Annotated in this window: 41 protein-coding genes and 4 pseudogenes (2 of these 45 cut by a window edge); 29 read left to right on the forward strand and 16 right to left on the reverse strand. The window is 60.3% G+C overall.

What is annotated here, in order from left to right; all coding sequences use genetic code 11:
* Together pks2 and ACPPVR_RS31825 are read right to left on the reverse strand one after the other, a co-directional pair.
* A protein-coding gene (gene pks2, locus ACPPVR_RS31820; protein ID WP_426610488.1) for a sulfolipid-1 biosynthesis phthioceranic/hydroxyphthioceranic acid synthase crosses the window boundary here: on the reverse strand, positions 1-5,483 show its 5' portion. Its footprint begins 793 nt before the window's first position; only the first 5,483 of its 6,276 coding nucleotides appear in the window; its start codon is at positions 5,481-5,483; the stop codon falls past the left edge of the window.
* Positions 5,484-6,965: 1,482 nt separating this feature from the next.
* Positions 6,966-9,017 carry an autotransporter outer membrane beta-barrel domain-containing protein gene (locus tag ACPPVR_RS31825; RefSeq protein ID WP_426610489.1) on the reverse strand — a complete coding sequence of 684 codons (2,052 nt, stop codon included), beginning with the start codon at positions 9,015-9,017 and terminating at the stop codon, positions 6,966-6,968.
* Here ACPPVR_RS31825 and ACPPVR_RS31830 point away from each other — a divergent pair.
* From ACPPVR_RS31830 to ACPPVR_RS31865, 8 genes are all read left to right on the forward strand, one after another.
* A complete protein-coding gene (locus ACPPVR_RS31830; RefSeq protein ID WP_426610490.1) occupies positions 8,980-9,255 on the forward strand; it encodes a hypothetical protein in 276 nt (91 codons plus the stop codon). The two genes, ACPPVR_RS31825 and ACPPVR_RS31830, sit on opposite strands and share 38 nt — an antisense overlap.
* Before the next feature lie 981 nt (positions 9,256-10,236).
* Positions 10,237-11,742: a hypothetical protein gene (locus tag ACPPVR_RS31835; RefSeq protein ID WP_426610491.1), complete on the forward strand. Its 1,506-nt coding sequence runs from the start codon at positions 10,237-10,239 to the stop codon at positions 11,740-11,742.
* A gap of 71 nt (positions 11,743-11,813) precedes the next feature.
* Entirely contained in the window at positions 11,814-12,980 is a 1,167-nt protein-coding gene (locus ACPPVR_RS31840) for a glycosyltransferase (protein ID WP_426610492.1), read from the forward strand.
* Between the two features lie 23 nt (positions 12,981-13,003).
* Entirely contained in the window at positions 13,004-13,285 is a 282-nt protein-coding gene (locus ACPPVR_RS31845) for a PqqD family protein (protein ID WP_426610493.1), read from the forward strand.
* A gap of 77 nt (positions 13,286-13,362) precedes the next feature.
* Positions 13,363-14,115, forward strand: a complete 753-nt coding sequence (locus ACPPVR_RS31850) for a hypothetical protein (RefSeq protein WP_426610494.1) — start codon at positions 13,363-13,365, stop codon at positions 14,113-14,115.
* 60 nt (positions 14,116-14,175) lie between these two features.
* Positions 14,176-14,358 (forward strand): hypothetical protein, encoded by a 183-nt coding sequence (locus ACPPVR_RS31855; RefSeq protein ID WP_426610495.1) that lies wholly within the window; start codon positions 14,176-14,178, stop codon positions 14,356-14,358.
* Positions 14,359-14,392: 34 nt separating this feature from the next.
* On the forward strand, positions 14,393-15,502 hold the full coding sequence (locus ACPPVR_RS31860) for a tetratricopeptide repeat-containing glycosyltransferase family 2 protein (protein WP_426610496.1): 1,110 nt from the start codon (positions 14,393-14,395) through the stop codon (positions 15,500-15,502).
* A 10-nt stretch (positions 15,503-15,512) separates the two neighbouring features.
* Positions 15,513-16,454: a hypothetical protein gene (locus ACPPVR_RS31865; RefSeq protein ID WP_426610497.1), complete on the forward strand. Its 942-nt coding sequence runs from the start codon at positions 15,513-15,515 to the stop codon at positions 16,452-16,454.
* A gap of 806 nt (positions 16,455-17,260) precedes the next feature.
* On the opposite strand, the pseudogene ACPPVR_RS31870 reads toward ACPPVR_RS31865, so the two are convergent.
* Both ACPPVR_RS31870 and ACPPVR_RS31875 read right to left on the reverse strand, forming a co-directional pair.
* Positions 17,261-18,237 (reverse strand): annotated as a pseudogene (locus ACPPVR_RS31870) (methyltransferase).
* 282 nt (positions 18,238-18,519) lie between these two features.
* Positions 18,520-18,720 (reverse strand): ABC transporter substrate binding protein, encoded by a 201-nt coding sequence (locus ACPPVR_RS31875; protein ID WP_426610498.1) that lies wholly within the window; start codon positions 18,718-18,720, stop codon positions 18,520-18,522.
* 954 nt (positions 18,721-19,674) lie between these two features.
* On the opposite strand from ACPPVR_RS31875, the gene ACPPVR_RS31880 reads away from it, so the two are divergent.
* Complete coding sequence (locus ACPPVR_RS31880; protein WP_426610499.1) at positions 19,675-20,205, forward strand: hypothetical protein; 531 nt, start codon at positions 19,675-19,677, stop codon at positions 20,203-20,205.
* 105 nt (positions 20,206-20,310) lie between these two features.
* Here the strand turns inward: ACPPVR_RS31880 and ACPPVR_RS31885 are convergent, their stop codons facing one another.
* The 3 genes and pseudogenes from ACPPVR_RS31885 to ACPPVR_RS31895 all read right to left on the reverse strand — a co-directional run bounded on the left by ACPPVR_RS31885 (position 20,311) and on the right by ACPPVR_RS31895 (position 23,324).
* A complete protein-coding gene (locus ACPPVR_RS31885; protein ID WP_426610500.1) occupies positions 20,311-22,260 on the reverse strand; it encodes a M48 family metallopeptidase in 1,950 nt (649 codons plus the stop codon).
* Between the two features lie 54 nt (positions 22,261-22,314).
* The gene (locus ACPPVR_RS31890; protein ID WP_426610501.1) at positions 22,315-22,911 is read right to left on the reverse strand and encodes a LemA family protein; all 597 of its coding nucleotides are present in this window, start codon (positions 22,909-22,911) and stop codon (positions 22,315-22,317) included.
* Between the two features lie 50 nt (positions 22,912-22,961).
* A pseudogene (locus ACPPVR_RS31895) lies at positions 22,962-23,324 on the reverse strand (DUF992 domain-containing protein).
* 625 nt (positions 23,325-23,949) lie between these two features.
* Between ACPPVR_RS31895 and ACPPVR_RS31900 the strand changes: the two are divergent.
* Positions 23,950-24,347: pseudogene (locus tag ACPPVR_RS31900) on the forward strand (transposase); the annotation flags it as partial.
* Positions 24,348-24,590: 243 nt separating this feature from the next.
* Here the strand turns inward: ACPPVR_RS31900 and ACPPVR_RS31905 are convergent.
* Positions 24,591-26,309 carry a hypothetical protein gene (locus tag ACPPVR_RS31905; RefSeq protein WP_426610502.1) on the reverse strand — a complete coding sequence of 573 codons (1,719 nt, stop codon included), beginning with the start codon at positions 26,307-26,309 and terminating at the stop codon, positions 24,591-24,593.
* 904 nt (positions 26,310-27,213) lie between these two features.
* On the opposite strand from ACPPVR_RS31905, the gene ACPPVR_RS31910 reads away from it, so the two are divergent.
* From ACPPVR_RS31910 to ACPPVR_RS31930, 5 genes are all read left to right on the forward strand, one after another.
* Complete coding sequence (locus tag ACPPVR_RS31910; RefSeq protein WP_426610503.1) at positions 27,214-28,779, forward strand: AbgT family transporter; 1,566 nt, start codon at positions 27,214-27,216, stop codon at positions 28,777-28,779.
* 357 nt (positions 28,780-29,136) lie between these two features.
* Positions 29,137-30,774: a DcaP family trimeric outer membrane transporter gene (locus ACPPVR_RS31915; protein WP_426610504.1), complete on the forward strand. Its 1,638-nt coding sequence runs from the start codon at positions 29,137-29,139 to the stop codon at positions 30,772-30,774.
* A gap of 55 nt (positions 30,775-30,829) precedes the next feature.
* Positions 30,830-32,632, forward strand: coding sequence for an SLC13 family permease (locus ACPPVR_RS31920; RefSeq protein ID WP_426610505.1), 1,803 nt, complete (start codon positions 30,830-30,832; stop codon positions 32,630-32,632).
* 564 nt (positions 32,633-33,196) lie between these two features.
* Positions 33,197-33,493, forward strand: a complete 297-nt coding sequence (locus ACPPVR_RS31925; RefSeq protein ID WP_426610506.1) for a hypothetical protein — start codon at positions 33,197-33,199, stop codon at positions 33,491-33,493.
* Positions 33,490-33,786 carry a hypothetical protein gene (locus ACPPVR_RS31930; protein ID WP_426610507.1) on the forward strand — a complete coding sequence of 99 codons (297 nt, stop codon included), beginning with the start codon at positions 33,490-33,492 and terminating at the stop codon, positions 33,784-33,786. The genes ACPPVR_RS31925 and ACPPVR_RS31930 overlap by 4 nt, the downstream gene beginning before the upstream one ends.
* Before the next feature lie 2,141 nt (positions 33,787-35,927).
* Here ACPPVR_RS31930 and ACPPVR_RS31935 read toward each other — a convergent pair.
* The 3 genes from ACPPVR_RS31935 to ACPPVR_RS31945 are packed head-to-tail and all read right to left on the reverse strand — an operon-like array spanning position 35,928 to position 37,011.
* Entirely contained in the window at positions 35,928-36,437 is a 510-nt protein-coding gene (locus ACPPVR_RS31935) for a hypothetical protein (protein WP_426610508.1), read from the reverse strand.
* 19 nt (positions 36,438-36,456) lie between these two features.
* Positions 36,457-36,627 carry a hypothetical protein gene (locus ACPPVR_RS31940; RefSeq protein ID WP_426610509.1) on the reverse strand — a complete coding sequence of 57 codons (171 nt, stop codon included), beginning with the start codon at positions 36,625-36,627 and terminating at the stop codon, positions 36,457-36,459.
* A gap of 6 nt (positions 36,628-36,633) precedes the next feature.
* Positions 36,634-37,011 (reverse strand): hypothetical protein, encoded by a 378-nt coding sequence (locus tag ACPPVR_RS31945; RefSeq protein WP_426610510.1) that lies wholly within the window; start codon positions 37,009-37,011, stop codon positions 36,634-36,636.
* A 748-nt stretch (positions 37,012-37,759) separates the two neighbouring features.
* Here ACPPVR_RS31945 and ACPPVR_RS31950 point away from each other — a divergent pair.
* Positions 37,760-38,194, forward strand: a complete 435-nt coding sequence (locus ACPPVR_RS31950; protein ID WP_426610511.1) for a hypothetical protein — start codon at positions 37,760-37,762, stop codon at positions 38,192-38,194.
* Between the two features lie 406 nt (positions 38,195-38,600).
* Here the strand turns inward: ACPPVR_RS31950 and ACPPVR_RS31955 are convergent.
* From ACPPVR_RS31955 to ACPPVR_RS31970, 4 genes and pseudogenes are all read right to left on the reverse strand, one after another.
* Positions 38,601-39,631, reverse strand: a pseudogene (locus ACPPVR_RS31955) (IS110 family transposase).
* A 163-nt stretch (positions 39,632-39,794) separates the two neighbouring features.
* Entirely contained in the window at positions 39,795-40,106 is a 312-nt protein-coding gene (locus tag ACPPVR_RS31960; protein WP_426610512.1) for a hypothetical protein, read from the reverse strand.
* A 107-nt stretch (positions 40,107-40,213) separates the two neighbouring features.
* Positions 40,214-41,326 carry a hypothetical protein gene (locus tag ACPPVR_RS31965; protein WP_426610513.1) on the reverse strand — a complete coding sequence of 371 codons (1,113 nt, stop codon included), beginning with the start codon at positions 41,324-41,326 and terminating at the stop codon, positions 40,214-40,216.
* A 343-nt stretch (positions 41,327-41,669) separates the two neighbouring features.
* A complete protein-coding gene (locus ACPPVR_RS31970) occupies positions 41,670-42,173 on the reverse strand; it encodes a hypothetical protein (RefSeq protein ID WP_426610514.1) in 504 nt (167 codons plus the stop codon).
* A gap of 673 nt (positions 42,174-42,846) precedes the next feature.
* Between ACPPVR_RS31970 and ACPPVR_RS31975 the strand changes: the two genes are divergently transcribed.
* From ACPPVR_RS31975 to ACPPVR_RS32005, 7 genes are all read left to right on the forward strand, one after another.
* Positions 42,847-43,212, forward strand: coding sequence for a hypothetical protein (locus ACPPVR_RS31975; RefSeq protein ID WP_426610515.1), 366 nt, complete (start codon positions 42,847-42,849; stop codon positions 43,210-43,212).
* A 137-nt stretch (positions 43,213-43,349) separates the two neighbouring features.
* Positions 43,350-44,594 (forward strand): DNA modification methylase, encoded by a 1,245-nt coding sequence (locus tag ACPPVR_RS31980; RefSeq protein WP_426610516.1) that lies wholly within the window; start codon positions 43,350-43,352, stop codon positions 44,592-44,594.
* On the forward strand, positions 44,584-45,024 hold the full coding sequence (locus ACPPVR_RS31985) for a DUF5681 domain-containing protein (protein WP_426610517.1): 441 nt from the start codon (positions 44,584-44,586) through the stop codon (positions 45,022-45,024). Before ACPPVR_RS31980 ends, ACPPVR_RS31985 begins: the two co-directional genes overlap by 11 nt.
* Positions 45,025-45,026: 2 nt before the next feature.
* On the forward strand, positions 45,027-46,457 hold the full coding sequence (locus ACPPVR_RS31990) for a hypothetical protein (RefSeq protein WP_426610518.1): 1,431 nt from the start codon (positions 45,027-45,029) through the stop codon (positions 46,455-46,457).
* A 401-nt stretch (positions 46,458-46,858) separates the two neighbouring features.
* Positions 46,859-47,209: a DUF3489 domain-containing protein gene (locus ACPPVR_RS31995; protein WP_426610519.1), complete on the forward strand. Its 351-nt coding sequence runs from the start codon at positions 46,859-46,861 to the stop codon at positions 47,207-47,209.
* Positions 47,206-47,691 carry a DUF2924 domain-containing protein gene (locus ACPPVR_RS32000; protein WP_426610520.1) on the forward strand — a complete coding sequence of 162 codons (486 nt, stop codon included), beginning with the start codon at positions 47,206-47,208 and terminating at the stop codon, positions 47,689-47,691. Before ACPPVR_RS31995 ends, ACPPVR_RS32000 begins: the two co-directional genes overlap by 4 nt.
* Positions 47,681-49,180: a recombinase family protein gene (locus tag ACPPVR_RS32005; RefSeq protein WP_426610521.1), complete on the forward strand. Its 1,500-nt coding sequence runs from the start codon at positions 47,681-47,683 to the stop codon at positions 49,178-49,180. Before ACPPVR_RS32000 ends, ACPPVR_RS32005 begins: the two co-directional genes overlap by 11 nt.
* A 735-nt stretch (positions 49,181-49,915) precedes the next feature.
* Here ACPPVR_RS32005 and ACPPVR_RS32010 read toward each other — a convergent pair.
* Positions 49,916-52,792, reverse strand: coding sequence for an eCIS core domain-containing protein (locus tag ACPPVR_RS32010; RefSeq protein ID WP_426610522.1), 2,877 nt, complete (start codon positions 52,790-52,792; stop codon positions 49,916-49,918).
* 286 nt (positions 52,793-53,078) lie between these two features.
* On the opposite strand from ACPPVR_RS32010, the gene ACPPVR_RS32015 reads away from it, so the two are divergent.
* The 6 genes from ACPPVR_RS32015 to ACPPVR_RS32040 all read left to right on the forward strand — a co-directional run.
* Positions 53,079-53,408 carry a hypothetical protein gene (locus tag ACPPVR_RS32015; RefSeq protein WP_426610523.1) on the forward strand — a complete coding sequence of 110 codons (330 nt, stop codon included), beginning with the start codon at positions 53,079-53,081 and terminating at the stop codon, positions 53,406-53,408.
* 137 nt (positions 53,409-53,545) lie between these two features.
* On the forward strand, positions 53,546-55,174 hold the full coding sequence (locus ACPPVR_RS32020; protein ID WP_426610524.1) for a phage tail sheath family protein: 1,629 nt from the start codon (positions 53,546-53,548) through the stop codon (positions 55,172-55,174).
* A gap of 75 nt (positions 55,175-55,249) precedes the next feature.
* Complete coding sequence (locus tag ACPPVR_RS32025) at positions 55,250-55,726, forward strand: phage tail protein (RefSeq protein ID WP_426610525.1); 477 nt, start codon at positions 55,250-55,252, stop codon at positions 55,724-55,726.
* A gap of 1 nt (position 55,727) precedes the next feature.
* Positions 55,728-56,555: a hypothetical protein gene (locus ACPPVR_RS32030; protein ID WP_426610526.1), complete on the forward strand. Its 828-nt coding sequence runs from the start codon at positions 55,728-55,730 to the stop codon at positions 56,553-56,555.
* A 726-nt stretch (positions 56,556-57,281) separates the two neighbouring features.
* Positions 57,282-57,524 carry a hypothetical protein gene (locus tag ACPPVR_RS32035; RefSeq protein ID WP_426610527.1) on the forward strand — a complete coding sequence of 81 codons (243 nt, stop codon included), beginning with the start codon at positions 57,282-57,284 and terminating at the stop codon, positions 57,522-57,524.
* Positions 57,525-57,533: 9 nt separating this feature from the next.
* On the forward strand, positions 57,534-57,671 hold the 5' end (the start) of the coding sequence (locus ACPPVR_RS32040) for a hypothetical protein (RefSeq protein ID WP_426610528.1). 600 nt of this gene lie beyond the right edge of the window; only the first 138 of its 738 coding nucleotides appear in the window; it begins with the start codon at positions 57,534-57,536; the stop codon falls past the right edge of the window.

The following is a 57,671-nucleotide window of genomic DNA, read 5'->3' on the forward strand; positions in this document are numbered from 1 at the left end:
ACACCACGCAACGGCAGGCCCGTCGCCGTGGCAACTTCGACAAGGCGCCGCGCGGTCGATGGCTCCGCGATATCCGCACTTATCACTTCGACCTCGGTGCCCCGCGCTCTCATCGCGACCAGCATGCTCGTGGCCGCATCGGTCGGCTTGGAGCGCGCGTTGAGGATCACGCGACCGGCCCCGGCGGCGGACATCGCATCGGCGACGAACAGGCCGAGCCCGCCAATGCCGCCGGTGATGATGTACGCGCCATCGCGCCTGAACGGCGTGAAGCGCCTCGGCTCCTCCAGCACGCGGTAGTGGCCGGTCCTTGGAACGGTGAGCACGAGCTTGCCGGTGTGACCGGCGCCGCTAACAACGCCAATGGCGCAAGCTGCGTCGGCGAGGGGATAGGTAGCGATGTCTGGCAGGGTCAGCCGCTTCTCATCGGCAAGACGCATGACGCGCGACAGCAGTGCCTGCACGCGCGCCGGAGCAGTAACACACATCTGCGCCAGGTCGACGGCGAAGAATGAAAGGTTACGCTTGAACGGAGACAGCCCCAGCCATGTGCCCCCATAGATGTCCTTCTTGCCGATCTCAACGAACCGCCCGCCCGTCGCGAGGAGCCCCAGGCCGGCGCGCTGCGACGCGCCCGTGAGCGAGTTGAGGACGATGTCCACGCCGTAACCCGCCGTGTCCCGCCGGATCTGCTCGGCAAATGCCACGGTCCGAGAGTCGTACACGTGGCTGATTCCGTCGGCGCGCAGCAGCTCTCGCCGCGCCTCGGAGCCCGCTGTTGCAAATATCTCTGCACCAGCCGCGCGCGCAATGGCCACAGCCGCCTGCCCGACGCCGCCGGTCGCCGAGTGAATGAGCACCTTGTCGCCGGGGCCGATCCGCGCCAGATCCCCGAGGCCGTACCACGCAGTGGCAGTTGTAGTGAGAATGGCGGCCGCTTCGGCATCCGTGAGCGTGCGCGGTATCGCGACAAGCAGGCGTGCATCGCAAGTGAGATACGTGCCCCAAGCGCCTCCGCAGCAGAGCCCGGCCACGCGGTCGCCGACGCGAAACGGCGAGAGGCCCGGCCCGACGGCGGTGACAATGCCGGCAATGTCCAGGCCAAGCCCCTGCGCACGACCATCAAATGAGGGATAGCGGCCAAGGGCAACGAGCACGTCGGCGAAATTGATACTTGTGGCATGGACGGCCACCTCCACCTCGCCCGCGTCCGGCGCGCGCCGCTCGAACGCCGCCATCTCCAGGCTCTGTAGGTCACCGGGCACGCGGATTTCTACGCGAAGACCATCGCGCGTCGCGTCGCGGTCCACCGTGCGGCGATCAGCGTGACCAAGGGGGCTTCGCTGCAGTCGTGCAACATACGCGCTCGCTCCGCGCAGCGCCGTTTCGTCTTCGTCCGAGCCGCTCAGCAACTGACGCTGAAGCAGCAACACGTCCGCCTGCAGGTTCACGTCTATCTGGGTGGGGTGGAGTGCGGGAAACTCGGCGCCGATGGCTCGGAGCCACCCACGCACACCGGCGTGCGCGAGCTGAACGGTGTCATCCGGCAGTACGCGTTGGGCCATGCAGGTGACGACGAAGAGGCGGGGCCGCCGCTCGCAGTCCGTCAGCGCGTTAGTGACGTGCAGCAGGCTGCTTATATTCGCCCGAGCTGCGTCCGGAGTCGCTGGCTCATTGCTGCGCGGCAATACCGCCACCACAGCTCCAGGGCGATGCTGATGCAGCGCGTCTTCGATCTGTTCGCGCCATACGCCCCCCTTCCCGGCCCCGGCGCTGCTGAGGATGCGAGTCTTGAACCCTTGCTCGCGCAGGCTTCCCTCCAACTCCATCATCAACTGGTGTCCCGCATCATCGGCGTCGAGCAGCAACCAAGCGCCATCGCCCGCCTTGACCGTGGCACGCGGGATGTCCCATGCCACCCAGACCACGTCGAGCAGGCGCGAGTTGCAGGCGACGGCGTCAGCATGCTGTCCGGCCGCACCGCTGCCCATTGCCAACCCATCGACGCTGAGCATCACGCGCCCGGATGCGTCGAGCAGATCAATGTCCACCTCAACGTGCAGTGCGTCCATCGCGACAAAGCGAGTAATGCAGTGCGCGGCGTCAGCGTCTGCGCGGTGGAGCCGGAGACTTCTCACCGAGAGTGGCAGTAGCAGGCGCCCGTTTGTCCCCAAAACGACCTGGGCGAAAGCACCAACGGACTGGAAGCACGCATCAAGCAGCACGGGATGCACTGTGTAGCCACGCGAGCCCGTTCGGAGCGACGTCGGGAGCCGAAGATCTGCAAAGAGCGAGGCGCCGTCAGCAGACAGGGCCAAGCTAGGGGCCAGTGCGCGAAATGACGGTCCGAACTGAATGCCCTGCGAGTCGAACCACCGCCACACCTCGTCCGCGGCAACAGGCGTAGCGTGAGCGGCGCGCAGTGCCGTTATGTCGTACGCGGCAGGCGGCTTTGCAGAGGCCGCCGCAGAGAGCTGAGCTCTTGCGTGGACCTGCGCTTCGCTTTTTGCCTGGCTCTCGAGCCTGAAGTTCAACTCACCCGGTCGGTCCAGCACTGCCGTACAGACGATCGGCATCGACGGTTCCAACCGGAGCGCGTGGTCGAACGTCATCGCCTGCACTTCGACGAGCGATGTACCAAGGACCGTTCGCGCGGCGGCAAGCGCCATTTCGCAGAAACCAGCGCCTGGGAAAAGCGGCATTCCGTTCACCCGGTGGTCCGCAAGCCACGGGTGCGCATTGAGGCCAACCTCAGACGCCCAGATGTGGCGTTCCGGTTCCTCGTGCAGTGCGCGATGGACGTTTAAAAGCGGGTGTGTTGACAGAACGTGATGCGCACCTGCGGCTGGCGTAGCCGGCGCAAGGAACAGGGGATAGTGTGTCCAGGCCGGCAACGGGAGGTCAAGCAGCGCGCCATCCGGATACAGGACACTGAAATCGATCGCCGCGCCGGCGACATAGATGGCGCCAACCAAGTCCAGAAGCCCGTTGCGCATGGGCTCGCCGCGCGTCATCGACGGAAGCGCGTGGACGGCGCAGTCCATCGCGGCAGCATTCTGCAACACCGCACGGGTCACGATCGGATGCGGCGAAAGCTCGACAAATACGCGGTGTCCGTCTTCGAGCGCCGCCTGCACGGCGGGACGGAAGCGAACTGGGTGCCGAAGGTTATCGATCCAGTAAGCGCCATCGCAAACGGGGGATTCGAGCGGATCAAGCAGGACGGTGGAGTACATCGGCGTGTGCGGCGTGTGCGCAGTTACTCCCGCGAGGCGCTCCGACAGCCGCGCGAGGATCGGCTCGACTTGGGACGTGTGTGAGGCGACATCGACAGCGACCTCGCGGGCGAACAGGCCTTCAGCCTGCCAAGCAGCGACGAGGCGTTGCACGGCCTCGACAGAGCCCCCGACAACCGTTGATGCCGGGGCCGCCAGTACGGCGATCTCCACGTCGTCAATCAGTCGGCGCGTCAGATCTTCGCGGAGCGCCGCTGGCGCCATCCCGACAACTGCCATTGCACCGGAGCCAGCGAGCGTGTGGCACAGCATTGCGCGATGACAGATCACCTGCACGCCATCTTCGAGCGAGAGTGCGCCGGCCACGACTGCCGCCGACACTTCGCCCATCGAATGGCCGATCACCGCCGACGGAACCACACCCTGGGCCTTCAGGGACGCCGCCAACGCGACCTGCACAGTGAAAATGGCGGGCTGGACACGTTCGATGCCGTTGAGTTGTTGGGGCCGACGCAGGGTATCGGTCACCGAGAAGCCGCTGAGAGTCTGAATCAGAGGCTCAATGGAGGCAACCACCTCGGCGAAGACCGCGTCGATGTCGAGCAGCGCCGCTCCCATCGACTCCCACTGCGAGCCGTGGCCAGAGAATACGAAGACGGGTCCGCGGCCATTGTGGTCGGCCCAATCTGCATCGATAGACGCATCGGCTGCGAGCCCACGCAATTGGGCAGTCAAATCGTCGAGCGTTTTCGCAATGAGCGCGTGCCGGACCGGCCGGTGCCCACGTCTGCAGGCGAGGGTCCGCGCTACGTCACTCGGGCGATGACTGCCGGCGGTCGCGTCTAGCCAAGACGCAAGGCGGCCGGCCGACGCGCGAAGCGCCTTTGGCGAGGTGGAAGAAATCGGAAACAGCCGCGGCGGTTCGTGTGTTCTGGTGCTCTCTAGCGGAAGAGGTGAGGCAAGTGCCTGAGGAGCCTGTTCGAGCACGACGTGCGCGTTCGTGCCGGACATGCCGTAAGACGATACGGCTGCACGGCGGAGTCCGTCCGCGCCAGTCGAGGGCCAGGGCACGGTATCCGTCGGGACGAAGAGCCGCGTCTCGATTGTCTGGAGATGCGCAGGCAGCCGACGGAAGTGAAGTGATCGCGGTACGACGCCGTGCGCGAGTGCGAGCGTCGTTTTGATCAAGCCAAGGACGCCCGCCGCTGATTCCGCATGGCCGAGGTTGCTTTTGAGCGAGCCGAGGGCGCAGGGCGACTGTCGTCCATAGTGCGTCGAGAGGCTGTGGAACTCCTCCGTGTCGCCCAAGGACGTACCGGTGCCGTGCGCCTCGATCATGCCGACGGACGAGGGGTCAACCTGCGCTTCGGAAAGGGCACGATCGATCACCGCGATCTGGGCCGCGCGGGAAGGTGCCAGTATGTTGTGCGTGCGTCCGTCTTGGTTGACGGCGCTACCGCGGATAACGGCGAGCACTCGGTCGTTGTCGCGTAGGGCGTCGCTCAGCAGCTTCAGCATCACGACGCCGCAGCCCTCGGCGCGCACGAAGCCATCGGCACGCTCGTCAAACGAATGACACCGCCCTGTAGGCGACAGCATGCCGAGCCCCGACGCCGAGACGAATGTCGTGGGCGAGAACATCAACATTGCCCCGCCGGCAAATGCAACGTGGCACTCGCCCTCAAGCAGGCTTCGCCGAGCCGCATGCACGGCGACGAGGCTGGACGAGCAGGCCGTGTCCATGGTGATAGCTGGACCCGTCAGGCCCATCGCATGGGCAACCCGCCCTGACGCCATGCTGAAGGGCGTTCCCGTGAAAGTGTAGGCTTGCCCCATCGCACCCGCGTCACGCGTGACCTGCATGTAGTCCTGATGCGAAAGACCGAAGAACACGCCGGCGTCGGCCCCAAGCAAGCTCCGCGGATCGCGACCAGAATGTTCGGCGGCTTCCCAAGTTACCTCAAGCAACAGCCGGTGCTGTGGGTCCATGGCAAGGGCCTCGGGTTCGCCGATGCCGAAAAAACGATGGTCGAAGCCCGATGGGTCGTCAAGGAACGCGCCCCAGCGTGAGACCGAGCCGCCCGGCGCGCCCGCCACGGGCACGTAGTAGTCGTCGGCATTCCAGCGCTGCTGCGGGATATCGGTAACGAAGTCGCTGCCTGCCAGCAGAGCGCCCCACAAGGCGTCCGGCGAGTCGATATGTCCCGGTAGTCTGCAGCCAATGCCGACAACAGCAATCGCAGTCACTTCGAGACCTTCTTCTTGGAGAATACTTTCGATCCAAATGCAATACTAAGTTATTGATCCTCTGATCAATGGTCCAGCACGCTGGTTGCTAGAGGTCAGAAAGCAAGACGATCAGCACGGCGTGCGGATGGTCGCGTGGCCGCCTCTTGCGATCTGGCTTCCCGCGGCCTCATGACTGCCCTGTGCACGCCGCGCGCGTTAGCATTGTCGAATATCTGCCCAAGGAAGGTCGGGTGTCGATTGAGCGTGTCGCCGCCGATGCCACGCTTGGTTTTGAAATGCTTTTGGCCTTGCGTTGCGCCTTGTCATCCCAGTGATTGTCAGCAGCATTCTGCTGGGTGGCGCGTCCGCAAACTGCGAGAAATCGACCACGGGGATGAACGGCGGGTAGTTGCGATCCTCGGTGGATCGTAGGAGCGATCCACCGAGGACTTGCCGGCGGGATGAACGGTTTTGGTGGATCGTTCTTCACAAGCAGCAGGCGATCCACCAGCCCCTCGTCTTCGTGACCCTCGCCCCGCCATAGCGGCGCTCGGACTGCGCCAGCGCAAATCTCATTCAGCGGAAGTACGTTCCTTGCGCCACGTCCATGTTCATGGCGGCCGAGGCGCACGGCGCCGCCAATGGTAGACGGCTTGACGGCGAAAGGTGTGGAAAGCCATGTTCGAGCGAAACCTGTGCAGCAGTGATGTGTCGTAGAGCTGCGCAGCAGCTCCCCAGCCAAGCCGGTTTCGTCAGCAATTTCAGGGTAAGCGGAGCGACCTGGCTGGCGACGCAGTGCTGATCGCACCGGTCTCCGGGCAAATTCCCTGCAAACAGGGAATTTTGCAGGGAATTTACGATTCTGAGGCATCGGACGGCATCCGTCCAGCCCGAAACCCCCGCGCCTGCAGGCACTTGCCGCGGAATTCCTTACGCAAAATAACAGGGAATATACATTGGGTATCAGGGAATCTCTTTGTGCTAGCAGGGAAACTAGATCCCTGAGACTCTCCGCCAGCTGCTGATTTTCCGCTTGCTTGAGGTCACGTCAGGTAAGCATCCGCGGGCTGGGATGCGACGGAACCCTCAAGATCAACCTGCATAGCTAATAAGCCGCTCACCGTTTTTCAGCATCCCGCTGAGCGCCCGCGTCAGCTGTGCCGGTGCTCTTCGCGGATACGACCGCTTTGCCTCCGAAAGCCGACATCCTTTGGTTCGGCGTCATGGTCCGCTATGGGCCGATTTTGTTGTAAAAGTCGAAAATCGAACAGCCTTAAAAATCTCGCGAAAGTTGATCTCCAGGCCTCTCGGTTGCTGCATCGGTCTTCACTGCCATTGCGGAGATCCGAGATCGATTTGGGATCAGTCGATATGGTCCCTCACGTCGCGGCGCGCAAAACGCATCAGCGGTTCTAAGAATTTCTGTTCGTCACCCAAAAAGACTTTTGCAACAATATCGGCCAATAACCGAAATCGCAGAGGATGGAACCATTTTTGCTTTCACCACGTGTAGCGCAGCGTGCCCGAGCCCGCGTAGGTCTGCGCGGTGGAGGCGAACTCGCCGTCGAACTTGACCAGCACCGACCAGTTCGGCGTGAAGAACAGCTGCGCGCTGGCGCTGGTGAGCGCCGAGTCGTGCGGAATCGGCGCCCCGAACACGGTGAAGCTCGCACCTGGCAGCGACTGGAACGACGCATTGAGCGCCGGATTGCTGACCCAGTCATGCGCCCACGCCACGCGCCCGCGCAAGATGAGCGGCATGGCGCGGATCGTTGTGAGATCGTCGAATCGGCCGCCCAGTTCACTGCGCGTATCGGTGCCGTTCATCGCCGCGTAAGTCAGTCCGAAGCCGCCACCGCTCAGATCGGTCTCGCTGTAGCTCGGCGTGCGGAAATTCTGCGCCTGGAGCGCCGCATAGGGCGTGATGCCGATGGCGTTGGAGGCGGCCGGGACCACAAAGCGATAGCCGCCCTCGAGCCGCGCCGCGTAGCTTTGGCCTTGGAATTTCGCGGTCAGCTGATCGCCCAAAGCGGTACGATCGGTGGAGAACCAGTTGTTGGCAAAGGCGAGCGAACCGGCGAGGTAGACCGGACCCTGATGGGTCACGCCGTAGATGCCGGCAAGAAACGCATCGCTGCGCCCACTGCCGAGCCCTTGCGCCAGGTTCCAGCTGGTGCCGCCGCCGGCGAGCGCGAAGCCCAAAACCGTGCCGGGCGAGAAGTGATAGTCCATGCCGGCCGCATAGCCGAATGTATTCGTCCTTACGTCGTTTGAGCCGATGATCGGATCGCCTTTGGCTGTCGAGCCGCCGCCGAAGGCCGAAGCCCACGCCGTCCAGCGTTGATCGAAGATTGGAACGGGCTTGGGCGGCGCCTTGAACACCGCACCATAGGCGAGCGCGATCTCCGGCGGCAGCCCGGCCTGCTGCTCGGGCGCAAAACCGATGGCGCTCAGCTCGCGGCACTGCATGGAATCGCAGGAGACGGGCACATGCGGGTCAAGCATCAGGTTCATGAACCCGTTCATCAGCTCGAAGGAGCTGCGCTCGGCCCCGGTTGCGTTCTCGCCGCTGAGTTGCGTCAGCGCGTTGGTGAGATTGGTCCCGGTGAGATTGAACAGATTGACGAACTCGGGCGGCAGCGCGCCGCCGGAATTGAAGAAGTTGTCGATCGCATGGCCGACGTTGAGCTGGTTGACGGTGAAGAACGGCGGCGGTTGCTCCGGGAGTGTTGGTCCCCCCGGTATTTCCGGTATTTCCCCCGGCGGTAGCGGGGGCTCGGGCTGTTCGGGCACCAGCTCGGCCATGATGTGGAGTAATGCGCTGTTGGCGGTATAGTGCAGGCTCGCAGCGAAGTCGGCCGGCAGTCCGAAAGTGGCGAGAGCGTTGAACGTGCCGGAGACGCCGCCGGCGGCCGTCAGAATAGTATAGCTGTGGTTGACGTAACTCCCCGAGGCGAAATCCGCCACTACGGTGCCGGCGAGCGCGGCGGTGCCGGTCACATTGGTGGTCGAGGCCGTCGAGGGATTGAGTTGCACGACGTAGAACGCGCCGGACTGGAACGCGAGACTGCCGGCGACGGTCAAGCTGCTGCCGGCCACGCCCACGGGACCGGGAACGAGAAAGCCGCCGGTGTTGATGACGGTGTTGCCCACGGTGCCGCTGCCGTGAAGCGCGCCGCCTGAGTTCACAGTGATCAAACTCGATGATGCGAGTGAGCCATCCACGACCAGCGCCGCGCCGTTTTCGACGGTCCAGGGCGATGTCTGCCCGAAGGTGTTGGACACCGTCCAGGTGCCGCCGATGACGTTGAAAGTCCCGAAGCCGCGATACTGCTGGGCGGCGCCAATCGTGCTCAGGTCAAAGCTGCCATTGCCGGTGCCGCCGAGTTGAAACGTATCTGCGCCGGTGCCGAGCACGTTGCCATGGATGATGCTGGTCGGCGCCAGCGTGAGCGTATTGCCAGTGCCGCCAAACTCGATGGCAGTCCCCCTAAAGCCGGTGATGGTTCCGGAATTGAATATACTGACGCCGCTCGAAGCGAAGATAGCCACGTCGCCCGAAATTGTACCGTTGTTATTGATTCCGCCGGAGAAAGCCCCGGAAATTGAAATGCCTTCGCGCAGGCCTCCTTCTTCACTCGAAATCAGGCCCGCATTGGTGATGCCGCCCGAAACGGTTCCGCCGAGACTAATGACCGGGCCGTTTTCGGACAATATCCCGGTGCTGGACAATATCCCGGTGCTGCTGTTGAAGATGCCACCCGACAGGGTCGACCCGACGCCTATTTGAATACCCCCAGCCGTGCCACTGTTCGTGAAACCAGCGGTAACGGTGCTCTTGTCCGTGACCTGAACAATCGAGTCCATGGTACCGGAATTGCCGATAAATCCCCCAAGTATCGTCGAACTCAGGAGGATAGAAGGACCGCGCGGTCCAGTATCGCGACTGAGCGTGCCTTCGTTGGTGATATTTCCGGTGATGGAAAGGCCAGTGGCGGCGATGCACTGAATCGTGGTTCCGGCTGGGTTGTCGAAACCGGTTGGCCCAGCGGCATTACATGGAAATTGGGCGTGGGCAGGATTTCCGCTGCCGCCGATCATGAGCGCTGCCACGGAAGTTGAGGACAATAGCGATAGAAATCGAGCCCAGGGCATCATCAACGGCGCCACATTTCCCGCACTGAGCGGGCGCGATATCGATGGATAGATGGCGACGGCGGCCGACTTTTTCATGGCCAACAACAGGTTTGAATGCCCAGTTCACTCGCTTCTCGAATATTTTTGGCTCCCGTGACAAAAATACTACTTATGGGTGAGTGATAACGGTCAGCCCTGCTTGAGGCCCAGGCGGAAGCGTCAGTGCCCGATCCTCGTCCCGCAGCGACCTGAACAACAGCTGATTGCGGGATCGAGAGCACGGATCGGCGGACACGCTGAAAAGCTGTCGTCCAACGGGGGGTACACCGGGCGGCAGGCGAAAATTGAAGTCCCTCTTGATGACACAGTGACGCGGCGGCACCTTGCCTCCAACCTTGGAAACAGACCCTCCAGAGCCGCCAACGTCGGCTGTCGCTTTCCACCAGCCCTATGGACAGGTATTGTCGCGGGTGTTCAACCGCCTCAGGGTTTCTCGAGGTAGCGGTGAAGGTCGTGCCGCGCATCCTTGAGCGGGGTCAAGGATGAGGACATTCGGCGTCGCGCCGAGCGACGGTGTTGCGGCCGATTCTGCTATCAAGATTCCTCCGTTAGCAGTTACTTAGGTCATGCTGAGATGATGACGGCAGCGCGCGAGGACTACAAGAGACTTCTTAGACAGCGCCTTGGCGGGCTTCAACCCTATCCTTCGGACCATTTCTCCGGGACCGGCATCTTGATTTGTGCCGGAGGACCAAGCTTTTTTACCAACGCTTACGTCCTGGTGCATCTGCTTCGCCTCACCCATGGCTGCACGCTGCCCATTGAAGTCTGGCACTTCGGCCGAGGCGAAATGTCAGGTCGCATGAAGCTTTTGCTTCATGACCTCGGCGCCGACACAGTCGATGCCGAAGCGGCTCTCGCCGTGCATCCGGCCCGCATAGAGAACGGCTGGCAGCTGAAGGCGTATGCGCTGATGTGGTGTCGCTTCGAGCACGTTCTGATGCTCGATGCCGACCAGGTTCCGCTTCGCGACCCGGCCGAACTCTTTGAATGGGATGATTATCGCCAAACCGGTGCGGTTCTATGGCCCGATAGCGGGGATGTCCTGGAAACAAATCCGATCTGGGACGCCTGCGAGCTGAAATCCCGCACTTGCCCTGCCATCGAATCCGGACAGATCTTGATTCACAAGGCCCGACATTGGCGTGGGTTGCAAATGGCCCTCCATCTCAATGAGCACTCGGCATATTACTATCAGCTGTTGTACGGTGACAAAGACACGTTCCTGCTGGGACTGCTAATAACGGATTCGGCCTACGCGCTCGTTCCCCACCGACCCTTCAGCGACGGGCCGTTCTGCCTGTTTCAGAGGAACATGGCCGGCGAGGTCCTGTTTCAGCATCGCAACGGTGCCAAATGGCGCTACGCGGATCCCCAGGTAAAGCTGCCGAAAGCTGAACTCGAAGAGGAGTGTTTGGCCGCGCTGACGACCTTGCGCGCGCAATGGAACGGTCTGGTCTTTACGCCGCCGCTGCGTAGCCTCCGCGCACGCGAAGCCGAAACTGGCCTTGCCGCAGTCCGCTTTTTTCATTTGCGAGGGCCCGGCGAAGAACCCGCGCGCCTTGAGTTGCTGCCGGAGTCCGAAATTGGCGAAGGGCGCGCCGCTGCGAGGATGAATTGGCACTGCGAGGAAACCGGCAGTGCAATCGAACTCGTGATCAGCGATGCCTTTTGTCCCGCCTGGCGGCTCCGTCGGGGAACGAACGGATGGGGTGGTCGGGCTGCGAAAGGGGGCGGGGAAGTCTATTTGACGGAAGAGAGCGCATCCTTGGCACCGGCGACTGAACATGTTCGATCGCTCACCGAGGAGATCTTGTCCGCCGCCGGTTTTCCTAACCCGGTCTGGATGAGGCGGCGTGCCGAAATTTCGGCCGCGCTCGGCCTGATCGCGGCGCTCGAGCCGGGCATCGCGGATGCGCTCGCCGTGATATCCGGGCGCTGCGGGCCTGCGGAGAAACAGGTGCTCGATGCAATGGCAAGCGAATTGCGGCGCGAACCTCGAAACGATGATTTCAGTGCGGACCGCGCCAACTGGCCGATGGCGGGCCGCTACACCGCAGCCGCCGATCTAGACAATTGATACGCATGGCCAGACCACGGGTGCTGTTTGTCGCTCCAACGCTTCCGGCTGTCACCGGCAACGGGCTCGCCATGCGCATGGGCGTCTTTGCCGAGGCGCTTGCCAGGTGGGCGGACGTCGATCTTGCGGTGGTGCCGGTGGCCGGAGGCTGCGTCGAAATTACGCCGTTCCTGCAATCTCTTGATTTGCGGCTGTCGCCCGTCTCCTGGGATCGGCGGCCGGACACCCGCTATGCGCTGCTGTCACGGATCGCGGATCCCGCTGCACGCCTGCAAGCCTTCAAGGCCTACGGCAAGCCGACCCTCGCCAACGCGTTGACGGCCCGCGTCGCTGAAAACATCGGCCAGCTTGCCGGCGACGGGCGCTACGATCTCGTCCATATCGGCCGCAGTTACATGTTGCCGCTTGCTCGCTTCCTGCCGGAAAAAACACCGATGACGCTCGACCTCGATGAAGATGATCGGGCGTCCTTTGCCAGCCGCGCGGTGTTGGCCCGACGCAGCGGAAATTGTTTTCTTGCGGACTGGCTCGACCAGGAAGGACACGCCTGCGACGGGATGATTACCGCAATGGCCAGCAGATTGCGGCGCGCGTTCACGGCGAGTATCCGGGAGTGCGAAAATCTGGCAAGGCGCCATCCGGGAGTAAGGTTCGAAACCGTTGCGAATGCGGTGCAGATTCCGCGCCATGCGCCCCGTATCGAAGCAGGCCGCAGCATTCTCTTTGTTGGTTCGTTGGGCTATGAGCCGAACGCCGACAGCATCCTGTGGTTTGCCAGAACGATCATGCCGCAGCTCAGGACAAGATTCGGCCGTTGTCGGTTGACGATCGCCGGGGCAAACCCACCGTCGGCTGTCCGCGCATTGGATCGGCATCCGGACATTCGCGTCCTTGGCTTTGTCGACGATCTCGCCGAAGTCTATCGAAGGGCCAGTCTGCTGGTTGCGCCGATGCAGGCGGGTGGCGGCACCCGCATCAAGGTTCTCGAGGCGGCAGCTTTTGGCGTAGCCACGGTTGCAAGCCCCCAGGCGGCGGACGGACTGTTTACGCCGCGGCAGCCCTGGGGATGGATCTGCCGGCGTCCTTCGGACTTCGTGGCGGCCTGCGCCGATGCGCTTTCGGATCCCCGCGAGCGTGACCGGCGGGGAAAGCTCGGTTACCGTTCCGTCACCCGGCAATATTCGCGCGATGCTGTCGTCTCGCGACTTGCAACCTTGTTGCAAGAATGCTGCGGGTGAAAAGTCTTGGAGGAGCGCATTGCATGGCTGGAGAGGACGATCGCTACCGCAAGATCGGGGGATTCGATCAGGACGAAGTCGTGGACGGCTATATCATCTATAGCCAGGCCAAGGACCGCGTCCATTTTCTCAACCCGACCGCCGCCATTGTGCTGGAACTGTGTACCGGCGTCCTGACCGCGCTCGAAATCGCGGAAGTCGTCCAACGGACGTTCAGCCTGCCGCAAACGCCTATCGGTCCGGTGCGAGATTGTCTTGCTACGCTTCTCTCTGAAGGTTTGATCGAAACGTGCGGGACATCGTAGTCCGAACCCTCAGGCGCGAATTTCGGATCGCTGCGCAACCCGAAGCATCGCTTTTGCGGTATGTTGAGGCTCGTCCCGTGATCGATGGCGCTGCCGCAGCGCCGCAGATCGTGAACATCGAACGCCATCAGGAATTTTTCAAAGCGCGATTGCCCTTTGGACGCAGCCTGGAAGGTACTCTTCGCTACGTCACCGAGCACCTCGATTACTTTGTCGAGTCCTGCGCCCGCGCTGATGAATCTGATGCGGTCAGCCTGCCTGCTGCGCTGCTGGTGTCGCCCGATGGCCAACGCGTCCTGTTCGCCGGCGGACGAAAATCCGGCAAAACGACGCTTGCCCTGGGGCTGCTGTCGGCGGGATGGACGTTCGAGGGGGACGCCCGGGTCTTTATCGGGTTCGACGGAGTTGCCGCTCATCCGCGGACCCTGCGGGTCCCGCAGTCGCTGGTGTGGCGCCACCCTTCTTTCGCGGATTTCCTCGACGGGGCGCCGTCGCTGGTCGTCGATGGTCAAGAAACGACTTTTGCAGTCGATCCGAGACGATGGGGACACGAATGGAGCATTGCCGCGGGTAAACTCGACGCGATCTTCTTTCTTGAAAATGCCGATTCGCAGCTTTCCGCGATACGCCGTACCAGTTCAGACGAAACCTTTGGTCGCGCCCTGCAACTTTTCTCTTCGGCCTTGCCCCTCACGGCGCGACACGTTTCGCTGCTCCGCTCCATTGTCGCCACTCCCCTTCTGCTTCATCTGGAGTTGGGAGCGCTTGACGGCGCCGTCCATCGGATCGTCGAGACCCTCCAGGCCATCAGGTTGAGTACCTCAGATTGACCCTTGTGAACGCAATGTTATGATGGACTTATCGCTCGGTTACGGTTTGCGGAGATGCCTATGTCCAAGACCGTCGTTTCCAGGCAGTTAGACGGCACGATAGCGGACGTTGATTCATCCGTCATGAAGACGGTCCAGCGTCTCGGCAAAATCTCGCGATATGAACCGCCAAAGGTCGTGTCTTTTCCAATCGACGGCATGCGGGTGGCCGAGCCGGTGTCTCATGCCGGCAATAGCTATTGATACGTTTCGTCGGTGGTTCGAATAGGTAGGTCGGATGATATCTGTCGCCGCGGCCATGATCGTCCGCGACGAGGAACGGTTTCTTCCGGGCAGTCTTTCTTCACTGCAGGGAAAAGTCGACGATGTCGTCATCGTTGACACCGGTTCAGTCGACGGCACGCTGTCCATCGCCAGGACGTTCGGCGCGCGCATTTTCCATTTCGAATGGAATGACAATTTCGCGGCTGCGCGTAATCGGGGGCTCGAGGAAGTTACCGCCGACTGGGTACTTTACATCGATGCCGACGAGCGCTTGCACACGCCCTGCGACCGGCCCGTCGCCGAATTTCTCGATCCCGACGCGATCGCGGCATTCGTGCGGTTCAGGCCGAAGCTCAACTACACCAGCTACCGGGAGCCGAGGCTTTTCCGCCGCGACACCCGCTTGAGATTTTCCGGCAGGATCCATGAGTCCATTCTGCCGGCGATTGATCTTATCTCTGAACACGACAGCCTTGCGATAACGCGGACGGCGGTCGGCCTCGACCATCTGGGTTACGAAGGCGATCAATCCCACAAGGCCGCACGCAACATTCCTCTTCTTCGGCAGGCTGTCGAGACCGATCCGAACCGGGTTTACTATTGGTATGATTTGGCCGAATCTCTGGCGGCCATCGGCCGGGTCGATGAAGCCATCGCGGTCGCGTTCCAGGGCTTGCAGGCCGCACGCCAATATCCTTCCGAAAAGCAGCGGACCAATGCCAGCATGATTTTCCAATTCCTCGCCCGCACTTATCTGGGGCGCGGGCAGGACCCATCGGCATTGATCAAAGAAGGGCTCGAGGCGGTTCCGGACGACCACGCGCTTTGGTTCATCGCGGCGCGCGACAGGCTCGATGCGGGTGAATTCGAAGCGGCGCGGCAAATTGCGGAAGATTTGCTCTCTGTTGATAGCGACGCGCTGTTCGACGGACTTTTGGCATTCGATCAGCGCATCTTCGAGGAGTTTGCCCATGATCTCGCCGGCGTTGCCGCCTTTCGGCTTGGTCTGTTCGCCGAGGCTTCGAAACATTTCTTGAGCGCTGCCGCTGCCGCGCCGGACAACGCCTCATATCGCATCAAGGCGCGCGCAGCGTTCGCGCAACAACGGCGACTGAAAGCCTGAGATTAGCGCCATGGCAGCCGTTCCGGAGAGAAATCTCGTTCTGGTTCACAGCAATCGATGGCAGTCTCGCGCCGACTTCGAAATGATCAAGAATCACGTCGAGGCCCTCGCGCCGGATATTGCCGTGTTCATTGCATCGAACGATATTCCTTCCTCGATAACGCGCAAGCGCGCGGCGTCGCGTCCGACCCTGATATTCTCGCCGATCCGGCTTTTGAGTTTCAAGCCAGCCCGCGGCAAACTGTATGCGGGCACACCGATGTCCAAGATCGACGAAATGCGGCGGCTGGCCGCGGCTGGACTGCCGATTCCGCCTTTCGACGTCATCACTCCAAACTCACGGTTGTCTCCCGACGAATACGGCCCCTTTGTCCTGGTGAAGCCATCATACGCATTCGCATCCTTCGGGCAGGGCATGGAATTGCGCCGAACCTCAACCCTGCGCTATCGAGCTTCGGCCGATTATCCGGAATGGCACCCGGGGCGGCAGGCGCCGATGTTTGCGCAGAAGTTCATTGATTGCGGGTACCCGATGTCCTGCCGTGTGCTAACGATCTTCGGCGAGCCGATATTCACCTATTGCCGCCAGTCGACTAAACCGCTCAACCTGGACCCGACGAAGGATCTCTTTGAGCAACACGAATACCTTCCGGCGCCGCCTAATCGCATTACCTTCACCACGCGCGAGCCGGACTTGCTTAAGCTCGCCGCGGATGCCTATCGTGCAATGCCTGAGGTCGCGCTGCAGGCCTGCGACATCTTGCGTGAAACGGACACCGGACGGCTCTATTTGCTCGAGGTAAACCCTGGCGGCGGCACATGGATGTTTTCGAGCGAAAGCTCCGCCAATTACAAGCAGTCACTGGGGATAAGCGATCTGACCGTGGAGTTCGATGCATTTCGAACGATCGCGCGCGTTCTCATCGATCGCGCACGCGCTGAGGCTCAGTAGATGAAAAGATGTTCTGACCATTGCAGCGACCAGTGAAATATTTACAAACGTTGTCATCCGCGCCCGCGACAGCCTTTAACCCAAAGCAGAATGCGGGCGTACAGCATACCGCAGAGCACAGGAAGTATGGCGATTCTATTGAATGCGGTCGCCGCTACGGGCGGGCCGCGGCCATTGCGGCGCTAGCCTGACGAACGTCCGCCCGCACCTGACGCGACGCGAATATGGGGCACTTGCAACATCAATCTTGTTCATCGGAATCCGCTCTCGCTATACGGTCAGCTGCCTCCAAACGGCAAGCGGCTGAATTGCCGCCCACCCTATCACGCCACCGTCACCGAGAGCAGCGTGGTACCCCACAGCAAATCTAGCCAGCCGACTTCCGCAACGGGCCGATATTGTTGCAAAAGTCTTTTTGGGGTGATGAAGGAAAAATATTGGAGCCGCTGATGCGTTTTACGCGTAGCGATGTGAGGGACCGTGCCGCTTCATCCGAAATCGATCACGGAGCTTCGTAGTGGCTTTGAAAGGCGATGCAGCAGCGGAGAAGCCCAAAAATCGACTTTCGCGAGATTTTTGGGGTCGTTCAATTTTCGACTTTTGCAACAATATCGGTCAAAATCGGAAGTCGCAGCTGGCTCAAGTCATTTCCGGTTCACCCCCGACAACGGACCCCCGTCACGGCGGCCGGCATGTCTGAAAAGCCAGCATAAGACATTCGCCCCTCCTCTCATCGCCCTCGCGCGACGACAGCTTTGGCCGGCAATAGCGGTCATTCGTATGGACGCGGTCTACGTGACGAGCGCCTATTCGGTCGACATTGGTTTCCCGACAATGATGCTCATGGAACACAGGGTTGGAATGACCTCTGCCAATTCGAACCCGCCGTCCTTCAGAAGGTCGAGGAACTCTTGACGCGTCCGTTCCAAAGCCGCGTATTGCAACATCATATTCAAGTCGGAGAATTTGCTGTCCGGGCTTTTATTTAGTGAATCAACGACCCGTTCGATTACGATGAGAAGCGCCTTGGATGACATAGCTCGACGCAGGTGCGCAAGATTTCAATTGCTTTGCCATCGTCACAATCATGCAGGATGGCTTTCATGAGATAAGCATCGCCGTTCTGGGGAATACCTTCAAAGAAACTTCCGGCAACGAGCTGGCAGCGCAGCGCCAATTCAGTGGGTATTTGTTCAGCAGACGCGATGACGTGCGGCTGGTCAAACAACACGCCATGAACGGAAGAGCAAGCACGCAAAATCTCTTTCAGTAAAAGGCCTTGGCCGCCGCCAATATCCACGACGCGGCCAGACCAGCTGAAATCATCGGCCTCAAGCACTGCCTGACTTTCAGTGCGCGAATTGCCTGTCATTGCGTCGTTGAAAACAGCATGTTCTTCGGGGTACTGCTTGCGATAGTTCCAGGCATCCTTGCCATGGGTGTACTCGGATGCACTCTCTCCTGATTTGATACAGTGGAGCAGATTAACCCAGGACTTCCACTGGCCGGGTGTTCCTATCCATCGTGCGTAGTTGCGCCGCGATCCCGGCGCATCGCTCGTCAGGCAGGCACCCAATGGAGTGAGCGAGAATTCTTTGCGGTTTGTTTCGTGAAATACACCGACCGCAGCCAGGGCCCGGAGCAATCGATAGAGTAACGCTGGATGGGCCCCACACATTCGCGCCACAACATCAAAGGGCTTCGACCCATCCTTCAGTTGATCCGCAACACCAAGTGTGGCCGCAACATGGAGCGCCTGAGACACCTGGTACCAATTGATCATTTTAGCTGAGCTGACGGGTCGGGTGCAGTCATTGGCGCCTCCAGCATCAATGTTCGAAATCACTGCGCGGCAACCCAGTGACGGTAGCGTACATAAGAAATGTCAGGAATGGGAAAGAGATGACCACTAGCATTTCCGTCCACGGCAGCAATGGGTCAGGAGCGCTGTTTGAGAGGCCGGTCGGTCACGTCCGGTCTGCCCCAACATGCGGACCATATCACAGTAGGCCTACACTTCGCTTTCGGTCATTTCCGCACTCATGCAACTCGGCGACGTCGGCGGCTATTCGATCACATCGTCGGCACGGGCGAGCACGGTCGGCGGAATCGTGACGCCAAGTGCCCTCGCGGTCTTCAAGTTGACAACCATTACGTATTTGGACGCTTGCTCCACTGGCAAGTCAGCCGGTTTGGTGCCTTTGAAAATTTTGTCGATATCGATCGTGGCGCGTCGATATAGATCATCTAAATCCGCGCAGACCACCCGCGTACACGTTTGCTCTATTTGCAAAGATCGGCGGCAGTCGGCGCCTCATTTGAAATTCAGCCAAGAGTGCGCCCTGCGCGCTGTATAGTGGCGACGATAGACGAGGATACCACTGGCCTGTTCTCGCGACATTGCCGCGAATGCTTTCTGGATTTCAGACCCGCTGCCACTTCGCCCTTTGTTGACGACGGGATCGACGCCATTCCGAAAGGCGTACCTGCGCTCGCTGATCGACGTCATCGAGGGTGGACGACAGCCAGATCCGGATTAAGGCAGCAAGGATGTGCTGGAAAAGGCGGTTCTGGCCAGCCGGTCGGGTGCCGAACCGATTCGCAGATGAGTACCAAGTGGCGCGCCGTTCAGAACAAAACTACGAACTCTTATATCATTGAAATTATTATATAATTTCTACGGCTATTTGGAGCCGGATCGTGCTGATGTCCGCTTTGCGGCGGATTGTGTTGCAAAACTCTGGTTGAGGCGACTCGCGAACCGAGATTCCGTTGGTTTGAGACGGCATTTGCGGGAGCAGCGGATGTTAGGGCGGCAGGAGAGCGGTCAGGGCCAGTTCCTCTTAGATGGCGGCGACGCTCCTCGATTTACGACGACTCTGGAGGAAGTGGATACACGCACTTTTCGGGCAGCGTGGGCGGGAGCGTTTTTATCTATGATCATACTGCCGGCGCTCATGTCTCTGGCGCGGCGACCAATTTCTACCATCACGGAACGAAGGCTGACGACGCCCAATGGCGTTGTCGAACCCATCCATCCCAAAGCCATGCCCGTGATCCTTTACACGGATTGGTAAGATCCCTTACGGCCATCGGCCGCGCATACAGCGTGCATAGGCATTGTCAAAGAGCGTGGACCGTTGAACGGCGCGGGACCTATGGGCGGCCAACGTACTCACGCCGGCGCGACGTCCCCCGATTCTGAAATTCGACCTCGCCCATGGCGTCGAATAGCGAAGAGAGTAATCCTCGGCGTAGGCATGGCAATTTTCCGATGACTTGGGCGAAGGAGGCTGAGATCACCGGCACCGATGATCCAAGCGTTGCTAAACCAGCCGCGACGACCAACTTTCGTAACCCCGCCAATAAATCGTCGTATTTCATTTTTCGCTCTCTTCAAGCCAGCCAGCCCACTATTGCTTCTCGATATCATTTTGGACAGCGCTCCGGATCGAAAACAGTGACGCCAGGAGCGCTCCGTTACGAGCACCGGGCTACCTCATTCTCCATCGTGACCGACACGGGTCCGCCTAGCTTCCTCTTTGCACAAGCGAAAGCGATGGCGGAAACCGTGATTCCGATGGTTCGTCTCTCCGCGGTTGAACGGTGCCCCTTATTCCATGCCGGAGCACATGTTGGCGTCGATGACGGTCTGACGCTACGCTTCGTGTATTCATACAGTATGCGCATGGTTCAAGCCGTCGAAGGTGACCCTGATCGCGGTCGCCCGGAAGTTGCTGGTGATCGCTAACGCCGACCGCGTCGCTGGTTCGCCGCTTACCGCACTCCCGACCGCAACAGCTCAAGTTCAATCTCCCGGTAGCATCGGTCATAGACCGCCTTGCTGTGATGTCGTTCATCGTCCTTCCACTTCCCCCACGACGAGCGGCGGTAGCGGGCAGTCGAGTGTATCGCAAATAGCGCGCAGCAGTTCCGCTTCGCGGACGGTGACCTGCTGGTTCGACAGGATACAGGCCGTGCAGGCGACAACGATCCGGCGCTTGATGGCCGGGACCGATTGATTAAGCATTTGCAGCGCCGCGTCGAACTCAGGGAGGAAGCATTTCTCGCGGGGCGGCAAGCGGTGCGTATGATCGGCGCCGATGTAACCGCGCATGCCGGTATCGAAAGCCTGGGCGGCTTGGTCGGGTTCCGCGTGGCCTTCCCAGGCCAATAGCGCCAACACCGTCGCCGCTGGTTGCGCCAGTTTTTGCGGCGAGCTGTGCATCGGACGCGTCTGACGCTGCGGCAGGAACTGGGCGTCGAGATGGCGATGCAGCACACAGCGAAGCGTATACTCGAACAGGCTCAGCCGCTGGTCGGCGATCATGAGCACCTCGACCTGCGCGCGGAAAGCCCGGTGCTGGCGGGGCGACATCTGCCGCAGCGCTGGCAGGGCCAGGTCCAGAAGCGGCAGCCGGTGCGTGTCCGGCAGGGCCTGAACAGGGGCGACCAGCCGCAAGGTTTCGGCAAAGTCCTGCGGCTCAGCGCCGGCCTTCAGCCGGGTCAGCTGGAGGTCCCGAAGGTCCGCCCGCGGATCCAGGAGAAGGGCGTAGACGAGGGCGCGAGCACTGAACGGCTCCTGGGCCCCGACCCGAAGCACGTCGGGCATGTCGTCGTGCAGCGCCTGAGCGCAGCTAATTGCTTCCGGATCGACGTGGCCGATCCGGGACGCCGCTTCGTCGGCGAACCCTAAGACCGGTAACGGCACCTGCGGCAGCCCCGGTAACCTCGGCATCCCGGCGAACGGCGGGACGCGATCGGGGCGGCGGCCTTCGAGTTCTTCCTGGTCGACACTGACGGGCCGCACCTCTGGGAACTGGCCGTTGAACTGGGGATCGAACCGGCGGATGCGCTTGACCAGGGGCGGGTGGGTGGCCAGCAGTCCGGCGAGCCCTTCGCCGGCGAAGGCGTTGGCGAAAAACATGTGACCGGCCTCGGCGGCCTGGGGGTTGTCGATGCGCGACCCCTCGGCCAGCCCGCCGATCTTCTTGAGCGCTCCGCCAATGCCGTCGGGGTTGCGCGTGAACTGCACGGCGCTAGCATCGGCCAAGTACTCGCGTTGCCGAGACACCGCTGCCATGATCAGCCGACCGAAGAACGCTCCTACCAGGCCCAGCACAAACACGCCCAGGCCCAGCAGCATTAGGCCGCCACGGGAATTATTTCCTCCCGACGAGCGTCCGCCGGACGTGAACATGAGGATGCGGCCCATGATGGACAACGCCATGATCCCGAAGATCAGGCCGATCAGCCGGATGTTGAGCCGCATGTCGCCGTTGAGGATGTGGCTGAACTCGTGGGCCACCACCCCCTGCAGCTCGTCGCGAGTCAAATAGTTGAGGCAGCCTTGGGAGACGGCGACCACGGCATCGCCCGGGGCGTAGCCGGCCGCGAAGGCATTGATGCCGGGCTCCTCCAGAACATAGATGGGGGGTACCGGCACTCCCGCAGCGAGGGCCATTTCCTCGACGACATTAAGCAGCCGCTTCTGCCGCGCGTCGGTGGTCGTGCCGGGGATCTCCTTACCCCCCATCATCAAGGCGACGGCCTGGCCGCCGGAAGCGAGCTGGGCCACCTTGAACGCGCTGGCACCGCCGACCACAAGGCCCACCCCTGGCGCCGCGAACAGGAGCAACTCCGGCTGCCACCAGGACACCGGCTCGCCGGCATTATGCATGCTGAGAGCCAGCAACAGCCCGTAGACGAGGGCGATCAGAATCAGGATCGCCAGGACGAAATAGACCACCAGCTGGAAGGTCTTGCGTCGGGCCGAATCCTGCTGCTGAAAGAAGTTGGTGGCCATGGTCAGAGGCGGCTTTGGGAGCATGGGAATCCACAAAGTGGTGACGGCGGGTTACTAGAACGACACCTTGGGCGCTGCGCGCTCGGTCTCTGCGGTTTCGAGCAGTGCCGCCTCCTTGAAGCCGAACATGCCGGCCACCGTGTTGGCCGGAAAGACCTCGCGCCGGATGTTGTAGGTGGCGGCGGCGTCGTTGAACGCTTGCCGGGCGAAGCCGATCTTGTTCTCGGTCGAGGTCAACTCCTCTTGCAGGGCAAGCATGTTCTGGTTGGCCTTGAGGTCCGGGTACGCCTCGGACAGGGCAAAGAGCCGGCCCAGGGTGCCGCCCAGCTGGGTCTCGGCCTGATTAAGCTCCTTCATGGCCGCCGGGTCGCTGGGGTCGGCGGCGACTTTCTGCTCGGCCGCCATCGCACTTTTGCGGGCCTTGATGACGGCGTCGAGCGTCTCCCTCTCATGGCTCATGTAGCCCTTGACGGCTTCGACCAGGTTCGGAATCAGGTCGTAGCGGCGTTTGAGCTGCACGTCGATCTGGGCGAAGGCGTTCTTGAAGCGGTTGCGGGCGACCACCAGACCATTGTAGATGCCCATGAGCCAGAGCGCGAGCAGCAGCCCGACGCCCAGGAGCACGAGCAGGGTGATGATGACCGGACTCATTGGCTGATCTCCCTCTTCGAGCGAGACAGGTTGAAGAACGTCAGTGGAGGCTAATAGAGCCCTAGGGCCGCCACCCCCAACGCCAGATTGATGCCGAATAGACCAACGACCGACAACGGTTGCAGTGAGATCGTGCGGCTGGATCTTCTTACAAGTACGTTAGCGTCGAGTCCGATACCGAGCGATGCGTTCACGCTGCGCCCTCGAAGGTTCCCCGAAAAGCGCCTGGACCGATATGGCTCGTGGGCGGAAAGACGCTCCAGAATAACAACCGACATCCAAAACAAGGCGAGTAATCCTGCCCGCTAGGGATACAGCTGTCCTGTATTTGCGCGGAAGACACAATTCATCCCCTGTCGTGAGCCAATCAGCAATCCAACTCTCGGCCCAGTCTCGCAAGTAAGTCCACCCACGCGAACCGGCTGCCTTTGCGCATATGCCGGCGTAGCGAAGACGAGCGCGAGCTGTGCATATCGCCAACGAAGGAAGGCCTTTTAGCATCAATCTCTCCAGCGCGTCAGTCGCGGCACACAATCTTCTGTCGGTACCGTGTCGGAATCTGTTCGATCGCAATTCATGTAGCGGATCGAAGTAGTCATGAATGTAGCGTCTTGCCTAAGTCGTTCCATCGGGCAAAACCCTCAGCAAGAGCATGGGCGTTTCACAGACGTGGACAGCGCCTACCATCGCAAGGCACATGCTGAAGATAAGCATCGCTAACACGCTCTTTGCATAGGCTGCATGCCCGACATGGCGCTTTGTGTAGGGTCGTTTTCACGCTTAAGGTTCATACTTAACGTGCTTAACGACCAACCAAAACGGGTTGAGGCGCGCAATGCGCGAACCGGCAGAATACAGAGCCGCCAACGGCGTGGCCTTGGTCGCGGAAGACGAGGAACTGCCGCCCGGTAAAGCGAGAGAGACGTTGCTGTTGCGGGAAATGAAGATCTAGGTGAGTTAAGGTCATGGAGCGATTGACCTGAGCCCTGAACTTCCTCCAAAAATGGGTAGAATCCGTCACCTTTGAGGGAGACGGAGATGAAGCAGTCGAGGTTCACGGAAGAGCGGATCATTGCGGTGCTACGGGAACACGAGGCAGGATCGAAGACCGGTGATGTTTGCCGCAAGCACGGGATCTCAAGCGCGACGTTCTACAAGTGGAAGGCTAAGTACGGCGGGCTCGATGTGTCGGAAGCTCGTCGGTTGAAGATCCTGACCGACGAGAATGCGAAGCTGAAGAAGCTGTTGGCCGAGGCGATGCTCGACAACGCCATGCTGAAGGATCTCAACTCAAAAAAATGGTGACGCTCGTCGCAAGGCGGCAGACTGTGGCTCACCTTTGTTCGAGTTTTGAGGTCAGTCAGCGGCGGGCGTGCGAAGTGATTGGGGCTGATCGGTCCTCCGTGCGTTATCTCAGCCTTCGGCCGGACGACGCGATGGCAGCGGTGACGATGGGCTTTTGGATCGAAGTTAGCCTCGACGACAAAGGGAGAGCAGCCGTAAGATCATCGACTGATCGGAAGGTGTAAGATGCCGGCGAGTGAAGGCTGCATGTTCCATCGAGCGAGCGTCGCAATCGGTCAGCGAGTGTTGCTCGTTTTCGGTCCGCGTTATCTGGATGTTCTGTTCGTTCAGGGGACTCTATCTCCTCGCGTAACGTCGCAATCCTGTCGTTCTAACTATTTTGATTTAACAAGCCCCGAAAATCCAGCGACCGCCAGAAGGCTCAAAGCCCATCCGATGACCGAAAGAAAATAATAGTAATTGAGAGTGAGAAGTCCCATGGGTTTCGAGGGATCTGGCCTCCAATATTGTTTCTGCCCGATCTCCATGACTGGCAAAAGCGCATCCAGCGAATACATCCAAGGATTAAATTCGGGATAGCTGGCAGCTTCAGGTTGGCTGAGGAAGCAGGATAGCTGAGTCTGCCCGCTTGATGCACGACCAGCCAACACCTGTCCGGCAGAGGGCATGTAGCGACGTTCCGTTTGCTGAACCGCGCACATCGTCCATTCTAGAGAGCGAAGAACTATTGCGCTATTGGGCTTGAGAGCGCTGTTCTGCTCCGCAATACTAAACACGACGACTCCGACACCCCAGAACAGGATCAACCAGAGCAGGGCGAGCAGAGGCTGACGCCCATAGCCCAAGGTCACGGCAAGGGTACCGTCGCTTATCGCCAACGCTGCACGCAACAACGGATTTTTCGCCCGCGCTCGCCGCGCTCGCCGCTGGAGCCGCTCCTTCACAATAAGGACCGCGCGAGCCTCCTCGTCATGGCCCATCTCTCGAAGTACCGTCGAAAGCTGCTCGTAAGGTTGTGGCCAGAAGTCCTGTTGCCACCGCTCCGGCAGCTGGCGGGCTAGCCAACCAAGCCTGCTCGTCGCATCGATAGGTCCACCAATGAGTGCGCCGTATCGGCAACGATTGAGCAGCAAATCGCCCCTTGACGGCCAACATGCCTCCTCGTCGTAGATTGCGCCGATTGCCGCTGCCGTCAGATCAAGCGTACCCAAAACTGAAGCACCCTGCCGCAGAAAGAAAGCACCATCGACCCTGGCGCGATTGAGTCTCAGCGCATACCCCTCAGGCTCCGCAAGGATCGCCGACGTACAGTCGATGTCGCCCCCGAAATGCGCGCCGAAAAGACGGATCTCACCTGTAACCGTTGCACCTCGGAAGGCGAGGTCGCCCCGCGCCCCGATACCCCCGCCATTCAGGGCGACCCCGCCGGGCCGCTCGATCCGTGCACCAGCCCCGTTGACATCGCCACCAAGGCGTACTCCTGACAGATCAATACCTCCATGCACTTCGGCGCCGCGTAATAGGATGCCGCCCCGGGCCTCTAATCCGTTGGCATCGAGGGCAACGCCATCAGGGGACATGATCTTCGCGCCATCAGCCTCGATGTTGCCGCCTACGCGCCCACCACGAAGCCGGATCTCGCCGGTCACGGTCGCACCGCAAATGGAAAGTCCGCCGCGTGCTTCCAAACGATCGGTCTGCAGACCGGGCAATGCCGATCCATCTAGAAATAAATTATCGATAACGGCAGAGCGCAGTACCGGAGAGGCGTCAAAGAGGCAGTCGGTAAGCGTGATGTCGCGCGGGATTCGACAACCCTCAAGGTCGAGTGTGCCAACTATCTGGGCTCCGCTGATCCTCAGTCCCTTCTCGTGCAAGCGTAAATCGCTGCCGCTGCCAATGATAAGAAGACGCAGAAGTTCCGCCCGGACGATTCGCCCGGGGTCGTTCCCCTCGGGGCACAGACCGTTGCCGATTCTGATGAAGTCCCCCGACCCGAGTTCCGCAATGATCTTTTTCTCGGCGGCGTGGAGCGGTTCGAAATCGGCGAAGCGAACGGCGGCACCGACGGATGCAGTTTTCGAGGGGTTCATGCGACCGGCGTCCGCTGAGCCCCGACTTCGTATTGCGTCTGCGATCGGTGGATGTTCTGTCCAGAAATGGTTCTGGTAATAAAAGCAAGATTGCTCATGTGATCGCCTCTTCGCCGGCTTCGAGCCTAACCCCAAAGCTATTCTCGCCGAAATACTATTGGGTTGTGTCTCTATGATGCCTTTAATCGAAACTTCCGTAAGCAGCAGCAGAGACTCTGGAGAGTGGCAGGTCGGGGCAGTCGAGAACGAACGAATGCGCAGTAGCGCAAGGTTGCGCGCCTCCGAAGTCGGATATGGAAGTCCCGCTGACACAGATATTCGTTTGGCTATCGCTGGGCAACCCGGTGCCCGAGCGGAATAATCGCTCGCAAGGCTCGTAAGCACGACGGCCGGATAAGTCGTTCTGTAAGAGATGCCGTGCGCGACGGCGGGATTCTGAGCCATTTCAATCTCAGGCATCATTCAGGCATCATAGAGTACCTTGAGATCGATCCTGACGAATTCGGTTCGGTTGGAGCCGCGAAGATAGCAAAGGCCAGGACCATCGATTTGTTCGGGTAGGTAGTTGCCCTGGAACAATCTGGGCGTTTTCAGTATTCAACCGGGTTTTGATGCGCCTTATTGATTGTTCGTAAGGCAGCGTGCGAACAGACCGATCGCGCAACGACGAGCAATCCGCTCCCGCGAGGGCTCCGTCCAAACATGGTCCCTCAGATAATCGCCGCGCTCGCGCCCATGACGCCGGCATCTTCGGCGCGGGACTAGCGGGTCCATCGCGCCGGTTATGAGATCGGCGAGTTCGTGCGCGTATTGGCGTCCGTTCTTCCTCGTTGCTCTAATGGCATGGGTCGTTGTGGCACCACTGCTGCTCCGGCGGTGGCTATGGAGTGGAAGGATTTCCGATATGAGCACGCGCAGTGACGCCGTGAACACGGCACCTTCCAAGACGCTAACGCAAAAGATGCTGGACACCGTTGAGCGCGTGGGAAACAGCGTCCCGCACCCGATCGTGATATTTCTGATCCTCATCGCTATCGTGCTGGTGCTCTCTCACCTTCTCTACATGTTGGGGGCGACCGTCACCTACCAGGTCATCAATCCGGATACCCACAAGATCGAGACCGCAACCACGACCGCCAATAGCCTGCTGACGGCGGACGGAATTCGTCACATCTACACCCGGCTCGTGCCAAACCTCATGGGTTTCACCGCCGTCGGGCTGTTGATCGTCGCCATGATGGGCGTCGGCGTCGCGGAGGAAGCCGGCCTCGTGAACGCATTGATCAGAAAGCTCGTGGCCGTCTCTCCGAGTTGGGCACTCGTTTACATCGTCGCGTTCGTCGGCATTTTGTCCAGCATAGCTGCCGATGCAGGCTATGTGGTGTTGATCCCCTTGGCGGGCGCCGCCTTCCTGAGCGTTGGCCGAAATCCTCTCGCTGGACTCGCCGTGGGATTTGCCGGAGTCGCCGGCGCATTCACCGTGAACATGATCATCAAGCCGCTTGATGCGGTTCTGACGGAAATTACCAACGACGCAATCCACATGGTCAATCCGACCACTTCACTCGATCTGACCGCCAATGTCTCGTTCTCGATCGCGTCTGTCGCGGTCCTGACGGTCGTCATTGCGCTCATCAACAACCGCATCATCGAACCCCGGCTGGGCGTGTACCAGCCCGAGAAAACCGCCGACGCTCAACCGGGGCCGAACGGTGGACAGCTTTCCGCCGACGAGTCGCGCGGGCTGAGGTACAGCGGCTTTGCGCTGCTCGGGGTCGTGATCCTGTTCCTTCTGTTGACAGTTCCGTCGGGCGCGCCCCTGCGCAATCCAACGACCGGCGTCCTGATCGGCAACTCACCATTCATGAACGGCCTGATCGGGGTCATCATGGTGCTGTTCCTTGCGACCGGCATCGCATATGGCATCGGCGCAAAAACGGTGAACAGCTCCTCGGCCGTCATCGCGGCCATGACGAAAGCGGTTGCCTCGCTGAGCGGCACCATCCTCCTGTTCGTCGTCATCAGCCAGTTTGTCGATTACTTCAACTACAGCAACATTCCAACGCTCATGGCCCTGACGATGGCCGAGCCGCTGAAAAACGCGCATATCGGCCCGCTGTGGTTGCTGGTGGGCTTTATTATTGTGGTCCTGATCATAGACTTTGTGTTCACGCCAGCGATCGCCAAATGGGCCATCTTCGCACCGGTCTTTGTGCCGGTGTTCGTGCAACTCAACGTCGATCCCGCTTCAGTCCTGGCCGCTTACCGGATCGGCGACTCGCCGGTCAATGCGATCACCCCCCTCAACGCCTACTTCGCCATGGTGGTCGGCTTCGCCCAGATTTACGACAAGAAGGCGGGCGTCGGGACGGTCGTCGCGCTGATGTTGCCCTACACACTCTGGATCGCCATCATTTGGACTCTGCTGTTCGTTGTCTGGTACCTACTGGGCTTGCCTTGGGGATTGTGAGCTGCAAAACGAGAATTCGTAACCACGAACTTCGAGGCGCTCGGCTCGCGGGGTCAAAGATTGACGCTACGAGATCGGTCACGCAGCTGCTGAGAGCCGGTTCAAATCGATAGTGATCGATCTTCACAGAGCGACGCGCTTTTGCGGAGTGCCACCGAGTTCGACGTCTACAACTGGAGTGCGACCGAAACAGCACACTCCAGTCGAAAATTTTGATCCACCCACGGAGCCGCCTTGCGATCGGTAAAATCGAGCGCAAAGTTCGATGTGCCCTGAACGTGCCAACAGGAGGCTTTAATGCCGACATTCCGAGCGCTTTGCGGCATTGCATCAATCGCAATATTTGCCGGTCCGGCTTTGGCACAGACAGCCGCGAGTCAGGAGCAGAAGCCTTCCATCGAAGAGTTGTTGCGGCGTCTCGATGCGCTGCAAGCCCGCGCAACTGAAGGTGACAAGCTGATCAGCGCACTGCGCCATCGCGTCGACGAACTCGAGACCCGAGACAAGCATTCGAAGCTTCAGGCCACCACCGCGCGTCGTGAGGCCGCGGCACCAACCGCTGGGCAAAAGCCGTCGCCGATCCCGGCCACGTCGACTGAGCCACGAATGACCGCGAATGCAGCGGTCCTGCTACAACCTGCCGGGGCGGCCATTCCGGGTCTGCGTCCACCCGAACCGATGGGCAGCCAGTACGACGGAGAAGGCCAGGACGCGTTGCGTTCCGATCTCCCGGGCTTGTCGTTGCTTATCCCAGGTTCGCAGTCCGAGGTACGCTTCTACGGTTTCGCCAACCTCCATGGCTACCACGACTTCAATGGCCGCAATCAGTCCGATGCGCCGACAGTACAAACCATTCCACTTTCCGGAAGCCCCGCCGACCTCCAGGGAGGTGATACCGGATTGTCCGCCCGGTTCAGCCGCATCGGCATGGATACGCGCACGGCGATCGCCTGGGGCACTCTGGAAACCCGCCTGGAAGGAGACTTCGGCGGGGGCGCGGCGGCCTCTCCCAATGCGGTCTTTCGGCTCCGTCAGGCCTGGGGCGAACTCGGCACCGAACAGTTTCGCGTGCTGGTCGGCTGGGCGAACAGCCTCTGGAACGAGGGCGTCTATGAAACTGTGAACTTCTCGACCAATCTCAACCAGTCCTTCGTGCGCCAGCCGCAGGTTCGGGCGACCGCAACATTGGCCCCGGGATTGACCGGGCACGTCTCGATCGAGATGCCGGATACGCAGTACACGTCGGCGGCCGGCGTGTTCACGCAGATCAGCACTCCGGCTGGTTTTGGCGGGCTCAGTCCCGCATTTGCCTCCGTGCCCGATCTGCTCGGCCGGCTGGAATACCGGAACGATGGCCTGGGCCTCGACCTGCGCGGCCTGTTGCGCGATCTCACCATCCGTACCGCAGGCACTTCGGCAGCACCTCCCGCTGTCGAGCGCAATACCGCCGGTTGGGGTTTCGCGGGCAGTGGCCGCTTTCCGATGCGATGGCTGTCACCGGCGTTCGGTCCGGACGAGTTGGTTGGCATGGCCTATTACGGTCAAGGCATCGGGCGCTATTTCGGCGCCAATACCTTCGGCCAGGATGCGTTGTCGAACATCGGCCTGCCCGGCGTTGTGGATCCCAGTCTCGACGCCCTGCCGACCTATGGCGCGAGCGCAGGCTACCGTCACTTCTGGACACCGCAAGTGCGCAGCAATTTCGTCTACTCCTACGCATGGCAGCAATATCCGTCCTATGCGCAATTGTTCGTGCCGGGATCTGCCTCGGCGACGTCGTTGAACAGCACCATGCAGCAGGGCATCGTCAATTTGATCTGGAGTCCGTTCGCCGAGCTTCGTGGCAACAGCGTCGGGACCGGATGGCTCGATGTCGGTCTTGAATATGTCTACTCTCATCGGGACGTGTACGGCGGCACCGCAGCAACAGCCCCGGTCAGCACCGGTTCTGGTACCGCCAATCGCATCCTTGGCTCCGCCACCGTGCGGTTCTGAAATCTGCGCAGATGCATAGCTGCGATGAAGAGAAAACTGTGTCGGAGCGATTAACTTGAACAGCATCGCTGTCACCTTTGCGATCGTCGCCGTTGTCATCGTGCTGTTTGTCTCGAACCGCTTCCCCGTTGTGCTGGTGGCCATCGGCACGGCGATCGCATTGTATGGCACTGGGTTGCTTAAACTCGGAGAGTCGTTGGCCGGTTTCGGCGATCCGGCGGTTATCTTCATTGCATCGCTTTTCGTCGTCAGCGCAGGCCTCGATGCTACTGGCGTGACGGCGTGGGCGGGAGAGCTTTTGGTCGCCCGGGCGGGGCAGAGCCGCGCCCGGCTGTTGGTCCTTACGATGACGCTCGTTGCACTGCTCACCGCTCTTATCAGCATAAATGGGGCGGTCGCGGCACTTCTCCCGGTCGTCGTCGTGATGGCAACCCGCGTTGGCCGCTCGCCCTCGCAATTACTCATGCCAGTCGCGTTTTCGGCACACGCCGGATCGCTCCTGGCCCTTACCGGCACACCGGTGAACGTCCTCGTATCGGAAAGCGCAGCCGACGCCGGCCTGGCGCCTTTCGGCTTCTTCGAGTTCGCCATTGCCGGGGTCCCCCTGCTCGTGGGGACAATAGCAATCGTGATATTGTTCGGGCAGCGCCTGCTGCCGGAACGCAAGGGACGGGCGATCCCACCGGATCTCAGCAAACACGCCCGGACACTTGTCGAGCAGTACCGGTTGGACGACGGGCTGTTTCGGCTTCGCGTGCGCGCACGTTCTCCGTACATCGGCTCACCGCCGACTGTCGTTGACTTGACGAACTACGCAGGCGTCAGCCTGATCACTATCCAGGCTGGTGACGGCGGCGGACCCGTGCGCCAAGCAAAACTCAATGAGGGTGACATTCTCATTGTGCGCGGTGGCGCCGAAGCGGTGGGCGCTCTCGCATCGGACAATGTGCTGGCTTTCCGGGCTGATGACATACCCGAGGTCGCGGATACATTGTTCAACCGCACGTCTGGTCTGGCCGAGGTGCTGATTCCGCCACGCTCGGGCTTGGTTGGGCAGCCAATGTTTCCTGGCATGATCACGCCCAGCGGGGATCTGGTCATCCTGGCAATCCAGCGCAGGGGCGAGAATCTGGCCGAAGCCGTATTGATCGCAGGCGACACGCTGCTGCTGCAGGGAACCTGGAATGCTCTCGATAAGCATCTCAACGACCCGGACGTTCTGGTGGTCGACTCGCCGGAACTCATTCGTCGCCAGGCAGTGCCGCTAGGAACCGGGGCGAAGGAAGCGATCGCCGTGTTGCTCGTGATGGTGCTACTGCTTGCGACCGGTTGGGTGCCGTCAGTGATTGCCGGACTGTTAGCAGCCTGCGCAATGGTCTTGCTGGGAGTGCTAACTGTGGAACAAGCCTACCGCGCGGTCAATTGGACAACGGTCATCCTAGTTGGCGCGATGATGCCGCTCTCGACCGCCATGCAAAACACCGGAGCGGCGGACCTTATGGCGGCAACGCTGATCCATTTGATCGGCGACGCCGGTCCCTACGCGCTGCTTGCCGGCTTGTTCGTGTTGACGGCGATTCTGGGTCAACTTATCAGCAACACAGCGACGGCGCTTATTATGATCCCGATCGCGATGGCGGCCGCGACCGAAATGGGAGTATCGCCGCGACCTGTGCTCATGAGCATTGCGGTGGCTTCTGCGGCATCGTTCCTCACTCCGATTGCCACCCCGGTCAACTTGATGGTGATGGGCCCCGGAGGATACCGTTTCGGAGACTACTGGAAGCTCGGGCTGCCTTTACTGTCGCTTTTTTTCGTAGTGGCGACTTTCTTGGTTCCTGCATTCTGGCATTTCTGATCACCCACCACCCTGCCTTCCGCAAGATGTGCGACTGACGACCTGTCCCTGTTGTAAACCCAATTCTGTTGTCGGTTGAAGGAGAATCGGACGATGCTGCTCCTCTCCCATGTGAAGTTTCGGCTTATCTCTGCCGAAATCTTCAACGGCATTGCGCAGGCTATCGGGCGTTGTGCGCGAATCCCTTAAGCAGGCGTAGTAGTGTCTTTCGGAAGCTGGAGCCACGATAGCCATTAGCGCCAGCCAGCCATCCATAGAGCCAGCAAGATACGTATTGCGGTCGCCCCTATTGAGGGCGAGCCACTGGCTGAACAGCACATAGTCGGCTTGAGCCGGAACACTCCACAATACGCGATGATCAGAACGCCAAAGTAGCGCATGCTGGCCCCTCAACCGTGCAAGAGGATCAGACCTTGGCTGGCCCGCGAACGTCAATAGCGGGTCACGTTGCTGACGATTTGAGCCAACTTTTCCACACCCACGACCAGCAGGGTCTCGCGCGCGTTGCGAGGCCCAAGGGATTGACAATTTGCGCGGTGATCGCGGCCCCGCTTTGATGGCGGGATGCCGAGCCAAGTCCGACGCCACACGCCCACCTGCGCCGACGGCCGCCCGGTCAAGATCACCTTTGGCAACATGCGCGACGCCGGCGTGCGCGGCGTCCTGGTCTATTGCGCGGACTACCGATGCAGCCATAGCGTCGCCCTCAGCGCCGATCGCTGGATTGACGACGTGCGGCTATCGGACGTCGAGGCGCGGTTTGTCTGCTCGGCGTGCGGCAGGCGCGGCGCTGATGTTCGGCCGGATTTCCATTGGAATGGCGGCGGCAAGGGCGGGATGGGGTATGGAAACACGCGATGACCAAAGGCTGGGGGCGGCCTTTCGAGGAGCCGATAGTGATTGCCGGCCGCACGCCGCTGTGCACGCTCAGGGATGCCGGTGAGCACATTGCGTCCTTGCCCAAGGCTCAGCAGCAATTGCCGCACTGGCAGGCCGCGGCTGAGGCTCTGATGGTGGTTGCGGAGCGCGGGGGCCCGACGATGTTCGCCCGCATTGGGATCATGCGGGCGCTGAACCGACACTACGTCCCCGAGCTCAACCCAAAGGGCAAGGAGCCACACTGGGGCCGGCGCAAGCTGAAGAGGGATCAATGACCGTCAGGTAGCCAACTGGGGCCTTCACGGTATGACCGGTACGTCGCAAGCCTCGCAGTGAAAGGCCGGGCCGTACTGGGTTTTGACGACTTTAAAGCCAGCCCCGATGCGGTTGACGGTTGGAATTTCTTCGTTGCCCGGCAACATAAGGCTGACGATGCCAGTCCTGTGGCATTTCGGGCATCGGAGCATTTCGGACCATTGGTCTTTCATAACCGGATAAATGCGGAATCGGTCGCTTTGGTTCAAAATAGGTCGTCGTGAAGTCCCGCCAGGCCATGAGGGCGGAAGCCGGTCACCTTAACTTTACGGATCGACGTCCGGGAATAGGAACGACGCAACAACCCTTCGATTGACCGTAGCCGGCACGCCGCCGATCGCCGGTCAGAGCGACCCCGGCCGGCGAGATTTTTCCGCCCGAACAAATCGAGCAGAGACCAAAGCCGGCTGCCGAAAAGCCATGCCCCGTCTATCGAACCCCTCAAAAGAAAAGCCCGCCTTGCTCAAGCGACGGGCTCGAGGTCTGCGTCGACGGCGGCTTGAGCGCGGGACCGAAGCCACGCGCTGTTCGTCACCGCCCATCTGCCGGCGACGCGTGTCATCGTCCACCTTCGGTTTGGCGCTTTGCCAGCGTGAAGCGGTGATCGTCTTTTCCACACCCACGACGCGCAGTACCTCACGCGCGCTCCGAGCCACCAGTAATCGACAATTTGACTCGTGCCCGCGCCGCGCTTCGATGGCGCATGACCAACGCAGAGAACAGTGCGGCCCGCGCTGATGATTTTACTCGCCGGGGCGTTCGTCTATTGGATTTCCCACTGAGGCAGCCTAATCCTTGTTGGTGATCACGGCCCACGCACCGACGACCGCCGAGACGGCGCTAGCAGTCAGCACTGCGAGAACGTGATTTCGAGCCAATCCATGTACTGACCAGCTGCCGAGATGGCTTCACAGGCACTCTACGGCGGCTACTTCGGGGCCTGCAACCCCGGCGAGGTGAGCCAATCCTCAGCCGCGCGCCGGTCTCGGCGAGGCGGACCTTTCTAAGAAGGGCCTCGCGTTCCCGGCCTGCAGGAAGCTGGTCGGCTTGTTCTTTGAGATGGGCGGCTTGTTCGGCTAGTCGTTCTTCAAGAGGGCGGGTCTGTTTTACTCGGCGGCGCTCCGGCATGGCGCACTCCCTAAGCTATTAGGGACGACTCCAAAACGGCGGAGCATTAAATCGGTTCCACCATCGAAACCCATTCCGGGAAACGAGACGAACGACCGCAGGCGCCCCCTTAAGAAGCTCCTGCGGCCGATGCCGCGACGTTCCGCACGATCGGCGCGGCATGCAGGACGCTAACACAAGCCCGCCAGCGTTGCTGACGCTTGAGTTGTCCGAGCGCAACAGGAGCTCCTGTTCCGTTAACCGGAACAGCCGATTTAGTTTGAATTGCGGAAATATTGGGGCGTAGCTTTGGGGTACCGGGGCTGGACCAATATTTAACGTATTTTTTTTACCCGGTTTTTTTTGACAAGGCGGGGGCCGCGGCGGTTTTCATCGCTGCGGCCTTCTTTGTTTACTGCCTTAACGGCAGGGTGCGTCATTGGCGCCCCCTTGGATGACGCGCATGGCTGGACGTTGTGGTGCCCTTTCCGTGACGCCCAACAGCACCCAATTCCAATCGAGTTGGTGCTTTCTGACGAAGTTCACGAGGTCCTCGCGACGTATCCGACCCAACCATTTCATCTGATCGTCGGGGACGCCGCGGTGTGCCGCGACCAATCTCATTCGGGTCCGCGGGGCTTCGTTGAACGCGCGGCGCTCTTCCTTGCGCTTAGGATCCATCGCCGTTGCCCCGACCTGAGAGCCGCACCGCGGCGATCACGGCCCTCACCCTGGCCTCTGCTTTGGTCAGCAAATCCTCGCGGGCTGCGGCGTGCTCCCGATCACGCTGCAATTGCTCCTGGATGCCTTGCCGAGCTTCTTCTCGGGCCGCGGCCGCAAGATCTTGTCGGCATGCCCTTGGGTCAAACCCGCGATGTGATCGAGCTCGTGCCGCGACATTTCCATCTGTTCTGAACGGTCGCGAACTGCATTGACCAGCCCGGAGTAATCCAAAACATGCCGGCAGAACGGTGCAGCGCTCGCGTTCATGCGTTCACCGGCCGGCAACGCGGATCGGCGAAGGCACCGCCGGTTCAACGCGGCGCGCAAGTAGGTGGTCATGCGGCACCGCCCCGCTCAGGCCATCGTCGAGATAGAGACGCCCGGCGCGCCACGGGGATTGCGGCAGGCGCGATTTCATATGATCCCGGAGGTAGTCCCTCACCGCGATGGCGCTGTGGTTCAAGGGCTGCATCGTCAAATGTGGCCAAGCGGTCGTTTCCACGGTCTCCCCGGCGCTGATCCCACCGGGCTCGTCGCAGTATTGCCAAAGCGAACTGTGTGTAGAAAAGCTAATCGGGTTTTCGAACCGATGCCGCGCCAGGGGTGACGGATGCAAATCGGCCGGGGCGCAATAGCGCGGTACTACGCGATCCCAGCCCCTGGGCAACGGCTTCGAGAAGCTCCAAAAACCCCGCGACGCGCGGACTTCGTTTTCGGCGGCGACCGCGGAAAGAACCCGGGTCTCGCCACTGCGAGAATAGATCGTCATCGTCGCGTTCATCGCGGTGGCTCCATGGAAACTAGTGGTTCATCTGTTTCGGGTTGATCTCGCCCGGGGTTTTCGCTTTGCGGATCGTCTCGCGCGAGGTTTGCGTCGAGCCGCCGCTTGGCTTCGCCGGCTTGCGCGGGGGATCGCTGAAATGTTTGATGCGTCGCGTAGCGGGCGCAGGCCGGCTTGAACTTTTGCTCATCTCTCACTACTCCCATTCGAAAATTGATAGCGGCGCGCCTGGTGCGCTCGCGATGGCGTTCCACGCGGAGTCGACCTTCGGCACCTGGCCGACGCCGTCGACGCGGTAGGACTGATACGGCAGCAGCGTGATCGAGCCGGGACCATTGACCGTGCAGGTGATGGTCGGCGTCGCAGTGCGGCTGATGGTCGGGCAAACCGCGATCTTGGCGGTATCGCTCGAGTTATAGAACTCGATGCGCCGGCGCGTCGGGTTGACGCCAATGATCAGCGCCGACGATGTCCCGATGGATTGCGCGTACGTGAACGGCATCGCCGGGGACTGCGCCAACGCGGGAGCGGCGAACAGGAGCAGCGCGAGGAGGAAGGGGCGCGTGGCGGTCATGCGCCCCTCGGTCGGTTGGCGAGCTCCAGCGCCGACGGCATCCGGAAGTGCGTGCGATCGAAACCCGGGCCTGGTCCCTGATGGCGTCTTCCGAGAATTCAAAATATCCGACGACGTGGCCGTTGGAGCACTTGAGCTCGCGCTGCTCCGGCTTGTCGATCGGCGCACCGCTCGCGATGACATGCGCGGCGCGCTGGAGGAGGTTCTTGACCTCGTTCGCTTCCGACGCAGCGCTTTCTCCGAAAGACTGGGTCCTGCGCGTCAAGGTTAAATGAAAGAACGGGAGCGGCTGGTCAGACATTCGATCCTCGATGCGGTGAGGATGCTCGACCGTGGGTTTTGACCGTAGGTTTCGACCAGCAGCGGCAAAAGCGGCGTCTTTCCAGTGGCGTTTGGAGGATGGGATATCCGCAGACGTCAAAGGATCGGCCTGCAGATGCTGTTACCGCGCTCACTGTTCGTATGGTGCCTCGCAGTGCACACATTCAGAGCGTGCTGATTGGAGTCGAATTGGACCACGATTCAATGTCGGCTACTGCCGTCGTGGCATCAGCAGAGGTGCGCCCTACCCTAGCTAGCCTGTTCAGTCTTGTTTCAACCTGGGCCAGGAGCCAGCTAGTTTGGTAAGGTTCGCGTTTGAACTCTCCCGCGCCGTGATTACTGTGAATGGATTGCCAAATGCCTTTCCCGCCGCGCGGATGGGGTCGATGAACAGCTTCGCTGCCGGGTTCAAACCAATCGGACCACCATGTCCTCTAGCTCCAGCGCCAGTATCGCCAAGAAAGCTCGCACGAAGGCCGAGGCGGATTTTGCCACCTGGCTCATGATGGCCAAGCTCGGTGGTTTCGATGACCTGCCGTCTAACGCGCAAAGCTTTCTGACTAATTATCGAACCCGGCTCGAGACAATGAGCGAGGTCGAGTCCATGGCCCTGGCCGTTCGCGAGGTGTACAGCGCTTATTACAGAGAGATGGGAGGCGTCGGCGCGGCGCCGGAACCAAAGGCTCGGACGCCAACGACAGAGGAAAAAGTCGTGCGGTCCCAGAGACCGCCTAGACCTCAACGCGGTCAATCGGCTGCGCGGCATTCGACGAGGCCAATGACCCGGAAATTCCTCCCGGCACTGCTGATTTTCGCGAGCATGGTGGCACTGATTGTCGCACTCAGATTTCTAGCGCAGTAGACCGCCTGCGGATTCTGTGCGACGTCCGCTTTTCCCCCGATAGCGACTAAATAGCGGACAACGTGCGCCACGATGTCCGCCTTAGGTCCGGTCTGCCCTCGAACTCGGACATCAACCTATTCTGTCGGGACTTCTCAAAAGGGCCATGTGTGGACGGCTCCAGGTTGGCAAGGGTTTTCTTTACGCATGCGGCGGTAGTCGGAGCAGCCATGTGTTCGGCCTATTAGCGCGGTTCACGTGACCGCTGGCCATAATGCCCTCCGCGGATCAGGTCCCGGTCAATAGCACGCATTCGAAGATGCCATGGCCCATGTGGGTTGTCCTGATCGCCGGATCGACCGGCGCTGCATTACGTGCTGTTCGCCCTCCCAACCGTTACGTCACACCGGATGTCCGGCGCGATAGGTTACGCCGCGAGCGCGACGGGCTCCCTGTAGCGCTCACCCCTGGCCATCATGGCCCATGCCATCCGGGCAATCTTGTTGGCGAGCGCGATCGCAGCAACCTTGGTGGGTCGGCGCGTCAGCAGTCTCGTGAGCCAGGGCCGATGCCCCGTGCCATGGATCTTGGCATAGCGGATCACGGCGAGTGCGCCTGCCGTGAACAGGCTGCGCAAATAGCGATCGCCTTGCTTGCTGATACTGCCAAGCTTGTCCTTGCCCCCGCTCGAGTTCTGCTTCGGCACGAGCCCAATCCAGGCCGAGAAGTCCCGTCCCGATCGGAAGGCGTTGGCATCGGCAACACTCGCGAACAGCGCCGTTGCCAGCGCCGGCCCGACGCCGGGATCGCGTCCAGCCGTTGGCTCGTCGCGCTTGATCGATGCCAGGCGATGATGCGTCGGTCGAACTCCAGTATTTGGGCCTTCAGGGCCCGCAATTGGCTGCCGAGAGCCGCAAGACACGCGCGGGCCACCTCTGAGAGCCGGCGATCAGCTGTATCGGCGACGACTTCCAGCAACTGCTCGACACCCCTACGCCCGACGGGGGCGACAATCCCGAACTCGGCAAGATAGGCGCGAATTGAATTGATGACGGCAGTCTGCTGGCGGATGAAGAGATGGCGCGCTCGATGAAGCATCAGACAGCTCTGTTGCTCGACCGTCTTGGTCGGCACGAACCGCATGTTGGGCCTCGTGACCGCCTCGCAAATTGCCTCCGCGTCCGTGGTGTCGTTCTTCTGCCGCTTGACGTAAGGCTTCACATAGGCCGGAGGCATCAACCGTACCGTATGCCCTAACGCCTGTAACTCGCGAGACCAATGGTGCGATGATGCGCAAGCCTCGATCCCCACCAGACAGGGCGGCAGCTTCTGAAAAAACGCCAGCACGTGGCGGCGCTTCAACTGACGGCGCAAGACCACTTGGCCGGCTGCATCAACGCCGTGTACTTGGAAGACCGACTTCGCGATATCCAGACCGATTGTCGAAATTGACTGCATAGCTTGCTCCTCCGAATCGTGGGAGCCTCAAAATGGCGCCCACTCCTTGGCGCTCTCGCGCCGCTGGAGGAGCCGTCCACAGCATCAATAGCAGCCGTCCGCAGATGCAGCAACAGGGTGCAGAAAAGCCAGCCTTATTCGAAGCGAGTGCACTTCATCAGCACTAATCCTCTTCGGCCTCGCGTTTGACCGCGGGCGCGCCAGCCTGTTCCCGCAGCCAGATCGCGATCCGGTCGCGTACCTCAGGAGCGTCATACAGCGAGTGATTTAGGCCCGCGGGCTGCGCGTCGTAGAGGATTTCAAGCGCCATTTCTGCCCGCCGCAGGCCGTCGGAGGCGCGCGCATTTGGCAGCGGCTCGGCCTCCACTAGTGTCGCCACGGGCAGCATGAAGGCCTCACGCCCGGTGGCCAGGCTGATGCCGATCGTCGGCAGCGCCCACGCCAGCATCGCTGTCACCAGGACGAGCAGCCCCACGTAGCCTCCAACCAAGAGGCCAAGGAACCCCCACCAAAGCCAATCGCCCCACTCCTTGGGCAGTGGCGTCCAAAAGCCGAATCCCTCTCCAACCAGGCCCAGCAAGTTTATGCAGCTCCCACGACGAGTAAGAGCACGAGCACGAGCACGAGTAGCGTCAGCGCAGGCTTTAGCCGCAGCCGCCGCGCCGCCCAGCCAACGAACCACGCCACGGCATGCCCGAGCCCCTGCACCACCTGGCCGAGCCCGATGACGAGGCTGGCTTCATCGCGCGGCGCGCGCAGGGCCAGCAAGGGACAAGGCAGGCACAGCGGTTCCTCTTCGACATGGCGTTTCCCGGCCTTGGAAAGGCTGCGCACCCACTCTTCAAGAATCCTCCTTGACCTTGGGTCGTCTACGTTGCCTGCGGGACGCATTAGGAAGTTTAGGACGTAGCCCGCCATGATGATAAGCAAGAGGCCCCAAAGCAGCGGGTCCCGGTGGCCAAAAGCCAGAACGATGGCGATGATCGTCGTGGCCGCCACGATCGATGCGCGCCACATTGCCACCACGGCGGAAATAAGGAGCACAATCGCCACGGCCTGTGCAACACCATCACTGCGCCAGCTGAGTTGGAGCGCCATGAGCGGGGCCAACGCCAGAAGCATCCGCGGCAGCAGCGTGGCGACGAGTTCTACGAAGCCGTTTTCAGGCATCCGACCCCACCGCCACACCAGCCGCACGAAGGGCGTGCCCAGCGTGAGCAACGCTCGCACGTCGGCGGTCTCACCACCACCGCGGAGCTCGTCGCGCGTGTCCAGTGCCTTGACGGCCACGGTGCCGCCGTGACTGTGCGCGAGCACCACGTGCGACACACCCGGATGGTCGCGCGCGAACTCCCGCAGTGCGGCCCGAAGCGAACTCGCCGCCTGGGCCCGGTCGGCGAAAGTATTGCGACCAGACCAGAGAAAGCGATTGAACACGACGCTGCCTGGAGGCAATCCGCTGCGTCGCGCGAGATCGCGCTCGAATTCGCTACCCTGCTCGAACCAGCACCGTTGATCCGGTTTTGAATCCGGTGCTGGCCACAGCGCGGCCTCGTCGACTTGCCAGCCGCGCATGCGGGTCCGCAGCGCGCGTAAATTGCGCCTCAGTTGCAGCCACGGACCGCGAGGGAAAGTGCCATGAACGATCGTGACCGCCAGCACCGCAGGCGCAGGTTCGGGCGTGGTTGGGTCCATCGGATTGATGCGGCCGTCCTCTCGTCAACCCACATAATAGCACGTCCCCCAGCGTGCCAAGTTCGCTGCACTGCGAGATTTCGAGTAGGCTTATGACCGCAACGGGTCAAACTCGGAAGTCGCGTTCGGTCACTGCGGCGTCCGCTGTGCCCCGAACAACCGTCATGGTGAGGCCCACAACGGTGATCACTCTGCAGCGCTTCCGTGAGACACGCCTATCGCGCTGCGATAACCTAAGAGCCTTGGGTGCTGAAGTGGAGCGCCGTCAAGACGCTCATGAGCGCTACTGTTGCCGAGGGCGCCAGCAGGAGTGCCTTAGGCCACAGCGGCACGCGTGAATGCGTCACTTGTCCTTTTCGGTAACTCCTACCGCGCGCAGCGGCGCTGGCTTATTGGCTCTCGGGCGGGGCGCATCGACGACCAAGCTGTCTAGTTCCATGCTGGGAGCAGCTTTGATCACGGGGTCCTTCGGGGTACTGTCGGCAGGCTCATACCACGGCGGTTTTTCGAGTGCTCCGCCCTCAAGCGCCTGGGCCATCAACTGTCCGATTTCTGGTCCAACCAGCGGGACCAAGCTGCCATTCTCGTTCTTGTAGAGCTGAGGACAAAAATAGAGCGCATGTATCCTTGGATCGTATCCGTCGATGACAAGAAAATGCTCCGACTTGCGGAATAGCCTGCGCTTTTTTACGACCTTCCGTTCTTGCGTAGTCAGGGCGACCCGAAGCTTGTCGCGTTGCTGGCCAACAATGGTGGCTGCTTCCAGAAGAACGAGCCAATCTCTGGTTTTAGCGTTGTCCGCGTGAACGGGAACCAGAGTACCGCGGTGTCTGTCAAAAATGCCCATGCGGTCAGCCTACCAAGCCACCCTGTTACGTCAACCCGACGAGGCCGCGGCAGAATTGGAGGGATAGGATAGAGCTTGGGCGCGCTTAGGCGCTTAGGTGTCCACAGCGGCCGCGAAGCGTCATCCTTCTGATTCCCGTTGCGTTTGGACGCGAAATTAGCAAATGCACGCCCGTGTCCGGCAGCTTCTTCGGCCCGAGCAAACACAAAATCGTCACGCTTCAAATCGATCCGACGCGCGGTACAAACGACGATTCTCCATGCGCACGCCCGCGCGAATTAACGGCAAGTCTTGGTCCATACCGCATTCCATAATCGCCCATTACGCGCCAATCAGGAGGCGACGGCTTCGCCACCGGACTACACCGATTTGTGAACTACCTGGACTTGCGAGCACCCTTCTCGTTGGTATTCTAGAAACCTGTATAGTGTAGCTTTCGAAGCCACTCAGTAATTTTCGACTATGTCCGCAGGGCTCGGAGTCGAAGATTTAAGCCCCAGAAGCGTATCCCTAACATCACAGGTCGATCAAGGCATGCCGTCGCTTTTGCGGGCGGCTCCGCGATTTCGACTCCGAACGATGACAACGCCAGGAGCGTTGCCGCGGGTACGCCGTTGCGTCTGCAACCCCGATGACCGCGCTTCCGCTCCTTGCACCGACTGGAGGAAGAGCCATGACAATCAAGTCCCGGAGCTGGCGGATTCGACCTACCCGAATCGCTCAACCCAGTTACCCCTATTATGCAGTGTTTTTTACAGATCACGAGGGCCGTGAAGACTTACACTTTTTTGAACGGCTCTTATTGGCCGAGCATTTGTTCTTCAAATTAGCAACTGGCATTCTAAAAGGCGAAAACTTCTTTGACGTCGACGAAGACTTAGTTTCGATACCATTCATTCAGATGTTTGGCGTCGATACTGATGATCGTAGAATCGTGCGCAAAGCGATTGAAGACGGTGCAGCACATCAACTTTATTGCTCGATTCCCGGTGCCGGCAACGAAATCTTCGTCGAACATTTATTTCGTAGTCTGAATTGAGCGAGCCAACAATGTGCCCTGAAACAATCAGAGGTCCGCTGCCTATCCTTCGTAGCAATCACCTCGGCGTCCACCGCGTCCCGATTGACTCCTTGAAACCGATAGAGCCGGTCCTACGGCGCCACCCCAAAAAGCAGATGGAAGTTTTGCAGCGCGGGCTGGAGCGATTTGGCCAGATCATTCCGATCCCAGTTACGCCTGAGAGTCAGATCATCGATTTGGAGTTGGTCTGGCGGGCCCTCAAAGCGAATGGCGCCAGCCATGTCGATGTTACGTTCGTCCACGACAGGTCGCCGGCAGAGGTCAAAGCGCTCCGTTTAGCGCTCAATCGAACCGCGCAGGATGCGGTGTGGGATGACCAAAATCTGCGAGCTGTTCTTGAAGAGCTGATTTCTATCGACTTCGAGCTCGATCTCACGGGCTTTCCTGCGCCGGAGATAGACCAGAGATTGAACCTTGATCTACCTCAAGCCAATGTCGAGGAGAACGGCAGCGACATCCCATACGTGGAGGAAATCGCGATCTCAGCGCCGGGAACGATCTGGGTGCTAGGAAAGCATCGGATCGGTTGTGGCGACGCAACCGATCCGATCTTCGTCAACAGGGTTCTCGACGGTCGCTTGGCTGATGTCTGCTTTATCGACGCACCCTATAATCTGAAGGTCAACGGCTTTATTTCAGGGAAAGGCAAGCTCCGCCATCGTGAATTCGTGCAGGGCGCGGGCGAACTCACCGACGACGCGTTCTTCGACTTCTTGCGCCAGTCACTTGAGGTGCTGCGTACGTCCAGTAGACCGCAGGCACTGATCTATTCCTGCATCGACTGGCGACATGTTACGGAGATGAACGTGGCCGCACGTTTGTGCGGCATGCCGCTCTACAACATCTGCGTTTGGGTTAAGCCCAACGGCGGGATGGGCGGAATTTATCGTAATGCCCATGAATTTGTCTGTGTGTACCTCGCCGGCGCAGCACGTCCGCTAGATAATGTTGAACTTGGCCGGCATGGGCGTAACCGGACCAATGTTTGGTCATCGTATGGCGGCATGTCGTCGTTCGGCAAGGACCGTGACGAACTGTTAGGCTCGCACCCAACGGTCAAGCCAGTCGCGATGATCGGGGACGCCTTACGAGATGTCACAAAACGCGGCGGCCTGGTGCTGGACACATTCCTCGGATCGGGTTCAACGCTGATGGCCGCACACGAAACCGGTCGTATCTGCTGTGGGGTCGAGTTGGACCCCCTTTATGTCGATCTCGCCGTCCGCCGCTGGCAGAATGCCACCGGTCGTGACGCGATCTCCGTCGAAACCGGCGAGACCTTCAATGCAACCGTCCGCCGGCGGTTAGCGGCACCGTCGGAGTCCAGTGATGGCGCGTGAACCAGACGACGAAGACGTCGGTTACCGGCGGCCCCCCAAGCGCAGCCGGTTTCAGAAGGGACAGAGCGGTAATCCGCGGGGCCGACCGAAATCCAAGACCAGCTTCAAATCGGACCTCGCTGCGGAATTGCGGGAAAAGCTCGTCCTCACTGAGAACGGCAAGGAACGCAGAATTACCAAGCAGCGTGCTTTCATCAAGACCCTGACGGCAGCGGCCATCAAGAAGGACATTCGCGCAGTCAGCGCGCTGCTAGCATGCATGCGGCTATTTGGCGTTGATGACGACTCATCGCCCGCTTCCGAACGGGTCGACCTCGATGACCTTGAGCTGCTCGAGACCTACGTCACGCAACAACGCAAACAACAGGGGGCAGGCACCATGGAAAAGAAATCTTCAAAGGGTGGTCGCTCCTCGAGAGCGAAGGAGTAGACATGCCGAACCACATGAAATCCATCACGATTGAACTTGCTCGCTCTCAATTTCGTCAGTTCGTCCCGTATGCCTTTAAAAAAGTGCATGACAAAAAATTGGGCGATCAACCTTACGTAATGCACATGTGTCACGTCATCGAGGACCTGATTTCTGGCCATAGTAAGCGCCTGCTGATTAACCTCCCCCCGCAACATCTGAAAAGTTTCGTGGGAACAATCTGCCTAGCGGCCTATCGTCTAGGCACGAACCCGCAGCTACGAATTCTGCTGGTCGCGTACAATGACGACTTTGCGTCCGCACTATGCGACAAGATCCGCGACATGATGCGGACCAGCTGGTATCGCGCGATGTTTGCGACGCGCATTAAGGAAGGCCATTCCCGAGCGAACGATTTCCAGACGACGGAAGGGGGCGGTATATTTGCGATCGCCGCCACCGGCGCTGTGACAGGCCGGACCGCCGACTTCATTATTTACGACGACCCGCACGAAATCAGCGACTGGAACAACGAACGAAAGTTGAATTTAGTTCGTAACAACTTCAACACCATCCTCTCACGCCTCAACAACAAGATCGACGGCCCAGTACTGGTCATTGCCCACCGCATCAGCGCCAGTGACCTGTCCGCTGATCTTCTGCAAGAGAGTGGCTGGACTTACCTTCGTTTACCGCTCGTCGCTCCCAAAAGGCGCAAATATGATCTCGGTCATGACCAGTGGGTGCGCGAGAAGGGCGACATCCTTCAACCGAATGCCTACTCTCAAGCGGAGATAGAACGGCTGAAACGGACACAGCTCGCTCCGCCATTCGGTTTATTCCATCAGCAGGATCTCGACCCACGAGCATCATTTACTCCGTGCCCGGAGCACTTTGCCTTCTTTGAACAGCGCGAGGCTCCGATCGCTCCGGTTGTCCTCAGCATCGACCCTGGTCAGAGCGGCGGCAGCAACGCTAGTCGCAGCGTAATCCAAGCGTGGAAATTCGGCGGAGGGCGTTATTATGTTCTCGATCAGTTTTGTGATCATTGCGATTTTATGCAGCTGCAAAAGGAGTTCTGGCGTTTCGTGAAACGCAATAATCCGAGCGTCGCCCTCATCGAGAAAACGGCAAACGGTCCGGCCCTCTACGCCGCGATTCGCAAGAAAGTTCGCTTCGAGATCAAGCTGATCATACCTCGCGAGTCGAAAGCTAATCGTCTCGCTCGGCATCATCCCAAAATACGCGCCAAGAAAATTTGCTTTCCCGCAGACGCAGTCTGGCGCGAGCCGCTCATCGACGAAATAGTCGGATTCCCAGGAGAATTCGACGATCAGGTCGACGCCCTGACGCAATATCTTGATTTCATGGATACGAAGCCCATACTCCCCATACAACCACCACGTGAACATGGAATCGGAATCGCACTCGGTTCTCACTACCCACGTTGGTAAATGCTCCGCTGTAAGCAGCTACAGAATAAACTAGCCATTCAACACTGACTTGCCCCCTACCCCGCACCAGTTGTGCATGGCGGCCTCCGCGGCGAAGGCTGACCGTCACTAAAAAACTAAGCCTTTACGTTCAGCAGGTTCGTGACCGTAACGGCGCAATAAGAGCCACAAGATTGCTCCGAATTCGCTCGACTTCAGCAGCCAGCAGAGCGTCACTGTCCCCTGAAGTTAGGAGGACAACGTAGGGCCAGACCTTGTTTTCAACGATGCCGTTCGCGCCCATCGCCTCCATTAAATTCAGGCTTTCGCAGGACCGAAGCTAGGTTTCGGCCGCTCTCGCCCGGCCCTTAACGCCGGGCCTCTGTCAGTAGCAGCACGTCGCTGATACGATGGAGAGCCAGATGACCACACGCACAGCGAAGCCGAAATTGGAATTCCCGAAGGCACGAACAAGCCTACCGCCTCCCAAGACTGGCAAGCCCGCTAAGGCGCCCCCTCCGCCCAAGAAGATGGCGTCGAAGCCAACGGGCGCGCCTGTCCGTCCCTCCAAACAAGAGACCGTCCTGGGCCTGCTGCGCCAACCCGGGGGCACAACCATTACTGCAATCATGAAGGCCACGGATTGGCAGCAGCACTCCGTCCGAGGCTTCTTCGCCGGGGTGGTCAAAAAGAAGCTTAAACTGAATCTGGCCTCGGAGAAGGTAGATGGCACCCGTCTCTATCGGATCGCCAAGGCGGGTGCAGCCTCGTGAAATCCCAGCTCAGTTCAATTGAAGCCGATCCAGCCGTTGAGGCAGAGCTGGATCGGCTGCCGACATTGCCCATTGTCGAACTCCGAAAGCGCTACCGCGAACTGCTCCGGACTCAACCGCCAAAGGCCTTCGGTCCGGACCTCCTGCGCCGCAGCATTGCCCACACGATCCAGGAGAAGTCCTATGGTGGCCTCCCCCCGGTGACGCGGCGGTTACTCAACCAGCTGGTAAAGACGGCCTCAGCGAGGCCCAACGGTCGCCTAGAGTTGCCGCGGCGGATCAAGCCGGGCTCTGAGCTGGTGCGGACCTGGAATCGACGGATCTACCGTGTGACGGTGATGGCCGAGGGCTTTACCTTCGAAGGCAAGACTTTTGCCAGCCTTTCCGAGATCGCCACCGCCATCACTGGCACCCGATGGAACGGCCCCCGGTTCTTCGGTCTGCGCGAGGCAGCCGGACGGAAGGGCACCGATGGCAAGTGACACCAAGCTCCTTCGCTGCGCCATTTATACCCGCAAATCCACCGAGCATGGCCTCGAGCAGGAGTTCAACTCGCTGGACGCTCAGCGGGAGGCCTGCGAAGCTTTCATCAAGAGCCAGGCATTTGCAGGCTGGCGAGTCCTGCCCCAGCAATACAACGACCCGGCTTACTCCGGAGGCAACCTAGATCGCCCCGCCCTCAAAAGACTCATAATGGACGTTGAGGCAGGCAAGGTCGACGTGGTGGTGGTCTACAAGATCGACCGTCTGACCCGTTCGCTCGCCGACTTCGCGAAGCTGGTCGACGCCTTTGACGTCAAATCAGTCTCGTTCGTTGCGGTGACACAACAGTTCAACACCACGACGTCCATGGGTCGGTTGACGCTCAATGTCCTCTTGTCCTTTGCTCAGTTTGAACGGGAGCTGTCGGCCGAGCGAGTCCGCGATAAGGTCGCCGCCAGCCGGCGCAAGGGCAAATGGACGGGGGGGAGCGTGCCGCTCGGCTACGATGCCGAGAATAAGAAGCTCATCATCAATAAAGCCGAGGCCGAGACGGTTCGGACGATCTTCGGACTTTATCTGGAGGTGGGCTCTTTCAGCAAGCTGGTGGCCGAACTTGATCGACGGAAGATCGTCACCAAGCGCCGCAACTCAAAGGTCTTAAAATACCGCGGCGGCATACCTTTCACCTACGGTCCCCTCGCCTATTTCCTCAAGAACAGGATCTACATTGGGGAAACCCATCACGGCGGCAAATGGTTCAAAGGAGAGCATGCCGCACTCCTCGACCGGCGAACATTCGATCGCGCCCAGGATCTACTTAAGTTCAACACCGTAAAGCGGAAGGTTAAGTTTTCTGAAAGCGGCGCCCTGCTCGGAGGCAAGCTCTTCGACGACAAGGGTAATCGCATGGGTCCGAGCTTTTCCAGCAAGAGTGGCGTGCGCTACCGCTTCTATGTCAGCGTGGCGTTGCGAGGGCGGAAGCACGAGGCCGGCTCTGTTAGCCGGATATCGGCTCCGGAGATCGAAGGTCTCGTCAAGGCCGCGCTCAGCGAAAAGCTGCAGGCACCAAAGGAAGAGGTTATCGAACGGATCGATACGATCACCGTATCGAACGGCCTTATTCGTGTGACGCTGAAGCAGCTAAAAGGGAAACAACGTTCAATCGAGATTCCCTGGACACCCAAGCCCCAAGGCGATGCTCAAGTGGCCGCTACGTTCGGGTCGAAGCCCGACCACAAGCTTGTGAAATCGATTATCAGGGCCCACGCTTGGCTCGACGACCTGTCTGCCGGGCACCACGCCTCCATCGAAGATCTCGCCTCCGCCGCAGACCTGCATCCAAAAGTAATCCGCCAGGGACTGCGGCTGGCGTTTCTACCCCCACTCCTGACGCGGGCTATCCTGGAAGGCGAAGCAATGTTTGAGCTAAAGCATATCCCAAAACTCCTGCCCTTGTCCTGGAGGCAACAGCACCGAGCCGTCGGATGAATGGCCCGCCGGATGTTATGGAACTTCTGATCAAACTTCGAGAACTGGTGCCCAGGAAAGAGATTGTCGTCCCGCCCGCACAACAGAAGCAAAATCAAGTACTTATGGCCGCCGCGTATTGGCGCTTTGTACCAAGCAAATGTGTCAATGGCAACTGACGTGGTGGAAATTCACCCCTCCTTGAGAAACGTCGCGAGCGCCGAGTTTCGTGAGGCATTTGCGATCACCCGCCGCCTTCCGCCTCGCAGCGCCGACGCCAGCCCGGAAACCAGAACCTTTCAGCGCCATGCTGCGATCCACAAAAGAAATCGACGATGGCAAAGGCCTACCGGGATCTGGAGGGTCGGAGCGAGACGAGGCTGGCCGACGTCGTCGGCGTCGACCTCCGGCGCATCAAGGCCGACTCGGAATTGTCTCTGCCAGTACCGGCGGCGGCTGAAGGACACGGTCGCGGCCGGAGACTTCGTCGCCTCCGGGATTCGCGCTGGCGCCAGCCATAGCCTGAGGAAAATGACCCGGACATGGCAGCGTTGCCATAAAAGTGTGCCGCCCGCACCGCGGATCGCGGATGGTCCGACGCAATCGGTCTGACCTCGAGCAAGTAGGTCTTGTGACCTTGGACAATCCGCCGCTGAGCGAGGCAAACCGCACGCGTTAGTTGTTCGCGAGCGTCCGGCCGCGGCGCGCCCCCCTTTTGCAGCGAAATGCTGATCACCCTGGGATAGATGTCCCGCATCACTTTTTGGGGTAGAAGGTTTTCAGCGTCGCCGTCGGCCCTTTTTCGCCTGTTATAGCGGCCTCTTTCGTAACAGCCACGATTCTGATGTGGAATCCCCTCGGGGAAACTCCCTCGATTATGATTTTGCCTTCGGCGTTTGCTGCGGGAAGCGGCTCTGCCTTGTGCTGCAGCATCACTGCGTAGACTTCATCAAGGACTTGTTCTTCCGTCAAATGGTCCGGAAACATCGTAGAGTCTTTTGTCTCTCTTACTCTGCCCTCGGCGTCGATGAACGTCACCTTTCCTCCAGCCGCGTCAGCGATCTCAACTCTTATCTGGTAGGTCTTGTCGACACCTGGTGCGCCTGGTCTCTTAAGCACCTTGACTTCTTTCGCCCTGGCTTTTGATCCGCGCGCCTTTGAGTGAAACCCGCCCTCCACGTCCCCCTCGAAGACGTGCTTAATTGCAGGGTAGTCGGAAAACACCTCTTTTGCGCTGTGGCCAGGGATGGACGTAATGGGGGAAACGGCGTGCGTGGGGGCACCCGGCACTTTTGGCTTCACAGGGTCGTTGGCGTAGCGTTGGCGGGCGCCCTTGCCGCGATCTATGGCCCCGACGCGGCGCCGGGTGCGGCCGGCCGCCGACGCGATTTCCTCCTCGGTGGTCGGAGCCGTCCGCGAATATCCGGTCTTCGACTGCGAACCGGACGGGCGGGCTTTCGCTGCCTCAGTGGATTCGGCCTTCTTGACTGCATCGAGCCAGGCTTCGGTTTGCTGCTGGGCGTTTGCGATCGTCTCCCGCTCGACCGAGGTGAGACCCGCTGCGACTTCCTGTCGCCAGAGTTTAAATGGAGGACTTACCGTCGCATGAATAAGTCTGAGTCCATCCATGCCAAGACGCCCCCAGTTGTAGTATTCAACGATCCCCTCGGCGACGTCCCAGGCCTCCAGGAATCGCCGTCCGAGCGCAGTCCTGGCGATCACGTCGCGATTGGCACTGATGAACAGCGTTCCGGCATTGATCGCAAAGGCAATGGTGTCAGCCCATCCCAATATGCCGCCTGCCCCTATTCCGCCCAATCCGACCGTGGCACCCATAACAGACACCGCCTTGATCTTGCCCAGGGTGTCTTCTTTTTGCTGATTGAAGAAATCTATCAACCTGATTGCCGGCACGGTTACTGTAGATCCCCCTTTGTCGAACAACCTGATAATCACCGGCTCATCGGGCTCGAGCGTGATGCCATTGAATACTGCAGACTCACCGTATCGTTGATAAAGGCTCGATCGCTCTCGCGTGAATTCCGGGCTCCTTAAGCCGGTGCTTGAGTCATAGAACACCTTGACCTTGCCATTCGGGAGCAACTCGGCGTGTATAGTGGCCGTGGAATCCCAACCAGTTGCCAGAGGAAAAATCGCCGGATCGCTAATGGCTTTCGTAACATCAGCAGCAGTGGGCGGTAGGGCTGTCTTTGCTTTGGCTAGGAGAATACGATCTGCTTGAAGCCTTTCAAATCCCGTCACATCTCCCGTTATCAAGGCTTCATAAAGCACATCCAGCATGGCTCGCCCTGCATCGCTGGCTGCGAACGTTTCAAGTCTGTCAGGGGATTGCAGGGCAATAAAACGGGAGGCGATATCGTCCTCAATAGAACTATCTTGACGGACCGTTTTGACAACGTCTCTGTAGCGCTTACTTGCGACATACTCATTTAACGCATCGGCACGCTTACGTGCGTACATGACTGCCAGATTTTCCGGCACATCGGGATCACGTAGTTGCGCAATCTTATATATTTCCGCTGGACTCGACTTCCATTTGGCAAAGAGGATCTTGTCCGCTTGCAGCTTTTCATAAGCTGTGACGTGCCCCGTCATCATTGCATCATAAAGAACGTCCAGCATCTCTCTGCCGGCTTCTGTGGAAGCAAATTTCTCGAGCTGGGCTAAAGACTGCGACTCGATAAAATCGGCAGACACGTTGTCATCAAGCTCCTGGGCTTTCGAAAAACGGATCACCTCAATGACATGCTGATAAGGGGAAGGATGCGTGGAAACGTACTCTTTCAGGTCGCGTACCCTGTCATCTGTCAAATCCTTGTCTGAGTCACGTTGCATAACTGCCAACGAGGCCGTGAACGCACTCGATTGCTGCACGACATGCGTCAGCTCATGGGCAATCAACCGCCGTCCCTCGTGATTCCTTGGTGCGAACTGACCCGCACCAAACACCATACGGTGGCCTACCGTGTAGGCACGGGCCCGCACGTCCCGCGCCGATTGCTCAGCAGCCGCGCCGGTATGTACCCGCACCCCGGAAAAGTCGTGGCCGAAGCGCTGCCCCATATCCTGCTGTAGCGTCGGGTCCAGCGGTTGGCCAGGACCAGCAAAGCCGCTCTCTACGCCGGCCGGTACTGTACCTACCTGCCCGGCCTCTTGCCCCATATTGCGCTGGATGGGCGGCGGTGCGCTGCTTACGTCGGGATGCGCGGGCCTGGCCAATACTTGATCGGCAACGCGATCCGCCTCACGCTCAAGCGGATCATTGGTCCGCCCGACCACGAGCTTAGCCTGAATTGGGAGACGTGGCGCCGGAAACGGGGACGGCATTTGAGTTCGCCCCAGATGGCCGGGGGAAAATACCGGGATTTTGCTGAAATCCCACGAAAGCGCCGCCTCTCGGCCGGTCACGCGAGTACCATCGTCCTCGTTTTCCCGCGCGCCGGGCACATTCGCGCGCTTCGCCAAAAGCCCGGGCGGCGCAAGGTTGCAGATTGTGTGCTGGAGCAGTTGGGCCTGATTAACTACAGACCGGCCAGGCCGTTGTGCCTCGAGCGTCGCGCGTCGTAATTCGATTGACTTTGTCTTTGGCTTTACGACCGGCGGTGCAAACATATTCACACCTTCTTAGCAAAGCCTGGCGGCTGTTAAGCATTGCCGTCCTGAGGGCTTTAGCTTCCAATTCTCATCGATCAGATCTTGCCAAGCTTCAATCAAAAAAATACGGCGTTTTTTTCGTCCCCGTCAACTTCCGAAGGTCACCCGAGATCGTCCCTCCGACTGTCTCTGCGGCGAGGCATTTAGTGCATCATACGAAAGAACGCTCGGACGTCAGGCCGCGTTTGATCAAGTCCATAATGTTCAAGCCGGTGAACGGCCCGCGTTTGACTCGAGTGATCAATTGTCGATCACGATCAACCGGCTGTGCATTGCCCGAACGCTGGCAATCGCCCGTTCGGCGAGCACACCGGTTTTGGCGCGGGCGGTTCTTCAACAGCCCATCCCTGATGAACGGAACCATGAGCCCACGGCTCCCACTGTGCCCGAAAGGCATCATAGTGGCGACACAGCGATTTCTGAACTGTTGCCACATGACCACCGACTCGGCGCGCCGATCTTCGATCCACCATGGAGTTTGCTGTTAGCGGTGCGATCAGATTTTTTCAGTGCCGCGGCCGCGCCCGATCATTTCGCGCGCAATCTTCACCATGGCCTTGACTCCGCCCTATAGTTGCAATCTAATTTCTTTTGATCAGTGAGCCTAAAGTTTATTCCGAGAGTGCCTGCCGGTTTGCCGTGAGGTGACCCGTTGGCGCGGAAACTGCATACCCGTTGCGCACGAAGCGATGGAATGTGGGGTGTCGTCTGATGCCGATCACACCGACTTTCCCAGGGATCTACATCCAAGAGGCGCCTAGCTCGTCGCACACTGTTATCGCGGCGTCGACCAACACGGCCGTCTTCATAGGATACACGCATCCCTTGAAGACCGACCCAAGTTTATTCGGCAAGGCGACCGAGATCTTCGGCTTCATGGACTATCAGCGCCAGTTCGGCGGCTTCGTGCGGAGCGCGGCGTTCGCCAACCAAGCCTACGACGTTAATGACGCTGACGATAACGTCGGCGACCTGGCCACGGCTGTGAACCAGTTTTTCCTGAACGGCGGCCTAACCGCCTACATCGTCGCTCTTCAAGTCAGCGCCGACACCTCTCCCCCGGGAGCGCTCGAAGGCGCGACGATAACTGTAGGCGGCGTCAGCTTCGTTCAACGCGAAATCACAGATCAGATTTACACCCTAAAGGTACAGGTCAGCCCGGTCGGGACCACGAACGGCGTCGCGGACGTCATCATCACCTACAGCGGCGCGAACTCGGCGCTGCCCAGCCTCAAACCGCCGGTGCAGGTCGAAACCTATCGGCAGGTGAACTTGACTGCGAACGACCCCAACAATATCGCCACTCGGATCAACGCGGCCTCGAGTCTGGTTAGGATCCCGACGGCGACAACGCTGCCTGCAAGTTTCACCGCCGATCAAGAACCGTTCCTGCCCCTGCTGGACCAGAACGCGACTTTCTTCAATCCGACCGACTTCATTGCGGTTCTGCAGCAGGACACCAGTTTGGACAAGATCCCGGTGATCAATCTGATGGTGTTGCCGGGCGTGACCGAATCTCTGGTGATCAGCACCGCGATCGCCTTTTGCGAGCGCAAGCTGGCGTTCCTGATCCTGGATCCCAAGGTCACGGACTCTGCCGACGGATCACTGCTGCCGGCCTTCCCCGACCTCGTGGAAAAGACGGTCGGCGATCCGTCCCAGCCGCGCAGCAAAAACGCTGCGCTCTATTTCCCTTATCTGCTCTCTTCCGACCCTGTGAGCGGCAACACGAAGAATCTCGTCACCGCAACGCCCTACGAAATCCCGCCGGCAGCGACTGTTGCCGGGATCTTTGCGGCGACGGACATTTCCCGCGGAGTCTGGAAGGCCCCGGCCGGCTTCCAGGCCGGGACCAAAAACACGCTCGGCGTCGTCGAGCGCGGCAAGATGACCGACGCGCGCCAGGGCGTCCTGAACCCGTTGGCTGTCAACTGCCTGCGCGACTTCCCCAATGTCGGAACCATCGTTTTTGGCTCGCGCACCTTGGATACGACCGAACAGCAGTGGACGTATGTGCCGGTCCGGCGGATGGCGCTTTTCCTGGAGCAGACCTTCTACGCCAGCCTCAAATGGGTGATTTTCGAACCCAATGACGAGCCCCTGTGGTCGGCAATTAGGATGAGCCTCAACGCCTTCATGCTTGGGCTCTTCAAGCAGGGCGCCTTTCAGGGCTCGACGCCGAGTGAGGCGTTCAATGTCCAATGCGACAACCAGACCACGACTCAGGCCGATATCGACGCCGGCGTGGTCAACATCGTGGTCTCTTTCGCGCCGTTGAAGCCGGCGGAGTTTGTCATCATCACCATCGCCCAATTGGCCGGGCAGACTCAGACCAGCTAACCGTCCTACCGATCGGCGCAAAGAGTAAGAGGGAGAGAGACCTTGCCTCCTATCTTCCCCGTGAATATAGCGCGCTTGGACCCATACAAGTCCTACGCCTTCCAGGTATTCTTCGGCCAGAACACCACAGCTGTCGCGGCGGTCAGCAAAATTTCGGCGCTGAAGCGTTCGTCGGATGTGATCGAGTACCGTGAAGGCGGCAACAAGATCATCCTGAAGGGTCTTGGCCGGACCAAGTACGAGCCGATCACGCTCGAGCGCGGCATCACCCAGGACCCCGACTTCATCACCTGGGCCGATGCCGCTCAAAGGCTCGATCAGGGCCACGCCGCGACGTCGCTGGCCAACCTGCGCCGCGAGGTTCGGCTGCAGCTAATGAACGAGGATGGCCAGCCGGTGCACGGATACATCATCCACCGCTGCTGGGTGTCCGAGTTCCAGGCCCTGCCCGATCTCGACGCCGGAGCGAACGCGATCGCGGTTGAGCACATTAAGTTGGAGAACGAGGGCTGGGAGGTCGATCCGTCGGTCGTCGAGGTCACGGAGACCTGACGTGGCCCCCACCCGGAAAAAATCGTTTGGTGGACTCGGCGTCATGCGCTCCGAGTTGCCGCTGAGCGGCCTCACCATCACCCTGCGCGAACCGACGGGCGCCGACGACGTGCTGTTCGCCGAGTACCGGGGCGACGATCCTCATCTCGTACTGCGGCTGGTCGAACGCCTAGCCGAGGCCGAGGCGGACGTCGACTGGGGCGACTTGGCGGTGATCGATATCGACACGCTGATCTTGCGCCTGCGCCAAGCGGTTGTCGGGGATCAAGTGAGTTCGCACGTCGACTGCGGCGGCTGCGGCGGGCGGGCAGAGCTGTCGTTTGGCATCGAGACCTATCTCGGTCATCATCGACCTCACCAAGGACCGCTCGAGAAGCGGAACTGGGGCGTCTCGGGGCCCGATGACGCTGGCTGGCGCCGACTGACGGGCGCCGGCGGAATTCAACCCCGCTTTCGCGTGCCCACACTCAACGATCAGATCGCAGTGGCTGACGCACAAGACCCACCACTTGCCCTGGCGCAGCGCTGCGTCGAGCCTTATCCGCTTCCCACGAAGCTCGCCGCCCGCGTCGAGACGGCGCTGGGCACCTACGCCCCGCCGCTCGCCGGACCGCTGCGCGGTTATTGCCCGGACTGCGGCGCGGCGATCGAAGCGCGTTTCGAAGCGCGGCAATACTGCTTCCAGGAGCTTAGCTACCGCGCGCGGTTCGTTTATGACGACGTCGGCACCTTGGCCGGGCGATACCACTGGTCCGAACGGGCGATATTAGCGATGCCATACGCGCGGCGAGCGCAATATGTCGAGCGCGCCCGGCGTCAGGAGAGATGACCGTATGACCCGTTCGTCCTATTTCAAGGAGATTGCCCCCACAGCTGGCCCATCGCCATCCGCGGCACTAGCGCCCGTTCCACCACTGTTCCGGCCAGGGGGCGTGCCCCCGGCCTTTCTCGAGGTCGAAACGCTGAATGCGCCGCCCCGCGAGACCGTCGAGATGCGTTCGAGCGCAGCGCCTCCTGCGGCGCATGATCAAGCTCAGCCCCCGGCGCTGGGCACGATCCAGGCCACGATCGCCGGCGCGGGGCGACAAGATCAATTCCCGCCGCCTGGACGTGGGCAGCGCATGGGTCGGGATGAGATCCGCGACGCCCAGCCGATCAACGCCCCGTCCGCCTTGAGGCCGCCTACGACCCAAGTGGCGCAGCACGCAGCGACCACCGCGACAGGCGCCGTCGCACCTCGGCCGACGAGCGAACCCGAACAACACCGGCCCACCCTGCGCGAAGAGGCTTACGCAGCCAGCGCGTCGCAGAGCGTCGTGCCACTCCTTACGCCACCGGTGTCGCCGCCAGCGCCTGCCGTTATTAAGCAGGCCCCCACCGGTTCTGCCGGCGTGCACATCGGCACGCTCGAAGTGCGAGTCGTCACGCCGCCAGCGACACCTCAGGCTTCGCCTCTGCGGCCCCGAATCCCGACTCGCGCGCCTCCCTTGCATCAAGCTCGAAGTGGCGCCCGGCTAAGCCGCAGCTTCGGGGTGTTCGGCTTGGGACAAACCTGATGCCAGACCGCCGTCTCCACATTGATCGCCTCGTGCTAAGCCTGCCAGGCGGTTCGGCCGCGGACGGCCGGAAGGTGGGTGACCTGGTCGTGGCCGGCCTGGCCGCAGCCGGCGCATTGCCCCAGTCAGGAGACCTGCCGAACCTCAGCGTCACCGTCAACGCGGCGACGGGCCGACGTCCCGAAGCCGTGGCGCGGCAAATCGTCGACCAGGTCCTACGCGCCCTAGCGCGAAACGTGTGAGGGCCGAGCATGGTGGGAGCAGTTCTCAAAGGCGCGCTGATCTCCTTCTCCGCCATGGGCGCGTCGACGGATATGACCTCCAGCCCAAACGTGATCGTCTTCGAGTTCAATCCAGAAATGATCCGTCACGACTGGACCGAAGCGACC

It is taken from the genome of Bradyrhizobium sp. McL0616 (assembly GCF_049993385.1).
In the GTDB taxonomy this organism is placed as follows: Bacteria; Pseudomonadota; Alphaproteobacteria; order Rhizobiales; family Xanthobacteraceae; genus Bradyrhizobium.

Excerpts from the sequence above, each read along its gene's own strand:
- ACPPVR_RS31835 (WP_426610491.1), top strand. The coding sequence starts at position 10,237 with ATGATGACGGCAGCGCGCGAGGACTACAAGAGACTTCTTAGACAGCGC.
- ACPPVR_RS31840 (WP_426610492.1), top strand. The coding sequence starts at position 11,814 with ATGCGCATGGGCGTCTTTGCCGAGGCGCTTGCCAGGTGGGCGGACGTC.
- ACPPVR_RS31845 (WP_426610493.1), top strand. The coding sequence starts at position 13,004 with ATGGCTGGAGAGGACGATCGCTACCGCAAGATCGGGGGATTCGATCAG.
- ACPPVR_RS31855 (WP_426610495.1), top strand. The coding sequence starts at position 14,176 with ATGTCCAAGACCGTCGTTTCCAGGCAGTTAGACGGCACGATAGCGGAC.
- ACPPVR_RS31860 (WP_426610496.1), top strand. The coding sequence starts at position 14,393 with ATGATATCTGTCGCCGCGGCCATGATCGTCCGCGACGAGGAACGGTTT.
- ACPPVR_RS31865 (WP_426610497.1), top strand. The coding sequence starts at position 15,513 with ATGGCAGCCGTTCCGGAGAGAAATCTCGTTCTGGTTCACAGCAATCGA.
- ACPPVR_RS31880 (WP_426610499.1), top strand. The coding sequence starts at position 19,675 with ATGGCGTCGAATAGCGAAGAGAGTAATCCTCGGCGTAGGCATGGCAAT.
- ACPPVR_RS31885 (WP_426610500.1), bottom strand. The coding sequence starts at position 22,260 with ATGGCCACCAACTTCTTTCAGCAGCAGGATTCGGCCCGACGCAAGACC.
- ACPPVR_RS31890 (WP_426610501.1), bottom strand. The coding sequence starts at position 22,911 with ATGAGTCCGGTCATCATCACCCTGCTCGTGCTCCTGGGCGTCGGGCTG.
- ACPPVR_RS31905 (WP_426610502.1), bottom strand. The coding sequence starts at position 26,309 with ATGAACCCCTCGAAAACTGCATCCGTCGGTGCCGCCGTTCGCTTCGCC.
- ACPPVR_RS31910 (WP_426610503.1), top strand. The coding sequence starts at position 27,214 with ATGAGCACGCGCAGTGACGCCGTGAACACGGCACCTTCCAAGACGCTA.
- ACPPVR_RS31925 (WP_426610506.1), top strand. The coding sequence starts at position 33,197 with ATGCCGAGCCAAGTCCGACGCCACACGCCCACCTGCGCCGACGGCCGC.
- ACPPVR_RS31930 (WP_426610507.1), top strand. The coding sequence starts at position 33,490 with ATGACCAAAGGCTGGGGGCGGCCTTTCGAGGAGCCGATAGTGATTGCC.
- ACPPVR_RS31935 (WP_426610508.1), bottom strand. The coding sequence starts at position 36,437 with ATGAACGCGACGATGACGATCTATTCTCGCAGTGGCGAGACCCGGGTT.
- ACPPVR_RS31940 (WP_426610509.1), bottom strand. The coding sequence starts at position 36,627 with ATGAGCAAAAGTTCAAGCCGGCCTGCGCCCGCTACGCGACGCATCAAA.
- ACPPVR_RS31945 (WP_426610510.1), bottom strand. The coding sequence starts at position 37,011 with ATGACCGCCACGCGCCCCTTCCTCCTCGCGCTGCTCCTGTTCGCCGCT.
- ACPPVR_RS31950 (WP_426610511.1), top strand. The coding sequence starts at position 37,760 with ATGTCCTCTAGCTCCAGCGCCAGTATCGCCAAGAAAGCTCGCACGAAG.
- ACPPVR_RS31965 (WP_426610513.1), bottom strand. The coding sequence starts at position 41,326 with ATGGACCCAACCACGCCCGAACCTGCGCCTGCGGTGCTGGCGGTCACG.
- ACPPVR_RS31970 (WP_426610514.1), bottom strand. The coding sequence starts at position 42,173 with ATGGGCATTTTTGACAGACACCGCGGTACTCTGGTTCCCGTTCACGCG.
- ACPPVR_RS31975 (WP_426610515.1), top strand. The coding sequence starts at position 42,847 with ATGACAATCAAGTCCCGGAGCTGGCGGATTCGACCTACCCGAATCGCT.
- ACPPVR_RS31980 (WP_426610516.1), top strand. The coding sequence starts at position 43,350 with ATGGAAGTTTTGCAGCGCGGGCTGGAGCGATTTGGCCAGATCATTCCG.
- ACPPVR_RS31985 (WP_426610517.1), top strand. The coding sequence starts at position 44,584 with ATGGCGCGTGAACCAGACGACGAAGACGTCGGTTACCGGCGGCCCCCC.
- ACPPVR_RS31990 (WP_426610518.1), top strand. The coding sequence starts at position 45,027 with ATGCCGAACCACATGAAATCCATCACGATTGAACTTGCTCGCTCTCAA.
- ACPPVR_RS31995 (WP_426610519.1), top strand. The coding sequence starts at position 46,859 with ATGACCACACGCACAGCGAAGCCGAAATTGGAATTCCCGAAGGCACGA.
- ACPPVR_RS32005 (WP_426610521.1), top strand. The coding sequence starts at position 47,681 with ATGGCAAGTGACACCAAGCTCCTTCGCTGCGCCATTTATACCCGCAAA.
- ACPPVR_RS32010 (WP_426610522.1), bottom strand. The coding sequence starts at position 52,792 with ATGTTTGCACCGCCGGTCGTAAAGCCAAAGACAAAGTCAATCGAATTA.
- ACPPVR_RS32020 (WP_426610524.1), top strand. The coding sequence starts at position 53,546 with ATGCCGATCACACCGACTTTCCCAGGGATCTACATCCAAGAGGCGCCT.
- ACPPVR_RS32035 (WP_426610527.1), top strand. The coding sequence starts at position 57,282 with ATGCCAGACCGCCGTCTCCACATTGATCGCCTCGTGCTAAGCCTGCCA.